General features: G+C 47.9%; 44 protein-coding genes (2 of these 44 running past the window's edge). 8 read left to right on the top strand and 36 right to left on the bottom strand.

Annotated elements, in window-relative coordinates:
* The 7 genes from MKY97_RS10600 to rpiA form a co-directional block, all read right to left on the bottom strand.
* Nucleotides 1–221: the 5' portion of a hypothetical protein gene (locus MKY97_RS10600; protein ID WP_342555396.1), read on the bottom strand. It extends 109 nt beyond the left edge of the window; only the first 221 of its 330 coding nucleotides appear in the window; its start codon is at nucleotides 219–221; the stop codon falls past the left edge of the window.
* An 80-nt stretch (nucleotides 222–301) separates the two neighbouring features.
* The gene (locus tag MKY97_RS10595; RefSeq protein WP_342555395.1) at nucleotides 302–1,255 is read right to left on the bottom strand and encodes an alpha/beta fold hydrolase; all 954 of its coding nucleotides are present in this window, start codon (nucleotides 1,253–1,255) and stop codon (nucleotides 302–304) included.
* A 79-nt stretch (nucleotides 1,256–1,334) separates the two neighbouring features.
* The gene (locus tag MKY97_RS10590; RefSeq protein WP_342555394.1) at nucleotides 1,335–3,050 is read right to left on the bottom strand and encodes an ATP-binding protein; all 1,716 of its coding nucleotides are present in this window, start codon (nucleotides 3,048–3,050) and stop codon (nucleotides 1,335–1,337) included.
* 15 nt (nucleotides 3,051–3,065) lie between these two features.
* Complete coding sequence (locus tag MKY97_RS10585) at nucleotides 3,066–4,154, bottom strand: cobalamin-dependent protein (RefSeq protein ID WP_342555393.1); 1,089 nt, start codon at nucleotides 4,152–4,154, stop codon at nucleotides 3,066–3,068.
* A 219-nt stretch (nucleotides 4,155–4,373) separates the two neighbouring features.
* On the bottom strand, nucleotides 4,374–4,835 hold the full coding sequence (locus MKY97_RS10580) for a MarR family transcriptional regulator (RefSeq protein WP_342555392.1): 462 nt from the start codon (nucleotides 4,833–4,835) through the stop codon (nucleotides 4,374–4,376).
* Nucleotides 4,836–4,850: 15 nt separating this feature from the next.
* The gene (locus MKY97_RS10575; RefSeq protein WP_342555391.1) at nucleotides 4,851–5,450 is read right to left on the bottom strand and encodes a GNAT family protein; all 600 of its coding nucleotides are present in this window, start codon (nucleotides 5,448–5,450) and stop codon (nucleotides 4,851–4,853) included.
* Between the two features lie 36 nt (nucleotides 5,451–5,486).
* The gene (gene rpiA, locus MKY97_RS10570; protein WP_342555390.1) at nucleotides 5,487–6,158 is read right to left on the bottom strand and encodes a ribose-5-phosphate isomerase RpiA; all 672 of its coding nucleotides are present in this window, start codon (nucleotides 6,156–6,158) and stop codon (nucleotides 5,487–5,489) included.
* Nucleotides 6,159–6,689: 531 nt separating this feature from the next.
* On the opposite strand from rpiA, the gene MKY97_RS10565 reads away from it, so the two are divergent.
* Nucleotides 6,690–8,435, top strand: coding sequence for a HAMP domain-containing methyl-accepting chemotaxis protein (locus MKY97_RS10565; RefSeq protein WP_342556297.1), 1,746 nt, complete (start codon nucleotides 6,690–6,692; stop codon nucleotides 8,433–8,435).
* A gap of 40 nt (nucleotides 8,436–8,475) precedes the next feature.
* Nucleotides 8,476–12,177 carry an amino acid adenylation domain-containing protein gene (locus MKY97_RS10560; RefSeq protein ID WP_342555389.1) on the top strand — a complete coding sequence of 1,234 codons (3,702 nt, stop codon included), beginning with the start codon at nucleotides 8,476–8,478 and terminating at the stop codon, nucleotides 12,175–12,177.
* A gap of 179 nt (nucleotides 12,178–12,356) precedes the next feature.
* Here MKY97_RS10560 and MKY97_RS10555 read toward each other — a convergent pair whose 3' ends face one another.
* From MKY97_RS10555 to fucU, 3 genes are all read right to left on the bottom strand, one after another.
* Complete coding sequence (locus tag MKY97_RS10555) at nucleotides 12,357–12,977, bottom strand: TraX family protein (protein ID WP_342555388.1); 621 nt, start codon at nucleotides 12,975–12,977, stop codon at nucleotides 12,357–12,359.
* Nucleotides 12,978–13,024: 47 nt separating this feature from the next.
* Complete coding sequence (locus MKY97_RS10550; RefSeq protein ID WP_342555387.1) at nucleotides 13,025–13,552, bottom strand: GNAT family N-acetyltransferase; 528 nt, start codon at nucleotides 13,550–13,552, stop codon at nucleotides 13,025–13,027.
* A gap of 173 nt (nucleotides 13,553–13,725) precedes the next feature.
* Nucleotides 13,726–14,199 (bottom strand): L-fucose mutarotase, encoded by a 474-nt coding sequence (fucU, locus tag MKY97_RS10545; protein ID WP_342555386.1) that lies wholly within the window; start codon nucleotides 14,197–14,199, stop codon nucleotides 13,726–13,728.
* Nucleotides 14,200–14,407: 208 nt separating this feature from the next.
* On the opposite strand from fucU, the gene MKY97_RS10540 reads away from it, so the two are divergent.
* Both MKY97_RS10540 and MKY97_RS10535 read left to right on the top strand, forming a co-directional pair.
* Entirely contained in the window at nucleotides 14,408–14,830 is a 423-nt protein-coding gene (locus tag MKY97_RS10540; RefSeq protein ID WP_342555385.1) for a MarR family transcriptional regulator, read from the top strand.
* 29 nt (nucleotides 14,831–14,859) lie between these two features.
* Nucleotides 14,860–16,200: an MFS transporter gene (locus MKY97_RS10535; protein WP_342555384.1), complete on the top strand. Its 1,341-nt coding sequence runs from the start codon at nucleotides 14,860–14,862 to the stop codon at nucleotides 16,198–16,200.
* A gap of 206 nt (nucleotides 16,201–16,406) precedes the next feature.
* On the opposite strand, the gene MKY97_RS10530 is transcribed toward MKY97_RS10535, so the two are convergent.
* From MKY97_RS10530 to yicI, 3 genes are all read right to left on the bottom strand, one after another.
* Complete coding sequence (locus tag MKY97_RS10530; protein ID WP_342555383.1) at nucleotides 16,407–17,759, bottom strand: MFS transporter; 1,353 nt, start codon at nucleotides 17,757–17,759, stop codon at nucleotides 16,407–16,409.
* Nucleotides 17,760–17,854: 95 nt separating this feature from the next.
* Nucleotides 17,855–18,889 carry an aminoglycoside phosphotransferase family protein gene (locus MKY97_RS10525; RefSeq protein ID WP_342555382.1) on the bottom strand — a complete coding sequence of 345 codons (1,035 nt, stop codon included), beginning with the start codon at nucleotides 18,887–18,889 and terminating at the stop codon, nucleotides 17,855–17,857.
* A gap of 80 nt (nucleotides 18,890–18,969) precedes the next feature.
* A complete protein-coding gene (gene yicI / locus MKY97_RS10520) occupies nucleotides 18,970–21,288 on the bottom strand; it encodes an alpha-xylosidase (protein ID WP_342555381.1) in 2,319 nt (772 codons plus the stop codon).
* Nucleotides 21,289–21,471: 183 nt separating this feature from the next.
* Between yicI and MKY97_RS10515 the strand changes: the two genes are divergently transcribed.
* Nucleotides 21,472–22,398 (top strand): AraC family transcriptional regulator, encoded by a 927-nt coding sequence (locus MKY97_RS10515; RefSeq protein WP_342555380.1) that lies wholly within the window; start codon nucleotides 21,472–21,474, stop codon nucleotides 22,396–22,398.
* Between the two features lie 140 nt (nucleotides 22,399–22,538).
* Here MKY97_RS10515 and MKY97_RS10510 read toward each other — a convergent pair whose 3' ends face one another.
* The 20 genes from MKY97_RS10510 to MKY97_RS10415 all read right to left on the bottom strand — a co-directional run bounded on the left by MKY97_RS10510 (nucleotide 22,539) and on the right by MKY97_RS10415 (nucleotide 52,128).
* Nucleotides 22,539–23,468 carry a hypothetical protein gene (locus tag MKY97_RS10510; RefSeq protein ID WP_342555379.1) on the bottom strand — a complete coding sequence of 310 codons (930 nt, stop codon included), beginning with the start codon at nucleotides 23,466–23,468 and terminating at the stop codon, nucleotides 22,539–22,541.
* Nucleotides 23,469–23,871: 403 nt separating this feature from the next.
* Entirely contained in the window at nucleotides 23,872–25,722 is a 1,851-nt protein-coding gene (locus tag MKY97_RS10505) for an adenine deaminase C-terminal domain-containing protein (protein WP_342555378.1), read from the bottom strand.
* A 326-nt stretch (nucleotides 25,723–26,048) separates the two neighbouring features.
* Entirely contained in the window at nucleotides 26,049–28,424 is a 2,376-nt protein-coding gene (gene helD, locus MKY97_RS10500) for an RNA polymerase recycling motor HelD (RefSeq protein ID WP_342555377.1), read from the bottom strand.
* A 347-nt stretch (nucleotides 28,425–28,771) separates the two neighbouring features.
* Nucleotides 28,772–29,233 (bottom strand): pyridoxamine 5'-phosphate oxidase family protein, encoded by a 462-nt coding sequence (locus MKY97_RS10495; RefSeq protein WP_342555376.1) that lies wholly within the window; start codon nucleotides 29,231–29,233, stop codon nucleotides 28,772–28,774.
* 142 nt (nucleotides 29,234–29,375) lie between these two features.
* The gene (locus MKY97_RS10490; protein WP_342555375.1) at nucleotides 29,376–30,443 is read right to left on the bottom strand and encodes an aromatic acid exporter family protein; all 1,068 of its coding nucleotides are present in this window, start codon (nucleotides 30,441–30,443) and stop codon (nucleotides 29,376–29,378) included.
* A gap of 336 nt (nucleotides 30,444–30,779) precedes the next feature.
* Complete coding sequence (locus MKY97_RS10485) at nucleotides 30,780–31,529, bottom strand: HD domain-containing protein (protein ID WP_342555374.1); 750 nt, start codon at nucleotides 31,527–31,529, stop codon at nucleotides 30,780–30,782.
* Nucleotides 31,529–32,968: an NAD-dependent malic enzyme gene (locus MKY97_RS10480; RefSeq protein WP_342555373.1), complete on the bottom strand. Its 1,440-nt coding sequence runs from the start codon at nucleotides 32,966–32,968 to the stop codon at nucleotides 31,529–31,531. Before MKY97_RS10480 ends, MKY97_RS10485 begins: the two co-directional genes overlap by 1 nt.
* 271 nt (nucleotides 32,969–33,239) lie before the next feature.
* On the bottom strand, nucleotides 33,240–35,312 hold the full coding sequence (locus MKY97_RS10475; protein ID WP_342555372.1) for a beta-galactosidase: 2,073 nt from the start codon (nucleotides 35,310–35,312) through the stop codon (nucleotides 33,240–33,242).
* A gap of 50 nt (nucleotides 35,313–35,362) precedes the next feature.
* Complete coding sequence (locus MKY97_RS10470) at nucleotides 35,363–36,448, bottom strand: arabinogalactan endo-1,4-beta-galactosidase (protein ID WP_342555371.1); 1,086 nt, start codon at nucleotides 36,446–36,448, stop codon at nucleotides 35,363–35,365.
* A 33-nt stretch (nucleotides 36,449–36,481) separates the two neighbouring features.
* Nucleotides 36,482–37,360, bottom strand: a complete 879-nt coding sequence (locus MKY97_RS10465; protein WP_342555370.1) for a carbohydrate ABC transporter permease — start codon at nucleotides 37,358–37,360, stop codon at nucleotides 36,482–36,484.
* 29 nt (nucleotides 37,361–37,389) lie between these two features.
* Nucleotides 37,390–38,280 carry an ABC transporter permease subunit gene (locus MKY97_RS10460; protein ID WP_342555369.1) on the bottom strand — a complete coding sequence of 297 codons (891 nt, stop codon included), beginning with the start codon at nucleotides 38,278–38,280 and terminating at the stop codon, nucleotides 37,390–37,392.
* 282 nt (nucleotides 38,281–38,562) lie between these two features.
* Nucleotides 38,563–40,254 carry an extracellular solute-binding protein gene (locus tag MKY97_RS10455; RefSeq protein WP_342555368.1) on the bottom strand — a complete coding sequence of 564 codons (1,692 nt, stop codon included), beginning with the start codon at nucleotides 40,252–40,254 and terminating at the stop codon, nucleotides 38,563–38,565.
* 123 nt (nucleotides 40,255–40,377) lie between these two features.
* A complete protein-coding gene (locus MKY97_RS10450) occupies nucleotides 40,378–42,006 on the bottom strand; it encodes a response regulator (protein ID WP_342555367.1) in 1,629 nt (542 codons plus the stop codon).
* A gap of 66 nt (nucleotides 42,007–42,072) precedes the next feature.
* On the bottom strand, nucleotides 42,073–43,827 hold the full coding sequence (locus MKY97_RS10445) for a histidine kinase (protein ID WP_342555366.1): 1,755 nt from the start codon (nucleotides 43,825–43,827) through the stop codon (nucleotides 42,073–42,075).
* 332 nt (nucleotides 43,828–44,159) lie between these two features.
* Complete coding sequence (locus MKY97_RS10440; protein ID WP_342555365.1) at nucleotides 44,160–44,858, bottom strand: hypothetical protein; 699 nt, start codon at nucleotides 44,856–44,858, stop codon at nucleotides 44,160–44,162.
* A 131-nt stretch (nucleotides 44,859–44,989) separates the two neighbouring features.
* Nucleotides 44,990–46,522 carry an ABC transporter substrate-binding protein gene (locus MKY97_RS10435; protein WP_342555364.1) on the bottom strand — a complete coding sequence of 511 codons (1,533 nt, stop codon included), beginning with the start codon at nucleotides 46,520–46,522 and terminating at the stop codon, nucleotides 44,990–44,992.
* A 129-nt stretch (nucleotides 46,523–46,651) separates the two neighbouring features.
* Nucleotides 46,652–47,560: a carbohydrate ABC transporter permease gene (locus MKY97_RS10430; protein ID WP_342555363.1), complete on the bottom strand. Its 909-nt coding sequence runs from the start codon at nucleotides 47,558–47,560 to the stop codon at nucleotides 46,652–46,654.
* A 17-nt stretch (nucleotides 47,561–47,577) separates the two neighbouring features.
* Complete coding sequence (locus MKY97_RS10425; protein ID WP_342555362.1) at nucleotides 47,578–48,564, bottom strand: ABC transporter permease subunit; 987 nt, start codon at nucleotides 48,562–48,564, stop codon at nucleotides 47,578–47,580.
* Between the two features lie 182 nt (nucleotides 48,565–48,746).
* Entirely contained in the window at nucleotides 48,747–50,360 is a 1,614-nt protein-coding gene (locus tag MKY97_RS10420) for a helix-turn-helix domain-containing protein (protein WP_342555361.1), read from the bottom strand.
* On the bottom strand, nucleotides 50,335–52,128 hold the full coding sequence (locus MKY97_RS10415) for a sensor histidine kinase (RefSeq protein ID WP_342555360.1): 1,794 nt from the start codon (nucleotides 52,126–52,128) through the stop codon (nucleotides 50,335–50,337). The genes MKY97_RS10420 and MKY97_RS10415 overlap by 26 nt, the downstream gene beginning before the upstream one ends.
* A 377-nt stretch (nucleotides 52,129–52,505) precedes the next feature.
* Between MKY97_RS10415 and MKY97_RS10410 the strand changes: the two genes are divergently transcribed.
* Complete coding sequence (locus MKY97_RS10410) at nucleotides 52,506–53,918, top strand: hypothetical protein (protein WP_342556296.1); 1,413 nt, start codon at nucleotides 52,506–52,508, stop codon at nucleotides 53,916–53,918.
* A 117-nt stretch (nucleotides 53,919–54,035) separates the two neighbouring features.
* Here MKY97_RS10410 and MKY97_RS10405 read toward each other — a convergent pair whose 3' ends face one another.
* The gene (locus MKY97_RS10405) at nucleotides 54,036–54,248 is read right to left on the bottom strand and encodes a YwbE family protein (RefSeq protein ID WP_342555359.1); all 213 of its coding nucleotides are present in this window, start codon (nucleotides 54,246–54,248) and stop codon (nucleotides 54,036–54,038) included.
* A gap of 68 nt (nucleotides 54,249–54,316) precedes the next feature.
* On the opposite strand from MKY97_RS10405, the gene MKY97_RS10400 reads away from it, so the two are divergent.
* Nucleotides 54,317–54,511: a hypothetical protein gene (locus tag MKY97_RS10400; RefSeq protein WP_342555358.1), complete on the top strand. Its 195-nt coding sequence runs from the start codon at nucleotides 54,317–54,319 to the stop codon at nucleotides 54,509–54,511.
* A 41-nt stretch (nucleotides 54,512–54,552) separates the two neighbouring features.
* Here the strand turns inward: MKY97_RS10400 and MKY97_RS10395 are convergent, their stop codons facing one another.
* Nucleotides 54,553–55,332, bottom strand: coding sequence for a polysaccharide deacetylase family protein (locus MKY97_RS10395; protein WP_342555357.1), 780 nt, complete (start codon nucleotides 55,330–55,332; stop codon nucleotides 54,553–54,555).
* Nucleotides 55,333–55,412: 80 nt separating this feature from the next.
* On the bottom strand, nucleotides 55,413–57,440 hold the full coding sequence (locus MKY97_RS10390) for a Na+/H+ antiporter (RefSeq protein ID WP_342555356.1): 2,028 nt from the start codon (nucleotides 57,438–57,440) through the stop codon (nucleotides 55,413–55,415).
* A gap of 222 nt (nucleotides 57,441–57,662) precedes the next feature.
* Here MKY97_RS10390 and MKY97_RS10385 point away from each other — a divergent pair, with 222 nt between their 5' ends.
* Nucleotides 57,663–57,671, top strand: the beginning of a protein-coding gene (locus MKY97_RS10385) for a hypothetical protein (protein WP_342555355.1). 291 nt of this gene lie beyond the right edge of the window; the window shows 9 of its 300 coding nt (coding positions 1–9); it begins with the start codon at nucleotides 57,663–57,665; its stop codon lies beyond the right edge, outside the window.

The raw sequence follows: 57,671 nt of genomic DNA, 5'->3' as shown, positions 1-57,671 counted from the left end.
ACTCCACCGACGGTCATGGCAATGGGAGCAAAAAACAGCGTCATAAGCACAAGCAGCACCATCGAGTACTGGTCCAGTACCGATTCGTCATACTCCGCCATGTAAGGCTGTTCCGGCTTAGCCGTCTTGGTCGTAACCATGTTGCCGCATGATTTACATTTGAATTCATCCGCTTCCATAGGTTCATGACAATAAGAACACTCTCTTGAGATGCGCGGCATGTTTATCTCCTTCCAAACAAAAACTTGATTCAATAATACATGAATACCCCGAATCCACTCTGGTAATTGAAATCAGCTCATCATTGGCTGGTGCTGTGAATATGTTTCTGCAAAAAAGCCCCCAGCACCGACTTGTATTTGTCTCGATCCACCTGAAAAGCCGTTCCGTGGCCCGCACGGGGAATCGTTAGTAATTCCTTATCCGTAGGACAGGCTTCGTACAAGCGATAGACCATTTCCGTGGGTACAAACATATCTGCCTCACCATGAACGAACAGAACTGGAACATTGACTTTGGCGAGCTGTTTTAGAGCCGATGCTTCTTGAAAAGAATAGCCCGCCTTCCATCTTGTAATCAGACTGGTAACCGGAATGAATGGAAAGGCCGGCAGCTTGTACAGCTGTTTCAATTGAAACGTCAATTCCTCCTCAACCGAGGTATAGGCACAATCCGATACGATGGCTCCGACCTGAGCCGGGAGTTCTTCCCCGCCTGTCATCAGCACAGTGGCGCCTCCCATCGATATGCCGTGCAGCACAATATCAGCAATTTTCCCTACACGTTCCAGCACCCAGTTCACCCACTGAACATAATCCTTCCGATCCAGCCAGCCGAATCCGATCACATCTCCTTCGCTCTGACCGTGGCCCCGATCATCCGGCATTAATACGTTGTAACCAAGGGTCTCTGCGTAAAATCTGGCGAACCCCGCCATTTCTCTGCCTTTTCCGGAATAACCGTGGGCGAGTATAACCGTTTGGTCAGACTCTTCCTTCGCAGGGAGCCAGATGCCATACAGCTTCAATCCATCGTGGGACTGAATCGTAACCGTCTCGACATGCTGACGATCAAGCCAGTTCAAATCAGAAGCACTGCTGATCAGCTCTTCATCCGCCTCCGTCTTCAGGTTCGGATTATCTGCCAAAAATGTTTTCGGGGTGCGGCGAATCGCCGTCTTGAAAAAATAAAGTCCTCCAGCCCACAGAAGAGCTGCAATGATTAGAACCAGAGCCGCAAGACCATACAATATCATGAAAAGAAATCCTCCCCTGCTCTCAGTAAGTTAAAGCGACTCTGTACATGACGTTGACGCAGCACTGCTGCTTCATACTTCAATCTTGGTTGGTTTGCTGCAGTGCTGCGCAGGCAGCCTGATATGCCGGAAGAAGCTGATCAAGCAGTGGTTCTGCCTGATGTGTCTGCTCTGCCTTGGCATAATCCTCAATCTGACTGAACAAGGTTGAGAGATGGCTGATCCCCAGACTCAGACTTCCTGATTTCAAATCATGAGCTGTCTCGGCTGCCGCACCATGATCGGCTGAAACGACATGTCTGCGCAAATCCTCGATTTTCCCCGGTGTTTCCGCACGATACATCTCCAGGAGCATACTCAGCAGTGTTTCGTTCCCGTCCGTATTTAATTCAGCAATTTCACGAACAACGTTCATATTCAGAATGTCAACAGGCTTCGAAGCCGAATGCCACTTTCGAATAGTCGTGCCCAGCACTTCCAACGTAAACGGTTTACCGATAAAGTCATTCATTCCGGCTTCATAACACTTGTCTTTCTCGCTCTGCATCACATTGCCAGTCATCGCAATGATCGGTGTCGGCTGACGCATTTCATTCCGCTCCATTGTGCGTATCTGACGGGCAGCCTCCATGCCGTCCATAACAGGCATCATGCTGTCCATCAAAATCAAACTGTATGTTTTATGACGAAACGCATTTACAGCCTCTTCGCCATTGTGTACACATTCGACTTCGGAAAACCCCAGCTTTCTGAGCTGCAGCAGCACAAGCTGGCGGTTAATGGCATTATCGTCAGCCAGCAGAATTGGCAGGGATTGATAGTCTTCTTCGGGTGTATCTGAATGCGTTGAAGATGCGCCTGCATCAGCCTGCTGCACAGCCTCTTCGTCCTCTTCCATACCTAGTCCAAATTCAAGCTCGAACCAAAAGGTGGAGCCCTCACCTTCTTTACTGTTGATTCCAATCTGTCCATTCATTAGAGTGACAAGTGACTTACAGATCGTTAGACCCAGTCCCGTGCCCTCATACTCTTTTGACCGTCCCTGTTCAGTCTGCATATAAGGCTGGAACAGATTTACCTGGTCCTCTTCTGAAATCCCTATTCCCGTATCCCGCACCTCAAACCGAACAATCTGGGTACTCACTTGATGCTTTACAAGTTTAACCTTCACTTCAACCGAGCCATCCGTCGTAAATTTGTTTGCATTTTGAATCAGATTGATCAGAATTTGTGTAATTCTGGTGGGATCGCCTTCAAGAACAGCAGCGATCTTTGAATCACAGTCAATAATGAGTTGATTTCTTTTCTTTTCAACCTGCGGTTTGAGCAGATGCATAATGTGGTCCAGAATGTCCTTGAGCTTCACTTCTCCCCGTTCAAGGCGCATCTGTCCCGCATTGAGTTTGGAGAAATCCAGCAGGTCCTGTATTAATTTCAGCAGGAGTCTGGCTGCATCCTGAATGACCGTAACAGAATTTTTTTGCTCCTCTGACAGAGGAGACAGCGCCAACAGCTCAGCCATTCCCAATATTCCGTTCAGCGGTGTACGAAAGTCGTGGCTGATGACTGCCATAAAAGCACTTTTTGATTCGTCAGATGCCACTGCCAGCTGCCGAGCTGATTCAAGGCCTGCATTGTTCTTGGCCAGTCGCCGCTGGAGTGTAGCCAACTCATTGTTCATTTCCGAGAATTCGGACAGTGTGCGCTCCTCCTGCTCCTTGCTTCGAATCAGCTGGTCGGATAACTGCTCGATTGTGCTTCGCAGCCTCTGTATCTCTTCATTGTCATTAGACATCACTTCATCCCTTTCCTATTCACTTGCCGTACTTACATTGTCAAGCGACACCGGATGAATAAGCAGACGCTCTGCAACTGCAACAGCCTCTTCCGCTCCCGGAGCAAAGCCATCAGCGCCGACTGTCCTCCATAATTCTGGGTCTATGTTAAACGGATAACCACCAACCATCACTTTGACGTGGGCCGTTTCTGGATGATTACGAATGCGTTCGATCAGATCTTTAGCCAAATGAAGATGATAAGTCATTGTCACTGAAATCGCCACCACATCACTCTCATGCCGTTCAATTGCCTCCACGATGCTTCCATTCGGAACGTTGGCACCGAGATAATACGTATCCCAACCCTCCATCTCGAATATATCCGTAAGCATACGCAGTCCAATCTCATGCTGTTCACTTCCGACACAGGCAGCGACCAGTCTTTTACCCTGATTCGGCTGAATCAGCCATCTGGAATACAGCCTGGAAATAAACGATTGCGTTGCCGCTGTGCAAAAATGTTCTTGTCCCACACTAATCTGCCCCTGCTGCCACAACCGGCCAATTTCATATTGGACGGGTTGAAAAATGTACCGGTACACATCACGAATAGATGCTCCATCATCCAGTTCCGCTTGGATCATTTCGAAAGCTTCCGTTCGTTTATTTTCAAGCAGATGCTGCAAATAAACCTGTGCCTCCAATCCATAGGGCATGGAGGTATGGATAAAACTGGCCTGGGACTGTGCATGCCTCGTTACATCAATGCCCATCTCCAAATATTCCAAAAGGAATTCACGGTGAGGATGCTCGTACTCTTTTTCTAGTGCCTCTTTGATCAGCAGAAGATTCGTTTCCAAATCTTCCGCCGATACCCGATATCCTGCAAGCAGCACTTTTAACCACGATATATAATGAGTGAACAAACTTGGACTTTTGACGAGTACACTTTCTGCCAGATAGCTGAGGCTGTACTGTGAGTCCTGCTTGGTTCTAATTTTTCCGATCGTACCGAAACGCTCCATTAAGTCGGGCTGCAGCCGATACTGCATTTCGGTTATTTTCTCAGCCAAGATCCCTGCATCTTGAAGTAGACGTTCTCCGGCCTCCCGATGGCTCATCGACGCATTCCTCCTTTGTCTGCAATCTACTGCACATCCATCTGCTTCATCTATAACTATATGAATTATGTCTTAGGCAGCACTACTGCTCTATTATACATGATGCGGTATATACATTTTCGGGCGCTGTAAAACAATCTTCCTATATTATGAAGCTGTACGCAAGTCATACAGCTAGGAGTAACGCCATTTAATAGGCACAAAAAAAACGGATCTACGTTAGGAACGCAGGTCCGTTTTGCCTTCTGCAGCAAGCCCCAATTTCTTCAGCAGGCGTATCGCATCCACTTTCTCGGAAGGCTCAAGTCCTTCCAGAATATCAATAATGACTTGATGATGCTGTGGAAATATTTGCGTGAATAACTGTTTACCTTCCTCCGTTAATTCGGCATAAATCACCCTGCGGTCCTCCTTGGAGGGGCGGCGAAACAGTAGATTCTTGTTTTGTAACTTGTCGACCACATACGTAATATTGCCACTGGACATCAGCACTTTTTCACCGATCTTTTGCAGCGCTTGCGGTCCTTTATGGTACAGCAGGTCAAGTACACCAAATTCCGTGGAATTGAGTCCATGGCTCTGGATGTCCCGATTGGAACGTGATGTCACCGAATTGTAAGCTCGAATTAGAACGACGAACAACTGCAGTGACAGTTCCCGGTTATCCTCCGTGTTCAGCATTTCTATAATCCTCCATCAGTTGTATACATTTCCGTCCGCTTCATTAGACGGCTGCTGCTCCCACTCTTCACGGAGCATCCCCATCCGAATTGAATCATAATATACGCCTTCAACGATCCTGCACTTCCGCAGCCTTCCCTCGATCTGCAGTCCAGCTTTGGCAGCAGCCCGCATCATTCGTTCATTGCCAGACCAGGTCGTCAATCCAACCCTCACAATAGGCATTTTTCTAAATAAATGGCTCGACCACAACTGAAGCGACCTTGTGCCAATTCCCTTCCCCCATCGGGATGGTTTATAGATTACAATACCCATCTCAAGCCACATGGATAACGGATCTTCAATATAATAACTTATCATTCCCACGATTTCTCCGTCTGCTTCAATGACCCGGATGGAACAGGGGCGCGCAGCTTTTTGATCCGTTTCCATGCGCCCAAGCGTCTGCTGCTCGAAATGCTCGTAACGTTCACGTTCAAGTGGATAATAAGGCGCATCCCATTTTTTCCATTCAGGATCTTCATCGCTATAGATCAGTTCATAGAGTTCGGACAGGTCTTCATGCTCCACCGAGCGTAGAACGAGTTCCTCATCTCTTAGCGGCAGTTCTTTCATATACAGCAGGGCACCCTCTTCCCTTTTAAAAATTCATTACGGACGGTGAAGCTCGTCAATACTGCCGTCTTCTTTGGCGATGACCACAATGTTGGCCATGTTCACAAACAGTCCATTGTCGACAACACCTGGCAGCATGTTCAGCTGCACATTGAGTTCTTCTGCATGATCGATCGCTTCCAGATGACAGTCTGCAATCAGATTTCCGTTATCCGTAAGATAGCGTTCCTGCCCGTCCATTCTCCACTGCGGCTGGCATCCCATGGTTTCAAGTGCCTGAAAAGTCCATTCGGATGCAAAAGGTACAACCTCAACCGGCAGCGGAAACCTGCCCAGCTTATGTACAGCCTTGCTTCCGTCAGCGACAATAATCAGTTTATCGCTGTTCGCTGCTACTATTTTTTCACGCAAAAGAGCCCCGCCGCCGCCTTTGATCAGGTTAAAATCAGGATCTACCTCATCCGCTCCGTCGATGGTCAGATCGAGACGTCCGATCTGGTCAAATGGAATGATCGGGATTCCCCATTCCCGTGCGAGCTTGTCCGAAGCCTCCGAAGTGGCTACGGCCTGAATGTTCAGCCCCTCGCGAACCCGTTCCCCGATCCGGCATATCGCATAATACGCGGTAGAGCCTGTGCCTAATCCAACTTTCATTCCATCTTCAACGTACGATGCCGCATGTTCTGCCGCTATCTGTTTCAGATTCATTATTTAACACCCGCCTGCTCGTAATTTGTAAACAACCATATGTAGTTATTATAGATAAAACCTCTTCCGATGTATATCCATGCTTATCAAGCTGAATGAAGACCTTTTATCTAGTAACTTATCTAGCAACAAATGAATGATAGATAGTGTATTTTTCCTCACTATGTTATAGAATACAGAATGAAGCTAAAAATTGGTAATTTTTAATAATAAACAGTACTAAATACCTATAAAAAGAATGATGTGTCCATAAATACGTAAAAAATTAAAAAACTTTTAACAAAACTATTCAATTTAACGACATATTGCACGACATAATAGGTATAGATGTGTTTTAATAATTAGACACATGAGGTTTCATAAGGTACATAAGTCTCTCACAGTGACTAAGAAACCAAGACCATTGTCGCATACTTTCCTTTGAAGGAGATGACCTAATGAAGTAGCTTTTGTACAAGAGCATACCTTAGAGTTTTTAATTTACAGAAGATCAGGAGTGGAATTTAAGTGAAATCATTAAGTTGGAAAAACATGTCGTTTTTCTCCAAAAACCTGCTGCTATCATTCACGAACATTATCATTATCGGCGTGGCTTTGATCGCAAGCAGTTACTACTTCCAAAGAACGATTCTGGTCGATCAGCTGCATGGACAGGTCGCACAGATTACGAAAAAATGGGCCCAGGATATTAACCCGGCAGAGGTACAAACCGCAATTACTGAACGCAGCTATGATGGTACAGCACAGACAAAGCTCAGAGCTTATTTTGACGAAATGCAAAAATATTATCCTAACATTGCACAAGCCTATATCTTTGGTGTGGAGCTTGGCGGAGACAACAAACGGTTAACTTCCCTTGTTGCGATGCCAACGAACCTGAGAGAGGCTTTTCAGAGTGATAAAGTAAATATTGGCGATATGTACGAACAACCGGTCGTTGTAGCTAATGCTCTGAAAGAAATGCTGAGTACAGATCGTCCGACGTTCACAACCTTCTACTCGGATGACTTCGGAACCTGGACAACCATCGCTTACCCGATTAAAGACAGCAACGGCAAAATTTTTGCTTATTTCGCGGTTGATGCAGATGCAAGTGCCGTTCCAGCCGGCCTGAATTCGTTGTTAGTCAATGGCATTATTATTCTCGTAGCCTTTCTGCTTCTGTTCCTGATTATTCAATACCTTGTCGTTAAAAATACCCTCTCACCTATCCGTCACCTGATCAAAGGGATTGATGAAGTCAGCAGAGGTAATTTGGATGTCACCATTCCGACGGGAAAAGACGATCTGGGACTTGTTAACGAGAAATTCAACGTCATGGTACGTAGAATCAACGATACAATCGTAAAAGTGCAAATGACTTCCCAGGAAGTGAATCAATCTGCGAAGGAACTCTACGAAGTGTCAGAACGCAACAGCGACAATGCAGATACGATTAACAATAACGTAACGCAGATCACTTCTAACATTCGTTCACAGGAACAGGCTACACGTGACAGTGCACGTGCCATGTCCGAGATGGCCACGGTGATTCAGACCATCGCAAGCAGCTCCGCAAGTGTTGCAGATGAAGCCTATGAGATGGAACGGCGTTCACAGCAAGGTAACAGTGTGGTTCGCCAGGTATCTCAACAAATGAATCTAATTACAGAATCCGTAAAAAACACAGCAGCTGCCATTGAAGTGCTGGAGAGCCGTTCGCAAGAAATTGGCGATATCCTGAATATTATCTCAGGCATATCCAGTCAAACCAATTTGCTTGCCCTGAATGCATCTATTGAAGCAGCGCGTGTAGGTGAAGAAGGAAGAGGGTTCGCCGTCGTTGCTGGAGAAGTACGTAAGCTCGCGGAACAGTCGGAACAGGCCACCAGCCAAGTCGGTGTATTGATTCAGGAAATTCAGACGGGCATTAAACAAGCAGTCCGGGCGATGGAGCAGGGCACTTCTGAGGTCGATACAGGTCTCTCCGCAGCAGATCAAACCGGGCAGTTATTCGATGAAATTCTGGAAGCGGCGAAAAAGGTTTCGCATCAAATTCAGGAAGTGTCCAGTGCAACCCAGGAAATTTCTGCAGGCACAGAAGAAATGACAGCTACAGCAGATGACTTGTCCGCAAGTGTAAGCAAGACAGCAGACAGCAGTGAACAGATCTCCGTATCGGTGGACGAACAGAAAGCATCCCTGATTACGCTCGTGGACTCCTCCACTAGGCTCAATGATATGTCTGAAGAACTGCAGGAACTGATTGCCCATTTCAATGTAAGCAAGCAGCAATAAACTAAACCGACATTCGGTTAAACCAAGGAGGAAAACTGAAGTGATTGAAAACCAATCATCATCCCGTGTGGAATCTGGCTTACCCGTTCTTCAGATTCCACTGGATTATGGGCGCCGCCAGCAAACTTTTTCTTATGAGTCTACTCATATAACATTGGAAGCGTCATTGAGTCGTGAACTTAAAAAGAAGTTTGGGGAGCAGATGGTCTACCCCGCATTCCTTTCAGCGTATGCAGCCTTGATATTCCGATTGTCTGCAGAACAGGAACTAGCGATCGGCGTACTCGCTCCGGATCAGGCCGCTTCTTATCTTTCATTACAGCTGGGGGGTACGACAACGTTCAGTGAACTCCTTGAACAAATTGTGCAGCAGCTGCAGATTCATTACACACAACAGACAGGTGGATATCCTGAGACCGTGTTTATGCTGAACAGCGTACAGCTGCCTCAGTCTCCTCAAGTGATGAACTGGAACGTTCGTTATGATCAGAATAAGACCATACTCGACCTGTTTTATGACTGTTCGTTATTAAAAGAATCTACTGTGCTGCGGTATGCAGCGTATTTCCAGACACTGCTGCTTGCACTCCTGCGTGATGAAAATAAAGCGATTGGCTCAGTGGATATACTGTCCGCTTCAGACCGTCTGCTCTATCGTGAGATGAATGACACCGCGGTACTCGAACCCGTCCATTCCACCATTCATGGCTGGTTTGAAGCCACTGCCGCAGCGTACCCGGATTCCCCGGCGATCACCTCCCTTGCAGCAAGTTATACATACAGGGAATTAAACGAGCGTGCAAACCAAGTGGCCCGTGTATTGATGTCGAACGGCCTGAAGCAGGGTGAATTCGTCAGTATTTTTATGGATCGAAGCCTCGACACGATCATTTCACTACTGGGTATTCTTAAGGCAGGTGGTGCATATGTACCGATTGACCCTGAACATCCGCAGGAACGCAACAGCTATATTGTCGAAGATACAGCTTCATCGTTTGTATTAACAACAGAAGCCTCGTATGATCAGGCGAAACAGTTGTTTTCCGGCATCTCTACAGTACGTCAAATTCTCTCGGTAGACGGCAAGCTCGCAGGGTTCGCAGCCAGCAATCCTAACCTGGATATTAAGCCTGATGATCTCGCCTATATTATCTACACTTCGGGTTCTACCGGCAAACCGAAAGGCGCTCTGATTGCGCACAGGGGCGTAACCAATCTGGGGAGCGTCGTGCAGCGTGACTGCGATATTCAACCGGGTGATGTATTAACACAGTTTGCAACGTACAGTTTCGATGCCTCTGTATGGGATACGATCGGCGCCTTGTTCTATGGTGCTGAGCTCTATCTGTTATCGGCAGAAGAACGCGTATCTATCGAAGAGTTTGCAACTGCAATTGAGCGAACCGGCACAACAGTTATTACGATTCTGCCTACGATTTTCTTTAATCAACTCGCCTCTTATCTATCTGATGAAGGCTTTCATAAGCTGGCCAAAGTACGGATCATCACCGTAGCGGGGGAAGCTCTCTATGGAGAACAGGTCCGGTCATTCCAGCGCAAGTTCGGCAATCAGATTGATATTGTTAATGTGTACGGTCCTACGGAATGTACTGTCGCTACCACTACGCACCGGATCAGTGAGCAGGTTCCGGAACACGTCGTCAATATTCCAATCGGGAGACCGATTCATAATTATAAAGTGTACATTGTCAACGAAGAGCAGCAGCTCTGTCCTGTAGGCGTTCCAGGCGAAGTGTATATTTCTACTCCGGCGCTCGCTAAAGGTTACTTGAACCAGCCAGAACGTACGGAACAGTCTTTTATTGAAAATCCGTTTGCAATCGGCGAAAAAATCTATAAGTCTGGTGATATTGCCAAACTGCTGGACACAGGATATTTGGAATATGTCGGACGAAGCGACTCTCAGCTCAAAATCCGCGGTCACCGGATAGAAATCGGGGAAATTGAGGATCATTTGGCCCGCCTGGAGCAGATCCAGGACGTTGCTGTTATCCCGAAAAAAGAAGCGGATGGTCAGAACATGCTGGTGGGATATTTCACATCCAAAGATGGAAGCACCCTTTCGGCAGCCGACATCAAAGCAGCACTCGCCGAGAAGCTTCCATCGTATTTTGTACCGAAGTGGATCTGCCAGCTGGATGAGATGCCAATTGCGCCGACTGGAAAAATCAACCGCAAAGCGATGGTATCCATGCCGCATGTGGAACGTCATACAGAGCAGCCTGATCGAGTGATGCCCGAGACAGAAACGGAACGAGTTCTCTATGACGCGTGGAAACAAATTCTGCAGCATGACGATTTTGGTGTCGAAGACAGCTTCTTCAGCATTGGAGGCGACTCCCTGCGTGTCATCCACGTGTTGGTTATTCTGAAGCCTCATTATCCGCAGCTCAAGATCGCCGATTTCTTTGCCGAAAAAACGATCTCTGCACTAGCTCGCCGGGTTGAGACTTTAGCGGAGCAGCGTTCAGCTGCTGCACATACTTCTGTCCATAAAGGCACTATTACCCAGTTATCCGAGCATCCAGTAGAACTGTCATCGCAGCTGGGCTACCCTGCTATCCTTAAACCTGAGCATGTGTTGGTAACCGGCGCAACTGGTTATCTCGGTTCCCATGTGCTGCAGCAGCTGATTGTGAAATCTGCGGCACGCCTCTATGCTCTTGTCAGACGTCCGAGCGATGGAACAACAGCCATGGAGCGTTTGACTTCAGTCATGCAGGGCTATTTCGGCAAACAACTGGCTGACCAGCTTGCTGATCGGGTTGTTATTGTCGAAGGTAATCTGGAGGAAAAAAACCTCGGTCTTTCCAGCGAGCAGCAAGCTTTAATTGAATCCAACGTGGATCGCATTATTCATTGTGCTGCCGATGTTCGGCATTTCGGGGAGGCATCGCAGTTTGCCAAAACCAATGTGGAGGGCACCGTTGCTCTGCTCAATCTGATCCGTAACAAATCAGGAGCTTCATTCCATCACGTATCCACCATGGGTATACCGGAAGACCTGGCACTTAGCGGACAGTGGGAGTCCACGCTGCAGTATGACCGTTTCCCGGCAGATCTGCATGTGGACAACCTCTACTCTGACAGTAAACTTGAAGCGGAGAAAGTACTCATGACTGCCGCAGCAGAAGGTGTACCTGTCAGCATCTACCGGGCAGGCAATCTGACGTGTGATTCTCGTACCGGCCGTTTTCAGACGAACATTGACAGTAATGCTATCTACCGCATGATCAAAGCGATGCTGCTGCTGGGCAGGGCTCCTGCTGCAGACTGGATGATGGATTTCACGCCGATCAATTATGCCAGCGAAGCCATCGTGCATCTGGCCCTGCGCGAAGATACTGCCGGACGTGTGTTCCACATCTGTAACCCGGAGCCGATTCGTTATGACGAATTAATCGAGGCCGTGAAACGTGCTGGTTATAACGTCGAAACGATGCCGTTTGAAGACTACAGCAGCTGGCTGTTCGATGCGAATATTCCTAAAGAGCCGGAAGCTTTACAGCTTGCGATCGCTCAGCTGGAGGGTGATGGAGCAAAGGATTCGGCATATGCTTATGCGTCGCCGGTTACAACGGCTTACGTCGAACCAGCCGGAATTACCTGCGCCAAAACCGACGATCGCTTCATTCAAAGTATGCTGGACTATGCTGTTCAAATCGGTTATTTCCCGGCGCCGATTCGTCCAAACTACGGCACAACCCGGATTGCCGATTAAACTGAAGCGAACAAATCTATAAATGGATATGAAGTTAAAAGCCACTCTCTCGCCAATCCCGGCGAAGAAGTGGCTTTTTTTTGCCATAAGCTGAGTTGAGTGACAAGCTCACATGCAATTAAGCTGCGCAGTGACTTAAACGACATACCGCTGCAGTATCTGACCTTCCACCGCACCGGCTAGATCCAGCGAATTACGGCAATGATTGCGAGATGAGCCGGGTAGAAATAACGCCATATCCAGCGTGGGCCTTTCAAGCGAAAATCTGCCTGATTGTATTGTGCAATGGCAATGCCGATCGATGCCAGCACGCTGAACATCTGTAGAGAGCTGTGGTGGAGCAGCACATAAAGTGCATTCAACACGACATGTGCCATGACCAGCACAGGCCCTTTGAAGTAACGGAACAGCAGCACGAGCAGCAGGCCGTACATCCCATAGTCCATATGTGTCCATTCCATCACCAAGCCTGCCCCGATCGCCAGCGGAATACTAATCAGCTTCGAAGGAATCTTGTCCAGAGCGAGCAGCACAAGCAGTGCAGACCATAGGGTCCAGACGACATTCAATGAGAAATGATTAAACGCTGCCATAAATGGCACTTGGGAAATGAGCGCAATCCAGAACAAGCGCCATATGTATTTCTGCACATTTCTTGTATGTTTATAGCCCATATATATGGAAAAAGCATAGATGGGAAAAGCGATGCGACCGATGATTCTCAGTTCTGTGATATGCGGATAAAACACCGCTCCAATATGATCAATCAGCATCGTTATCATGGCAATCCACTGCATCATAACGACTCCTCCTTTCTTCCCCGTTTCCGTACAGGTAACTTAGTGTATCATTCCATCCCACGCTTTACGCTGCATTCATAATACATGAAGCTCTGATCCTGGGCATATCCTTCAGATTCGTATAATGCTTGAGCCTGCTGATTACTTACAGCCGTAGAGAGTGTAATACGAAGGATTCCATGATCCGCCGCCTGCTTCATCACCGCCTGCATCAGCTTTCTTGCGATCCCCTGCTGACGGTAATTCGCATTCACGTACAAATCGTTCAAAATCCAGATCGGCCCCATCGAAACAGAGCTGTAGCTGGGATAAATCTGCACCAGCCCCGCGGCCTGTCCTTCCGCTTCATTATACTTCCCTTCATTGTCTGCCTGGGCTGCACCTGCTCTTTCTTTCCGGTCTTTGATACACTGCGCAATAAAAACAATCGATTCATTATTGTTCATCCGTTCTTCCATGAAACGGCTCGCACCTTCGACATCGGATGACTGTCCATAGAACATACGGTACTCGTTAAACAGCCTGGATACTTCAGTCATATCGTTTAAATTCGCTTGTCTGATTTCAATCTCCATCTTATCCCTCTTCTCCATGTGATCCACTTCGTGAATTTATTGTATAAGAAGTGATGCTGTTCTCCCATTCACCAAGCGGAGTAAAGTTTGCAGTAAATCTATCATTGATCGCTCGGATGAATGTAAAAAAGCGACGAAAGCCTCGCCAGCATCGTCGCCTTGACCGTATAACCTTAATTGGATTCTGAGTTCATGCGCATCTGAGCCGCGCTAGCTTCGGGGAAAATAACGCCTTTTTTCAAAATCAAATTCGCATATTGTGCCCGTTCCCCTGTTGCAATGATGACGTACGCCTTAGAAGCACGTTCATAGAAATCAAAACGCTCTTCGTATTCCAGTGCATCGCTCATGTCCTCGTACTCTTCCATTAACCGCCGGTAATCTTCCCAAATAATCGGTATGACCGGATCTCCCTTAACGACCTGCATCACGGCGGCTGGGTAGTCTGCATAAGTATCCAGCGGGAAAAGCTGTAATATCGCTTCCAGCAGCTCCACAGTGCCCAGGCCATCACAACGTATCAATCGCCGGGCATGACTTGCTGCCGGAAAATGGGCGTCAGAGAGCACAAGTTCATCACCATGTCCCATTTCGGACATCAGTTTGAGCAGTTCGGGTGGAAGTATGGCAGGAATATTTTTCAGCATCGTTAAACGCTCCTTACCTGGCAAATTTAATTACTTTGGAAGCCGTTTCATCCTTATTCTAGCAGGATTTCAGCTGCTTTGCACGGTCAGAGAACTTCCCTGTGTATCCATAATCGGCTTTGACAAAATTAGTTGTTTCACATATAGTTGTTATAACAATCAAATGAATTTGAGAGATATTCGAGTACGAAAGCGAGGTTCCCCACTCATGGATTATGATCTTGAGCAATCCGTTGGATTCATGCTCGGACTTACGCACCGCAAAACGGCTGCGCTGCTTGCAGCTCAGTTTAAGCCCTACGATATCACCACAGAGCAATTTTCAGTACTGTTTAATGTGGTACGTAAAGAAGGCGTTAATCAGAAAGAAATGGCAGGATACGTGTTCAAAGACCAGCCCACTACCGCACGCATCATCGATTTGCTGGAGAAGAAAGGCTGGGTCGAACGCCGAACAAGCGAACAGGACCGGAGAGCATATCTGCTGTACCCTACCAAAGAAGGTAGAGCATTAATCGATGTGCTTGTTCCAATCGAAAGAGAAATGAATAAAAAACTTGCTGAAGGTATACCGGAAGACCAGATGGAAGCATTTAAGCATACTCTTTCCCTCATTAATCACAATCTGTAACGATCAAAACTCAGGGGGAATGTATCACCATGAAAGAACAATCTGTACCTGTCCGATTATGGACGACCGATTTCATTTTGCTCATGTTATGTAACTTTTTGCTATTTCTGCAGCTGCACATGATCGTTTCGCCACTGCCTTCCTATGTACAGGATCGATTTCAGGCCAATGCATTTCAAGTCAGCCTGTTCACTTGTCTGTTTGCCTTAAGTGCTATTGCAGCACGGCTGTACTCTGCGAAAGCGCTGGAGAAGGGTCTGCGTAATGCGATGATCTATATCGGCTTGTCCGTAGCCCTGCTCGCCACGCTCGGCTATTATTTTGCTGCGGGCATTGCTGTGCTGCTGCTGCTCCGGATGGTATTTGGAGTTGGTTTTGGCATGAGCAGCACCGCTTTTCCAACGATGGCCTCCGATATTGTACCCGTAAAACGAATGGGAGAAGGCATGGGTTACTTTGGACTGTCTACAAGTCTGGCCATGTCTATGGGTCCTATTATTGGTGTAACACTGCTGCAGGGAGCCGGATTTGTCACTCTGATGCTCTGTACTGCTGGTGTGATCGCCGTGATCTATCCGCTCAGTTACAGTTTGACGCGCAGAAAGGCGGACCGCACTTCCAAGGGTGCCGCAAATGCTGCAAATCAGCCATTGCACCAAAGCGCGGGGATGACTGCATCTGTGTCGGGAGCCAATACCGGCTCCACGGTGAAAACACCATTTAACCGCAAGCTGATCCTGCCTAGTGTACTTAACGGTTTACTGTCCATCACCTATGGTGGATTGGTCGGGTTTATCGTTTTGTTCGGCAAGGAAGCACATTTGGCGAATCCAGCGCTGTTTTTCCTGTTTAACGCCTTGGCGGTTCTATTGGTTAGACCGTTTGCAGGCCGGATTTACGACAGTAAAGGACCCAAAGCCTTGTTGATCCCAGGCGCAGTATGTATCGCACTCGGACTTATTATGCTGTCATGGGCGACAACGATGCCCATTCTGTTTGCTGCTGCTTTTGTATACGGTATCGGTTATGGCTCCATGCAGTCTTCACTGCAGACCTGGATGATTCAGGTCGTCTCGCCTGCCCAGCGTGGGATGGCAAACGGAATGTTTCTGAACACACTTGATCTCGGCATTGCGACAGGGGCCCTTCTGCTCGGCTCCATCGCATCCCTGACCAGTTATACCGAAATGTATCGGTACTCCGTCCTATTTATGGTCCTTTTTCTGCTGATCTATCTGATCCAAGGCAAGCGAAGCGGCAGCTTCCAAATCGAAACGCATCCGCTGCTGGCTCATACCCATATTCCTGCGGCACAGGATGCTGCTTCAAAGGATTCAATGGATACGGAATCTGAACCGGAGAAAAAATGAATGAAACTTTAATCACCAGACACATGTCCCGCACCTTAAAAATCATGTGTTCCTGAACCTATTTTATCCTGATGGCATCAATATAAAATCATTGCAATTGTCATAAACACGCGTTTACACCCGGCAAGCAGTCTCCTGCTTGTGCGGGCGTAAACGCGTTTTTGATCTGAATGCTGCAAACCAGGACATCGATTCCGATGCCCTGGTTAGTATGGACTTTTTTTACGGCGCAGGGGAGTCGGTCGGTATCCTTGATCGGTTTCACTTTCCTGCACACGCCTCTTCTGCAGCTTATCCTGACTCTCCTGCTTCTTCTGATTTTCCTGATCCTCCTGCTTCGAACCACTCCCGGAAGAGGGCTTCTCGCCTTTCTCGGGTTTTACTGCGAGCAGGGTAAGCAGACCACCAACTGCACCTGATGCTGCCAGAACACCAAACAACAAAAAGTGTTGAGAACCGATCAGTAGAGACACCACAGGGGGACCGAGAGATACCCCGATGAATCGCATACTGCTGAACAAAGCTGTGATCGTGCCCCGCTGCTTCTTGTCTACCCCTTCTGTGATCAAGGTATCCAGACATGGCAGTGCTGCACCAATACCCGCACTACCCAGCGTAAACAGACCAACCACGACGTAGATATTATCAAACAAGCCGATAACAGCCAGCGCGACGGTCACCAAGGCAAGTCCGGCAAAACCGAGCCATTTCATGCGTGATTTATGTTTACCGATCCACTTTCCTGCCAGAAACGAAGCCAGACACAGTGAAGCAAGCGGAATGGCCAGAACGAGCCCTTTGACTACGCCCTTCAGAGCAAATTCACTCTCCAGCGTCTCGGAAAGATAATAAAGCACGCCAAAAATGAGAAACATGCAAATCCCACCGATTGCAAACAAAGCGTACAACCAGCGTCCTTTTTCTTTTAACACCTTACGGATGGAAGTAACGAATTCTGAAAATGTAGGTGGTTTTTCGTTCCTCTTCGGTGTTTTCACCAGAAATATAACCAGAATCAGCGAAATAAGGCAGAGAACCGGGATTGCGAGAAATGGCGAGTACCAAAACCATACCGCAAGCGCAGCGCCTAGAATGGGACTCAGCACTTTACCAAAGGTGTTCGAGGTTTCGATGATCCCCAGACTTTTGCTTACCTCATCTTCATTCTTAAACATATCTCCCACGAGAGGAATGACAATTGGAAATGCACCCGCAGCTCCGACTCCCTGCAAAAATCTGCCTGAAAGAATAGTCCAGTAAGCGACATTACCGTTCATCATCCATGCAGCAGCTCCTGCTACTGCTCCTCCAACGGCAGCAATGACAAGGCTGGGAATGATCACTGCTTTCCTGCCGAATCGATCCGATAAATATCCTGCCAGCGGAATCAGCAGAATGGCTACTACAGCATATACCGTGATCAGCATACTGACCCTGAATGCAGATACCTTAAGTTCCCGTTCAATCTGTGGCAGAATCGGTATAAGCATGGAGTTCCCTAAGGTCATGATCACAGGGATAGAAGCAAGTGCGACGAGGTCCCACTTTTTATCAGACATACCCTAACCACCTTCGCAGATTTTACACACAACAGCATTATTGTCGGTTGATCGGGGGTTGATTATGCAGCCTATGTCAAAATGGGAAGATCAGATTAGCGGAAACCAAGCTGTTTCCACTGAGCCAGCAAATCCATTGTCCGTTCAGCATATTTTTGGCCATCTTCTGGCTGATTCACCTGATGCTCATGCACGTATGCGTTAAAATAGGAGGATAACAACCGGTATGCCAGCCTGCGTGCTTGTCCCCCTGGAGACGCATCAAGCGGATGACCATAACCATCATGAAAAGCTTCTGATTCTGTCGAAAGAATCGCCTCATACTCCCGATCAGCATACATGGAGCGGTCTCCATCGATGATCGCAGCTATGCTCATACAACCTTGTTCGCCGTGCACCAGCACATTGGCTGCCCACAGATCATTATGGACAAGCACGGGCTGTTTGATTGAATCAAACAGCAATCTATGCTGTTCAAAAATGGCCGTGATCTTTTCTCCTACGCCAGGCATAAATGCTTTTTCATGTGCTTTTCGGGTTGTCTCGTCGGCAAACATGCGAAGCACCTCAGACCACTGACCTGATCCGCGAATGGACCCGTCAGCCTGCGGCCAGCCAAACGAAGCTCCTCTAATCTGATGCATAGCCGCAGTGTACGCACCAAGCTGTTTATACAAACGCTGCTTGTCCAGCTTGTTAATAGCTGCATGATCCAGCTGCACGCTTGGAATAAATGTCATAAACATATAGGTTCGCGGTACATCGAGACCGCTGTCATCACAGGCCAGCACTTCAGGCGCCGGGATTCCAGCCTTGCGGTATCGTTCATAGACAACAGGCTCTGCAGCCATCATCGTGCGTTCAAACGAAAATAACGGATCGCTCCAGGCAATCTCAGCGATCGTTTCGCTGCTCGGAATGTCTACCTGTTCAGGAGCAAGTCGTAGAATGACATCCGTTACAGATGTATGTTCCAATTGAATGCGGTAGGTCGTATTGAACAGACCACCCCGGAGCAGTCCAAACTGTTTAATGAAAACATGATTTCCAAAATGTTTGTGCACAAGTGCATGAAGTACCTCTGTTGATATTGGGCTGTGCAGGCCCGAATGTGGATGTGAATGCGGCATATTGTTCCCTCTTTCCTATACAAATAAACAAACAGACGGCGCCATCAGGCACCGTCCTTTCATCGTCTTATTGTAACATGTTACATCTCGATTGTAAGCGTACTTGCACCTGCATCCGCAGTGACGACAACTCCTTGTGCGCCTGCCGCCTGCAATCCGCCTTCCACACGGGATACGGAATCAACACCGCGAAGCACGAGATTCCAAGGCTTGCCTGCACCTTCGGCACGCACTTCGAGCTTCGATCCGCTGCGAGTGACGGTCACCTGCAGTTCACGTTCTGCTCCTTGGTTTACAACAACGGCTTGTGCGGTCTGTCCTTCTGCCAGTTCAAATAAATGCAGGGATACATTATCGGCAAAATCATAATCCGGTCTGCTGTCCACTGCACCTACCGCGATCAGACTGTTCGGTTTGACCATCATCGGCAGCGTTTTGAAGTCGTGATTTTCGCTAATCCAGCGTCCGCCTTCCACTTTGGTCCCTGTCAGATAATTCGTCCAGGTTCCTTCAGGCAGATAATAACGCACGTCGCCTTCCTTGTTGAAGATCGGCGCAACCAGAATCGAGTCACCAAACATATACTGCAGGTCAAGAGTCGCACAGGTCGGATCATCCGGGTATTCCAGTACCATCGCGCGCATCATCGGCAGCCCCTGCACTGAGGACTCTACCGCAGCATTGAACAGGTACGGCATTAAGCTTAGCTTCAGCTTCGTAAAGTCACGTACAACATCGACAGCCTCTTCATCAAATAACCAAGGCACACGATAAGACTCATTGCCATGCAGACGGCTGTGCGAAGAGAGCAGTCCGAACTGCACCCAGCGTTTGTATACGTCCGGCTCGGCTGTCGCTTCGAATCCGCTGATGTCATGGCTCCAGAAGCCAAACCCCGAAAGACCGAGAGATAATCCACCGCGCAGCGATTCGGCCATGGAGGAATAATTGGACGAGCAGTCTCCGCCCCAGTGTACAGGGAACTGCTGCCCACCTACGGTTGCAGAGCGTGCAAACAGAGCCGCTTCATTTTTACCGAGGTTCTCTTCGAGTACATCAAATACCGCTTTGTTATACAGGAACGTGTAGTAGTTGTGCATTTTCACCGGATCGGAGCCATCATAATACACCACATCAGTCGGAATTCTTTCGCCGAAATCCGTTTTGAAGCAGTCTACACCCTGATCGATCAGACCTTTCAGCTTGTCCTTGTACCATGCGGTTGCTTCTGGATTGGTGAAATCTACGAGCCCCATACCTGCCTGCCATTTATCCCACTGCCATACTCTGCCGTCAGCCGTTTTGACGAGGTACCCTTTTTCCATGCCTTCATCGAACAGAATCGATTTCTCTGCAATATAAGGGTTGATCCACGCACAGATTTTGAGTCCTTTATCCTTCAAACGCTGCAGCATGCCTTCCGGGTCCGGGAACATGTCTTTATCCCATTCAAAGTCACACCACTGATACTCCTTCATCCAGAAGCAGTCAAAGTGGAAAACGGAAAGCGGCAGATCACGCTCCGCCATGCCATCGACAAAATGATTCACCGTCGCTTCGTCATAGTCCGTTGTGAACGAAGTCGTCAGCCACAGACCAAATGTCCATGCGGGCGGCAAAGCCGGCTTACCTGTAAGCTTGGTGTAGTTATCCAGCACCTCTTTGGGATTCGCACCGCCGATAATAAAGTATTCCAGCGTTTCGCCCTGTACACTGAACTGTACTTTGGATACATTCTCGGAAGCAATCTCGTAAGATACTTTTTCAGGATGATTAACGAATACCCCGTATCCTTTGTTGGAGAGATAGAACGGAATGTTCTTATAGGCCTGTTCACTGCTTGTACCGCCATCCTCATTCCAGATATCCACGACCTGACCATTTTTCACAAACGGAGTAAAGCGTTCACCAAGGCCATAGACATACTCACCCACGCCCAGCTCCAACTGTTCTCGGAAGAACGTACCTTCGGACGCCGACTCGATATATGCCGGACCTCTCCAGCCGCTGCCAGTGAGACGTTTGTCATTATAGTCGAAGCCAATGTCCCAGCCTTTTGTTTTATTCACGGTGACACGCAGATTGCCGCTTTTCAGGGCTGCTCCGCTTTCATCCTGAGTAATCTGCACATCCGTATTCAACGTGTTCAGCGCAAACTCCGGGCCTGGATTGACTTTACCCTTGTGATGGTTCAGCTGCACACGAATGACATCAGGCATTGGTGAGCTGTAGGTTGCCTTGAGCAGCGTTCCGTTCAGGGTATCCCCTTTGCGCTCAATGCGTTTGGTTGCTGCGTATACAGTAAAGGAATCGCCCTTTTGTACAATATCTCGAATATCCGCCGGATTTTGAACATGATATCCATCACGGATCTGCCAGTAGCCATCGGTAAATTTCATCTTGGATTACCTCCTTCGGTTATACTATAATGATATTGATATAAATCATGAATTTCTTCTTTTATTTTGATCAATTATATAAGTATTTTGATATTTTTAGTGTTATGAGGGCTCATTTCAAATATATTTTGCAAACGATTACATCATTACTAAGCAGCATATTCAATAAGGAGGTTTTCTTGGATGGAGCGTGCACAATTAAGGGAAGACCGAATTCACGGCAATGCCATGTATCCGGTTAGTGTGTACCCTGACATACAGCAGTTAAACGGGGACAGCATTCTCGACTGCCATTGGCATGATGAGATGGAATTCACGATGGTGACGCAGGGCTCTGCGGTGTTTCAGATTGATATGAACCGATACGAGGTGAAGGCCGGAGAGGCTATCTTTGTTCACCGGGGGGAGATTCATGCGGGATACCTTAAGGGCGATGAGCCTTGTGTCTTCTCTTCCATTGTATTTCATTCCGATCTGCTCGGCAGCCAAAGTTTTGATGCAGTCCAGGAGAAGTTTATCGCACCTATACTTCGAAAAAACATACTGCTTCCTTCTCACATTACAGCCGATGGAGGCTGGGGCTCGGAAGTTCTGGCGTACCTGAGGCGTATCTTTGCAGATCACGATAGTGGAACTGACACCTGTGAAATAACAACAAAAGCACACCTCTACCTTATGCTTGCCCGCATGGTTGAACATCGGGCGGCACTGCCGCTCAAAGGCGCGGTAAACGGGGGAAGCCCGGACAAAGTGGAGCGCCTGAAGACGGTGCTGGGTTATATTCACAAGCGTTACCCTGAACCGCTTAAACTAAAGGATCTTGCGGATGCAGCGAATATGAGCGAGGGACATTTCTGTCGTTTTTTCAAACAGATGGTGCAGAAAAGTCCTGTGGACTACATTAATTATTATCGGGTGCAGCAGGCCTGCAGACAGCTGGAGAATACGGATCATAAAATTGTCGATATTGCCATGGATGTTGGATTTGAGCATCTCAGTTATTTCATTACCACCTTTAAGAAACATAAGAACACCACCCCGTCCCATTATCGCAAAATGTTCTCCAAAAATGTAACAATTGCGCCTGATGTCCTTACACAGGTACTCTAATTTAGAAAGAGTGATTATATCCTTATATCGCGATTAATTTTGACGGAATCCAGGGATAAAACGACAGAAGGTGCTTACAGCGCATTCGCTGCAGGCACCTTCTCATTTTATTTACGCGCTAGAACCATGCTTCTTTGCAGTTATTTTCGTAATGTCTTCCAGGATGAATACTCATGAACCGAAAATCCGTTAAAGGAAGCATGCACACTCGCCATCTGCTCCACCAGCTTCAGCTGCTGCTCCATATACGCATCCCCCTCTTCGAAGAACGTAATAAAATCGCCTTCTTTGCTCTGCTTGGTTTCCACCGCAATCGATATTTTTTTGCCAACGGAGGCTGCATCGATCAGTTCGTCCTTCGCCACGCTGTATATAGCGGCAGCTGTATCCCGATAAGCCATAATGGTAATGGAATCAAATTTGCGAATCATCCAGCTGCTTACCGCCATCGTCGAACCGGGAATTTTGTAATTGTCCAGCCAGAACGGCAGATCCGCGGCCACGGGCATCTTCATAGCGGAGGCACGCTCGACAATATAATCCACATTGCCCTGCCACTGTGTAATGACACTGGCCTGATTGGTTTTCCACTGCGGATGCACATGAGGTTCGATATCCAGATGAATCCCTGCGAATTTCTCGTTGGACAGCGCCTGTGCTTGATACGATTCGATCCAGTCCATAAAGGAGGCAATTTGTCCTCTGCTTTCGGTCAGCCCCCAAGCTGAACGTCCATCCATAATGTCAACAGCTATATGCTGCGCCCTTGCCAGACGGATAAAATTTTTGTATTCGGGTATTTTCACATCCCGGTTTATCTGCAGGTAGATCGTATTAATGCTGTTCTCCGCTGCAAAATTCAACACATCCTGAGCACCGTTTCGGATCTGCGTAGTATCCCACACCCATGTAGCCCGCACAGGACGATCCAGATTCCCGTGAATGGATGCGTAACTGTCTACAGGTTCGACGGAACCTACAGCAGCCGCTTTGGTGGAACAAGCAGTACTCAAACACAGGATCAGACAACTCATCAGCAGCAGGATACGGAATTCTTTTTTGATTTTCACATTTGTACACTCCCTTGAAGTTATAGCAGCTCTTACGTATAAATCCGGATGAAATATTGTCGTTTCTATTCATTTTTTGCACTCTGATGGAAGTGCTGTGAATTAAATCTTCTTCTATACGCAATATCATCTATAAGACTCACGACGAAAGAATCATATAACTATATTTCGGGAATTCACAGTTCCGAATACATAGTCCAAAAGTCTCAATATTTCATATTCCATGTAAACATGTATTAAACTTCACGACTTCTGTCTATATTTTGTTTTAACTCCCAGCTTCTGTAGACCTAGAGAGCGTTTTCTTTCTTTAAACCAAAAAGCCGCCCGAAGGCGGCTCAGAATGCAGTATTTATTTTCCTTTAGTTATCCGTTAACGTTTCTTTTCTCCGAAACACCCGCTTCATCCCTCATTAGGTTGGTCAAACAGCGAAACAAGTTCAATTCCCTCCGCAGAAATACGCACCAGGCCAATATCGGACAAACGAAGTTCTGGAATAACCACCAGTGCGAGCAGCGACAAGGTCATAAAGGCGTTGTTCAACGTACAACCTGCGGATTGCAGCGCTTCGCTGACTGCCGCAGATTGGGCCGCAACGACTTCAAAAGGTTCCACCGACATCAGCCCGGCTATCCGAAGCGGGAATTCCGTAACCCCCTTATCCGTAACAACGGCTACGCCGCCCTGCATACGAATAACACGATTACCAGCCTCCGCCATAAGTGCATCATCATTGCCGATAATCAGCAGGTTATGGCTGTCGTGAGCAACAGTCATCGCAATGGCTGCCGGTGAGGTGAACCCGATCCCGCCAACCAGTGCCACCGCACGATTTCCCGTTTGTTTATGACGCTCCAGCACGGCAATTTTGCATACTTCACCTGCCGCAGGTAGAACCACCCTGCCGCCCTGCACATTCACCTGCACTCGTTTCTCCTTCGTCTCAACGTGATTCTCCGTCACATCAATGATGCGCGCGCCTATGGCTCCATCTGTAATAGGTGCAGCCAGTTCCAGATCCTGCGGCTGGATGTTAGCTTCCAGCTTTACCGTATTCAGAGCCTCTTCAGGATAAGTAAACGTGTCCCAAACGGCTGTCATTTTTCCATTCTCGGCGACCACCTGTCCCGCCGCAATCGTCATCTCTACACGTACGTCTGCAAGGCGTCCGTCTAACAGAATAATATCAGCAAAGCTGCCGGGAATAACTGCACCTATATCTCGTGACACACCAAAACGTTCCGCCGTATTAATCGTAGCCATCTGGAATGCGGTTACCGGTTTCACGCCCTGCGAGATCGCCAATCGGACCACAAAGTCCATATGGCCTTCCTTCAGCAAAGATTCCGAGCTGCGGTCATCTGTCACCAGCATCATCCGGCGGGTATCCAGCCCAAGCTCTGTGCAGGCTTTGATTGTCTCCGCTACATCATGCCAGGCTGAGCCTTGGCGCATCTTCGCATACATGCCAAGCCGCAGCCGTTCCACCACATCTTCTTTAGTCACACATTCATGATCTCCAGTGACACCGCTCGCCGCATATGCAGGCAGACGCCAGTCATCCGATGCCCAAGTAAAATGTCCATCTGCCACTTTCCCCGCGCGAAGCGTCGCTTGAATCTCTCCGATCATCGTTTCATCTCCGTATACCACTCCCGGGAAGTTCATCACTTCGCCCAGACCAATCATGTCCGGTCCCCATGAAAGTGCCTCCGCGACTTCTTTGGGACCAATATAAGCTCCTGTCGTCTCCAGACCCGGGTGGGTGGAAGGCACACACGACGCCACCTGCATATAGGCAGCCATAGGCGTCGTGCGAGCTTCATCCAGCATAAGCCGCAGTCCTGGAAGTCCAAGCACATTCGAAATTTCATGCGGATCAAAGAATCCACCTGTCGTTCCGGATGGCAGTACAGCTCTTGCGAACTCCGACACCTTCATCTGCGTGCTCTCGATATGACAATGACCATCAAGCAATCCCGGCGCTATATACTTCCCTTGGGCCTCGATAATCCGGGTGTGTTCTCCGATGGTATGGCTCACGTCTCTGCCGACATATGCAATTCGTGACCCCTGCACGGCTACAGACATATCCGGCAAAATTTCGCCCGATATCACGTTCACCAGTGTCCCGCCCCGAATCACCAAAGTTGCCTTCATATCTCCCCGGGCTGTAGCGACCAGATCGGGAACGCAATCGGCCAAATGCGGCCGTTCAAAAGCTGTTTTGTTCAAATTAACTGCCTCCTCCATAGAGTCACCTGCTTTTCTCTCTTCAGGTTGTTTGTTTCCCCTTCATGTAACGCTCCTAAAAAATAGATAATGTAACGCTCCTAAAAAACAGATAATGTAACGCTCCAAAAAATTAGATTGTTACGATTATATGAGTCTGAGCTTCACGTGTAAAGAAAAATCACATTGATTGTATATGAAGACAATGAAATCAACCTGTTTTATCAATATTGACTAATTTGTGTATGCTTATTTCACAAACAGCTATATAAGACTTTTCTCTCTACAGCATGCACAAAAAAATAAGCCAGTCAGAAGTTTGAATTCTGACTGGCCATACAGCAGGCTTATTCCACGTGAGAGGCAGGTATGCTGCTCATCTCATACCACTCTCCTGATTGTGAAGTAATAAACGGACTTGGTGCACCCAAAGAGTACACATGCAGCAGATGCATCGCCCGGGTACAGGCCGTATAGAACAGCTTGCGCTCCTGCTCACGGGAGTAAGCTGCAGCTGACCCGTTATAGATCAAAACGGCATCAAACTCTACACCTTTAGCCAAATAGGCCGGAATTACATGAACGCCCTGTTCAAAAGCAAGTGTCGTTTTTTTGATAAGTTTGGGAGCGGTTTTCAGCTTTTGACTCAGCGCGGCATGTACTTCTCTGCTCTCCTCAGCCGTCTTGCAGATTACCGCTGCAGACTCGTATCCCTCTTCAATCAGATGATTGAGATCGGCGGTGATTTGGTCGAAATGCTGTTCCAGATCAGCGGTCACGATGACTTTGGGTTTCTCTCCATTGCGGTTGAACGGAATAATCTTCTCTCCACTGGGAACCATGCCGCGCGTAAACTCAACAATCTCCATCGTAGAGCGATAACTGCGCGTCAGTTCAATCACCTCGGTATTTTCCGGTCCATACAGATCACTTAACGGTCCGGTCCCGCTGAGAACAGAGGAATGCGCATAAATCGCCTGATTAAAATCACCAAGTGCCGTAATCTTCGCGTGTGGGAACAATCTCTTCATAAAGGCCAGCTGAAATGCAGAATAATCCTGCGCTTCATCGATAATGACATGACGGATGCTTGAATTAATATGGAAGCCCAGCAGCAGTTCGCGCAGATACAGATACGGTGTAATATCCTCATAGGCCAGCTCTTGAAGCTTTAGTCTGCGCAGCGTCATCGTCGAGATTTCTTCCCAATGCGCAGGCAGGGGCTCTCTGTCCAGCAGACGAACCATCTGCGTCTGATCTTCGAACAGGTTCGCGTACAACTGGCGGATATCCACAAACCGCAGGGATTTGATCCATTTACGCAAAGGCTTGAGGCGGTCACTGACCACCATCCGGGCCAAAATCTCTCTTTCCTGCTGGAAATCGTCAAACGTATGTGATTTCCCTTTTTGTTTGCGTTTTAACCGTTGGTACGCACGCTGTAGATCCTCGGGTTCCATCAGATCCAGCTGCTGGTCGACCCAAGGTGCGTTAAGTTCGCCTTTACCAAATGCGGACAGCTCCTTCAGCAGCCAATCCCGCAGCATTTCGAGTCGGCTCACCAGTTTGACAGATGATCCGAAACTGTAGAATTTCTCCGCCATCGCTTCCGCATCCACAATGGCCTTCCCCTGAAAGCGTACCGGCTTGAACTTCATGCCGCCGGAAAGCATGTTTTCCTTGTAGCGGGTAATAACCTTCAGAAAGGATGCAGAAGACTTGAATCGTATGCTGGACATACGTGCATCGTAACCAGGTTCTTCGGTCCCTGTCAGCACATATTCGAGCTGGATAAAGGGGTCCTCAAGCTGGTATTCTCGTCCCAATCGGCGTTCCAGATATTCCTGAAACGTCGTCTGCAGCATATTCTCTTCCCCAAGCTCGGGCAGTACCGTCGACACGTAGCTGTTAAACATCGGATTCGGTGAAAAAAGAACCATCTGATCCGCCTGCAGATGCTCGCGGTATTTATAGAGAAGATAAGCCACCCGCTGAAGAGCGGCAGAGGTTTTGCCGCTGCCAGCCGCGCCCTGCACAATCAGCATCCGTGTCCGGTCATTACGGATAATGCGATTCTGCTCCTTCTGAATGGTTGCCACAATACTTTTCATCTGTGCATCAGACGTACGGCTTAGCACAGCCTGCAGCAGCTGATCTCCAATCGTTACTCCTGTATCAAACATAAAACGGATACGGCCATCCCGAATGACGAACTGACGTTTCATCTCGATCTCGCCGCTGATTTCACCACTTGGTGTACGATAGGAGATGGGTCCTGGCGCACCGTCATAATAGAGGTTGGAGATGGGTGCGCGCCAGTCGTAGATCAGAAAGGACTCCTCTTTCTCATCCAGCAGGGACGCAATGCCCAGATAGATGCGTTCTGCATCCGGATACCCGTCCTCCTTAAAATCGATGCGGCCAAAATATGGCGAATGATGCAGTCGTTTCATTTTATCCAGAGCCGCGGCTGTATTCAGATGACTTCGTTCGCGGTCGGACAGCACCTGCGACTGCTGCCGCATACTCGTTGATGTCTCCCCGACATCATCTGCTTCACTGAAGTTCATCGTAACCTCATCCCAGAACTCTTTTCTCATCTCCACAACTTCGCCCCGGAAGGACCCTACTTCTTGTTCCAGTTCGGCGATTTTGCGCTCAATCTGATCCGTAACGGTATTAACCCGCTCCTGTTCCTTGTTCCACTGCTGATCTGTACTCATATGCTGTGTGCCCCTCTTTCCCCGGATTGTGTCCTCCAATATCCATTTGACAAGCCCGAAAAGGCAATGGTATAATTATTAGAAAGTAAACATTTTAATTTTATGTTAATTAATCCTAATTTTAAGAAAACCATTTTATATTCTACCAGTGACAGCGTCCCGATGCAAGCGGAGACGTTATTTGTTGTTTCCCCTAATGCCGCTTCTCTTGAAAAACATAAGCTGTAATACCAATTACTAATGATGTGCACAAAATATCCCCATGACTGATCAATCTTCTGCCCTCTCCAGTTCTCCGCAGCGCATGAGTTCAGCTAATGCAGTATTACCCCTTTTTTCATTTCCCGCTACTTCTTCAGATCCTCAATTGCTGCAGCCCAGCGTGCCGATGCTCCGTTTGTATCCTTCAATTGAAATGTAATACCTGACGTAATTTCCGCATAGGGTGCCTGATCGACACGAATATGAAGGATATTACATTCGTACCGATCCCGCGGGTGAACAGCGTCTGCTAACTCCGGCAGCAGACGGACCTCCAGCCGAACATGCAGTAAACGCTGTCCATGCACTGCAATTAACGCAGCCTTGCCCGTTTCCATCATGTTCATACTTGTCTGCGTACCCTGCCAGAGTGCCAATCGAAGGCGGCTCGGGCTCATGGCAACCACTTCGCCCATGCTGACCATGGCCAGATGCGGCCACTGCCCATCCGTTACCGTCAGCAGCTGCATCGCCTCATGCTGCTTGCTCTCCAGATTGCTTCCACTAAACCATTCCAACAGCGCTGCATCCAGCTGATCCATCTCCATCTCTTCTATCCCTCAATTCATTCAGAATTCAGTATCATTGTCATTTAGCATTGTGAAAATACATCATCGAGTCAAATATACGAACAGCCCGGACGCTGCTGTCCGGGCTTGGTTGTTCCTCTATTGTAGCTGATTTCAGAAGCTAAGGCCATTTGAGCCAGTTTAAAATATTGTCCTGGGACTCTTTGTCCTCACTCGAAGTGTGTACATGGTCTGCAAGCCGGTTCAGCCGTTCGAGCTGATAACCGTAATCGTATATTGCCGCGGCTACAATGGATAACCTTAACATGCCGTCCTTGTCAATATCAAACTGGGTAATGGCCTGTTCCATGAAAAAGTCATTTTCCGTTACAAACTGCGCAGCCTCTTCGCCATTCGGTTTTAACTTGTCTTCGAATTTGAGCAGTGCATGTTCATGAAACTTGATGACCCGTTCCAGATGGGTGTCAAAGAACATATCCATGTCCGGTGTCCGCTGTGCCTGAAAGTAATGACGTTCGACTGAATCCAGTACATCGTACCCCTTTTGCAGACTTAACAGCATCTGCTTATATACGACCATCTGACGGGTTTCACTGAATTTGGCACGTTTCATCTTCTTCTGCTCTTCTTCAAACAGGTGGTATTTGTCAGATAGAGACTTGATGGACCCGCCAAGATTGTTCTTCTCTTCCCGGAAAACAACCTCTTTGATCTCATCCGAGATCGACGTGCGGAGCAGCAGTGACATGCCGTTGAACACACTCTGGATCTGCTTCACGAACTGTACTTTGGGCTTGGGAGGAAACACAGAGATGTTGATCAGGAAAGCGGATATGATGCCTACAAGTGTAAGCAGGAAACGGTTAAGCGCAAAATGCCAATCCCCTGAAGCTTCCATAATCGATACCACCGTGACCAGTGTCAGACCCACCGTCTCACCCATATTTAATTTAAGACAGATCATAATAACCAGCACAATAATCAAGCCTACCGCGATGGGTTCATTGGACAATACCATGCCGCCCAGCAGAGCTACAATCGCGCCAAGCGTGGTCGTCTGCAGCTGATCGAGGAAATACTTCCAAGAACGATAGATGGAAGGCTGCATGGCAAATATCGCTGCGATGGCAGCAGGCACAGGAGATTGCGGATTCAAGAACAGACTGCTCAGATATAAAGCCAGCGTGACCGCTATACCTGTCTTAAGAACACGTGCTCCAAATGACACGGCATCTCCCTCCTTTTATGCGACCTGTTCGTTTACCTTTGATGATAATCATGTTCATTATTACCCCATATTTCTTTTTTTACCTGAATGAGTTCAGGAGAACGATTCATTGTACCATGAGAGCTTACGCCTTTGCTATCCCAGTTCCAAGATCCCACCCATATGCAGACAAATCTTGGGCCTAGGCCCATCTTCGCTGCTGCTCAAAAGCAGTAAGCGATTCAGTATTCGACATCTGCGGTATGTACAGCGGTTCTAAAAAAGCACCCCGCCCCGGTACAGGGGCGAAATGCTCCAAAATGATTTTAATTCAGGGATATTACGGAATACCGCGGTCTAACCATCCACGCTTTCCCATTCCCTCTTGAACTGCTCCACAAACTGCACCATATAATCATGACGCTGCTGAGCGAGCTGTTTGCCATAGGAAGTATTCATCAGATCTTTAAGTTTGAATAGCTTTTCGTAAAAATGATTGATCGTTGTGCTGCGCCCATTCCGATATTCCTCACGGGTCATCTGCTCCCGCGGCGGTAAGGAAGGATCATACATTTCACGCCCACGGGCCCCCGAAAATGCAAATGTACGGGCAATGCCGATGGCTCCCAGCGCATCCAGCCGATCCGCATCCTGCACCACCTGAGCTTCCAGCGAGCAAACTGCAGCACGTTGGCCGCCAGCATAGGAGATCGTGCTGATAATGTTCACTACCGCTTCCCGCATTTCAGGCGCCAGCGGCTGGGTATCCAGCCAGGCATGCAGCTTAGCCATACCGGCCTCCAGACTGTCATTCAGCTTCTCATCCGGCACGTCATGCAGCAGTGCAGCCAGTTCACAGATGAACAGGTCTGCGCCCATCTGATGAGCCAAGCGGACCGCTAGAGCAGTGACACGTTCAATATGGGACCAGTCATGCCCGTCGGAATGCCGGGATGCTTCTTGCTGCACAAAGGCACGAGCGGCGCATAGAACAGCTTCGTGAGTCGTGCTGCCGTCCCGGTTCACCTGCTCTTGTTCAGCTGGCGGGCCGTCAGCAGCTTGTGTGTCTTCGGCTTCCATAGATCGACGCGATGATTCCGATGACATCAGGACTCTCCGCCTTCACGTGGTTGTTCACGCGGTATACGTCTCGCCACACCTGTCCGGACTGCTGCTTCAATGACACGACTGCGCATTGATTTGACCACCTTATCGTTAAACACACTCGGGATAATGTAATAACGTGTACGCTCTTCATCCGAGATAGACGAGGCTATTGCCTGGGCTGCTGCCAGTTTCATCTCTTCGTTGATTTCGGATGCACGGCAGTCCAGCACAGCTCTGAACATGCCAGGGAAACAGAGCACGTTATTAATCTGGTTTGGATAATCCGAACGTCCCGTCGCCATAACGGCAACTATATCTTCAACCAGAGCCGGCATGACCTCGGGCACCGGATTAGCCATCGCAAATACAATCGGATTGTCCGCCATTGTCTGCACATCTTCACGGGTCAACAGATTGCCGCGCGACAGGCCGATAAATACATCTGCTCCCCGAATAACTTCGCGCAGTGAACCTGTCTCCAGATCGGGATTAGTGCGTGACGCATATTCCGTCCATACTTCATTGTCGTACGAATTCGTGCGTACGATGGCGCCCTCACGATCCACCCCGATGAGCCGCTTCGCACCTGCAGATAACAAAATATTGCTGCATGCCACACCCGCTGCACCGATACCGCACACAACAATCTTTACATTATCAATGGATTTGCCAACCAGCTTGAGGGCATTAATCAAACCCGCATATAATACGACGGCCGTCCCATGCTGATCATCATGAAATACCGGAATATCCAGTTCTTCATTTAACCTGCGTTCAATCTCGAAACAGCGCGGAGAAGAAATATCCTCCAGATTAATGCCGCCAAACGCAGGTGATATCGCTTTCACTGTTCGAATGATCTCTTCAGTATCCTGCGTATCCAGACAGATCGGGAACGCATCCACGCCAGCGAACTGCTTGAACAGCATCGCTTTACCTTCCATCACCGGCATCGCGGCACGCGGACCGATATTACCGAGTCCAAGCACTGCACTGCCATCAGAAATAACGGCTACTGTGTTTCTTTTGATCGTGAGTGAAAAAGCTTTGCCCGGCTCCTCTGAAATGGCCGAACATACCCGAGCCACATCCGGCGTGTACACACGCGAGAGGTCTTCCCGGTTATGAATCGGCGTCTTGGGTGTCACTTCGATCTTACCGCCGAGGTGAAGCAGAAATGTACGATCCGATACGTTAACGATGGATACACCTTTGAGCTGGCGCACCCCTTCTATAATTTTGCTGTTATCCTGTGAATCGGTGACTGCGACCGTCAAGTCGCGCACGCTGACATCCTGATTGGTCGAAATGACGTCGATGGCAATGATGTCTCCTCCAGCTTCCGAGATGGCTGAAGCCACTTCGCCAAACTTGATATCTTTCGTTGTCATTTCCAGCCGAATAATAATGCTGTTGCCGTCCAGATTTCTCTGATTCATCTCAATTCCTCCCAGACAATGAAAGTCTTAAGTTGACAAGTTACGTGTTTGTCTTCGCTGCGCGGACACGATTATCCTTTATCTTGTCCAAAAAAGGCTCTCAAGCCCCATGTAGAACAAAATAAAAAGACTGCCCCGGCACCCTTTCCAAGGCCCAGGACAATCTATTTTACGGTGTCTCTATGTGCAGCATTCGTTTGTTCATCGAAATCACGTTCAACCTCATGTTTCCAGAGAACTCAAGTGCCCCATTCATATCTCTAGTCTATACTTACTTGCGATTGGCAGCTCTGCGCAGCACACGAATATCGTATGGATGCAGGTTCAAGACCGATTCAACCGCCTCTCCGCTTAACACATCGGTGTATGAATGACCGTCCAGCTGCACCTGTTTTTCGTGCTCCGTATAGTTCTGTACGAATACATAGTCGGAATCACCGTCCGTACGTACATGTGCGGTAGTTCCTGCACTCAGTTCTGACTTGAGTCCACGTTCCAGATCCAGTTCTGCAATCAGCTTGCCATAAAAATCATTATAAAATGGTGCTTTCATCCGCGCTGCCATATAGTATGCTTTTCCTGAACCAAGTTCGTTCACGGTTAAAGCTGGACGTCCCGCATAGAAATCAGAACGATATACCGCAAGAGATTTAGCACCTTCCAAATGAATCAGGTCGCAGAGCTCAATGGCATCATATTCTGTAGTGAGTCCAAGTTCATTGCCCTGCGCTGGAATAATTCCGTTCAGTTCACGATCATGCAGACCGTCGATCTCCTCGGACCAGATGCCGAGCGTTTTGCGAAGCGGACCCGGGAATCCACCGAGGAAACACAGATCATTCTCGTTCACAATGCCAGACCAGTAGGTTGCCACAAATGTACCGCCCTGCTCGACAAACTTCTCGATCCGTTCGCCTACCCCTTCCCGAACGAGGTAAAGCATCGGCGCCACTAACACTTTGTACTTGGACAGATCAGCTTCCATATCGATGACATCGACCGCTACACCCTTTTTCCAGAACGCTTCGTAGTGAGCTTCTACGGTCTGCTCATATTTCACCCCGATGTTACGCGGTCCCTGGGAGTCGTTCACGGCCCAGCGGTTCTCCCAATCGAAGATGATAGCCACTTCAGCCGGAACGGAAGTACCCACGATATCCTCCATGCTCTGCAGCGCTGTGCCTACATCGGTCACATCCTGGAACACACGTGTATGTTCTGTTCCTACATGGTCAACCACTGCACCATGCAGCTTTTCACTGGAACCACGGCTCTTTCTCCATTGGAAGTACTGTACACTATCTGACCCATGGGCTACCGCCTGCAAGGAGGACAAGAGATGCATGCCCGGACGCTTCAGTTTGCTAACATCCTGCCAGTTGGTTGAGCTTGGTGTGCTCTCCATCAGCAGGAAGGGCTGACCGCCTTTGATGGAACGTACAATATCATGCATCATGGCAATGCGTGATGCCTGTTTCGCATCGTCCGCTGCATCATGCCACGTCGGATAACTGTCCCAAGAGAGGAAATCGAGAATGTCAGCAAACTTCCAATAGTTTAATCCGCCGTAGAACTCCATCAGATTGGTCGTTACAGGCAAATTCGGATTTTTGGCTTTAAGCGGTTTCGTCTCATGTACAATGAAGTCAGCGGTCTGATCGGTGACGAAACGACGCCAGTCCAGATTCATCGCATGCACTTGTGTTTCACCGTGTGGTGCCGGCGATTCAACCTGACTCCAGTCCGTTACCGTATGACTCCAGAAGGTCGTCCACCAAGCATGATTCAGCTCATCTAAAGTTTTGTACTTGTTTTGAACCCAGCCGCGGAAAGCTTCCTGACAATAATCACAGTGACAATCGCCGCCGAACTCATTCGAGATATGCCAGCCGATCACAGCCGGGTGATCGGAATAACGCTCTGCCAGTTTGCTGTTCATTGCGGTTACTTTCTCCCGGTAAACAGGTGAGGTGTAACAATGGTTGTGACGGAATCCATGAAGATTGCGGACCCGATTCTCGGAGACACGCAGCACTTCCGGATATTTTGCCGACATCCATGCAGGTCGCGCACCACTTGGTGTTGCCAGGAATGCATAGATTCCGTTTGCCGCAAAACGATCCAGCACCTGATCCAGCCATTCAAACGTATAAACCCCTTCTTCCGGCTCAAGGGATACCCAGGAGAAGATACCGATGGACATCACATTACATTTCGCCAGTTTCATCAAACGAATATCTTCTTCCAGCACTTCCGGGTAACGGAGCCACTGCTCCGGGTTGTAGTCAGCACCATGCAGCATGTGCGGGGCTTTGGAACTTACGGGTGGAAATTTAAATGTCATTTTGAGAACTCCCTTGCTGTTGAATTCCATTTATTTGTTTCATTCATTATTTATACGTATGTCTTGTTGTCCAGCTCTTGTACGGAAGCTAAGGCTTTAAATGACTCCAGCTTGCGTCCTTTAAAATCAAACATCGTCAGGTTACCCCAGTTATTCGGGTGTCCTACAGACCATTCTTCTTTACTCGGAATCCACGCAGGCTCCCAGTAATAGAAACCATGTCCCAGATCGCCGGGAACTTCACGAATAATCTGCAGCATATCCTTCAGGTACTTCGTCTGTCCTTCCACTGTTGCAGGATATCCTGGCAGCAGCATATCCTCCTGATTCATAATCCACTCGATACCTTCGGGCTGCTCCAGCGTCCATGGGTATGCCGTTTCCACCACATTGATCGGTTTGCCGTAGCGTTTGGCCAGATCATTCAGATTGTCACGCAGGGCGTCCAGTGTTCCATGCCACCAAGGGTAATAAGAAAGACCAATCACGTCAAACTCGACGCCAAGCGCTTCAAAGCGATCATAAAATTTACGACTTTCGACATTGTCACCGCCGCGATCAATATGAATCATAATCTGAATGGAAGGATCAACCGACTTGACTGCCGCAATGCCATACTTCACAAGTCCGGCAAAACGCTGCCACTGCTCGTCCGTATCATGCTCTTCACCGCCGACACGACCCTCGTCCCATAACATACCTGGTGTAATCTCATTCCCGACCTGAACCATATCCGGCAGCGCATCGTGTTCTTTCAGTGTTCGAAGTACGTCTGCGGTATATGTGCATACGGCCAGTTTGAGCTGTTCATAGGACAGATTCTCCCAAGCTTTTGGTTTCCACTGATTAGCCGGATCGGCCCAGCGGTCAGAGTAATGGAAATCGAGCAGGAACTGCAATCCCTGTGCCTTGATTCGTTTCGCCACTTCTACGGTGCGCTCCAGATTACAGTATCCGCCGACAGGATCATTCCAGATGCGAAGACGGATGGCGTTGGTATCATTCAGTTTGAGAATGGTGAGCAGATCTTCTTCCCTGCCGTCTGCATCACGATATGTTCCCCCATGCTGTTCAATCTCGTCCATAAATGAAACATCCATGCCAAGAATGAATGGTTGTTTGGTTGATTGATTCAAAAATATCAGCCTCCAGTTATTAGGGATTCAGGCTCAGCCTTTAACTGAGCCCAGTGTCATACCTTTTACAAAGAAGCGCTGCAGGAATGGATACACAATGAGGATCGGTGCACTTCCGATAAAGATTTGGGCTGCACGTACCGTCGTTTGCGAGATCGTTGCCACTTCCTGCGGATTCATCGCCATCGTACTCATGTCACGTTTGATAATAACCGTCTGCATGAACGTTGCAAGTGGATAATCCTTCGCATTGTTCATATACAGCAGTCCGTCAAACCAGGAATTCCAGTGGAACACCATGCTGAACAGTGCAATGGTTGCAATGGAAGGCATGGAGATTGGCAGGAAAATGCTGAACAGCGTTCTGAAGTGGTTAGCTCCGTCAATCAATGCCGCTTCCTCCAGCTCTTTCGGAATACCGCGGAAGAAGTTCAGCATCAGGATGACCAGGAACGTGTTGACTGCACCTGGAAGTACCAGCACCCAGAAGGAATCCATCAGACCGATCTTCTGAATGACCATGTAGAATGGAACCAAACCGCCGTTGAAAATCATGCTGAATACGAAAATCCAGGAATACACGGTTCTGCCTTTGAATTCACTGTTTTCCTTGGACAGCGGATATGCCGCCAGGAAAGTAATAAGAAGCGTAATGCCTGTACCAATGACGGTACGCAGCAGTGAAATCCAGAGTGAGTTCAAGAAGATCGGATTGTTCATCGTTTTTTTGTAAGCTTCAAGGGAGAAACCTACCGGCCAGAGACTGACCAGATTGGCATCGGCTGCAGCTTTATTACTGAACGATACAGCCAGGACGTGAATCATCGGTACAATACACATGATGGCAATCAGAATGAGAAAACTGATATTGATGACGTTAAATATGCGGTATGATGGTGATTTATGATACATCGTAGTCCCTTCCTTCTCTGTTCATTCGGTTAGAATATGCGGTATCCGGCGTATTTTTTGGCCAGGCTGTACGATACGAGGATCAGGACCATACTGATGACGGATTTGAATAATCCGATTGCGGTTGCAAAGCCCATCTCTCCATTTTCCAGCGCCGAGCGATATACGAATGTATCAATGATGTCTCCCGTTTGATATACGAGCGGGTTGTACAAGTTGAAAATCTGGTCGAATCCGGCATTCAGTACGTTACCCAGAGCCAGCGTTCCCACAACCATCAACATAGGTACAAGCGACGGAATCGTAATATGAAGCGTTTGCTTCCAGCGGTTGGCTCCATCAATCTCTGCAGCTTCATACAATGCCGGGTTAATGCCAGCAAGAGCTGCCAGGAAAACAATCATGTTATAGCCGAATTCCTTCCACACATCCGTCACAATGATCGTCTGTCGGAACAAGCTGTTATCCCCAAGGAAGAAGTAAGGTCCAAGGCCAAAAGTACCGAGCACCCGATTCACCAGACCTCCTGTTGAGAGCAGATCAAGCAAAATTCCGCCCAAGATAACCCAAGACAAGAAGTGAGGCAGATATACCAGTGTCTGGATCGTGCGCTGAATCGCCATCTTGCGAACCTCATTGAGCAGGATCGCAAACACAAACGGGACGAACAGATTAAAAATCAGTTTGAGCACAGCAATGATCAGGGTGTTCCAGATGACCTGCAGGCTGTCCTCACGTTCGAATAAATATCTAAAGTTATCAAGCCCGACCCAATCCGAGCCGCTGATGCCAAGCCATGGTTTATAGTCCTGGAATGCCATAACGATTCCGCCCATAGGCACATAACTGAAAATAATCAGGAAAATGATGGCTGGCAACAGCATTACGTGGAATGGCCAAGTTCGTTTTAAAGTTCTCATGATTGCTCCCCCTGTAATTCTTCCTACTCAAGTACTCCCTGAGCGGCTTATAAGCAAATTATATCAACCTTCCCGCACCTCCAAACAGCGCATAAAAGCAATATAAATGGCACAAAAGCAACTACTTTGAACATGCATTGGAAAGAGGCACACTCAGGGCATTCAAGCCGCTGTTCACTGCATTTTTTTTTCATTCTGTAACGTTAGAAAACACAAAAAACGCACAGACTTGTATCGTCTATGCGTCTCTCTTGCTTTACCCTTTTCACTTGCGTAAATCGATTATTTTTTCACGCCGTCATACCACTCGTTCACTTCCTGAGTGATCTGATCGCCGCCGCCGGATTTCCATGTTTGAACAAATGTATCAAACGCATCGACCGGACTCTTGCCATAGATAATTTCATTAAACGTTTGGTTCTCGATTTTGTTGAGATAATCCAGCTTGGATTTCATCGTTTTGGTCGTAGGACCTGTGAACATGTTTTTGAAAGAGATATCTTTCTGTTCAAGCAGCACTTTCGCTGCGGCAGGTGTCTCTTTACCATAATTCGCGGCAACATCTTTTTCCAGCTTGGTTTCTGGCTCTTTGCCATTGGCCAGATTCAGCAAGGCTTTCATCTGTGCGTCCGGAATACGGGCGCCATCACGCACAAGCAAATAACGTACTACGTTGACATACCCGCCCTCAATGTCTTCATACCGTTTTTGTTTTCCGTTTGCATCTAATTCATAGTCATAGCCTTCAAACAGACCGTTATCATATTCACTTCCTGGTTTCGGATCTGCATAATTATCAAACAGATAGTTTTGATACGTAAAGAATGCTTCTGGATGTTCCATGTCTTTCTTGATCAAAGTAACACCATTGACAAATGCTGTACCATGGCGCATCGCTTTACCATCAGGGCCACCCGGGATCTCAATCGGTTTCCAAACTGCACCTGGGACATTTTTCACCGTATCGTTCAGCGGCCATCCGCTCATCCAGTATGGACCTGGAATAATGCCGGCTGTACCTGCAACTGCTGGCTCAGCCGTTTTGTTTTCATCCCACAGTGCTGCTTCTTGTGGAATATAACCTTTGGTCAGCCATTCATTCAGCTTGCTCAAACCTTGTTTCATACCAGGATTGATGGAACCATACTCCAGCTTGCCGTCTTCACCTACGTTCCATTGCTGCGGTAAGGCACCATATGCGCCAAAGATCCACGATGGATCTCCCATCCATGTGTTCATGGATTTCTTGAAACCAATGCTGAGTGGTGTGACCTTGTCTGGAGCCAATCCATCCGGATTTTTATTTTTGAACGCTTCCATTACGGCTTCGAGCTCGTCAATGGTTTTAGGTGCTTTCAGATTCAGCTTGTCCAGCCAGTCCTGACGAATCCAGAGCAAATAATCGTTGTTGTACGCGTAATCCAGTACCGGAATACCCATTCTTTTGCCGTCACGGCTGTATTGATTCCAGACTTCAGGATCCTGCTCCATCGCTTTTTTCCATGTGTCTGAAGCATATTTGTCGAACAACGGTCCTACTTCCTGATACATGCCAGAGTCAATCAAGTCTTGAGCTACGAGATTGTCTGGTTGACCAATCGTAACGATGTCAGGCATTTCCTGACCGGAGGACATGGCCAAACGAATTTTGGTTGCAAATGCACTGTTTGTATCGGTAACAGACCAAAGGGATTTGATATCAATACCGAATTTGTCCTTCGCCCATTTGGTAGCGACGTTATTTTCCATAGATTCGCCATTTTTAAATTTCAGTTCCGGGTCAATCCCCCATGCTGTTGTAATCGTTACTGCCGGATCATACTTTTCCTTGTATTCATTTTGGGACCCGGATGCACTTGGTTCGGCACCCTCTTTGCTCCCACTACCTCCTGAACATCCTGCAAGAACGACGGTCAGACAGAGCGTCGTAGCGAGAAGCGACAAGAATCTCTTTTTCGTCGATTGCGCTCTCATGTTGTTCCCCCTTAAATCGTTTTGGTTACCCTTTCATTATAGGCCTGTCTGACACATCAGCCTATGATACGAAATCAAGATTTCTGCACCTTTACCAACCTAAATACTCGAATCATGCTGCATTTATGTCTGATCCCGGAATTCATTCGGTGTCATACCATAATGTTTTTTGAACATTTTGCTAAAATATTGCGGATTTTGATACCCCAGTTCGCTCGTAATCTCGTATATTTTTTTATTGGTATGTTTGAGCAGATACAGTGCGCGCTCCATACGCATCCGGATCATGTAGTCTCCCAGACCTTCTCCGGTCTCTGCTTTATAAATTTTAGACAGATACACCGGATGTAAATAAACTTTGTCTGCAATCATCTTTACGGAAAGGTCCTGCCCTGTGTCCCGGGTTACAAGTTCCTGCACCTGTTTGATTACATGTCTGCGACTTTGTACCCCCTCCTGATCCGACTGTTCCTCCTGCAGCTTCGCCAGCATGTCCATCGCCCAGCGCCGCAGCTTCTCTGGAGATTGAATCAGCTGATGCGCCAGCACCAGATCGAAACCCGCATGATCAATCTCATGCACCAGATGTCCTTGTTTGTGAGCAATATACATAAAAGCATTCGTAACTGACAAGTACATTTCATACGCATGCTCTCTGGACAAACATACCTTCTCCACCCCGTCAAAGACTGTATTTAACTTCAGTGCCGCAGCATCCCACTGTTTGGTCTCCAGTAATTGAGGTAAAACAGGTGGTTTATACAGCTCCTCAAGTGCACGTGCAGCATCATTATCGGGGCGTTTGCCGAGGGTCTGCTCCATATCGATGTATAGAATCTGGTGTTCGCCCGGTCCCGATAGAACAAGAGATCCCAGACTTTTACGATACACGGTAGTCAGGTCGCTGAATGGAAACGGGGGTGTAATCACCATAGACAGATCACCTTGTAGAAAACGGACCACATGCTCGCGGAATGTCTCTGCAGCACCTTTTAAAGTGACATGATCCATACGTGAGTCTTCAGCTGGCTCCTGATTTTGCAGAAACATAACGAGACAATCATGTGGTCCACGGCCGAACCAGACATTGTAATGCTCTCCGAGCACTTCCTCTGCAATATTGCCCACAGCAAAATCCATCAGATCCAGTGACTGCTGATCCATTCCCGAGAATCGTCCCGCCAGACGAATCAGCATCATCGCAGCTGGCCGTTCAGGTTCCATATGAAGCTCGTACTCCTTCAACTGTTCCCGAAGAGCTTTAGGCGTTATCTCCCGGCCAAGCAGTACATCATGCATCAGAATCTCCCGCAAAATTTTGTAATCGGACTTACGGCTGTACAAGAGCCGATGATACTTGTCAAACTCATCCCATTCATCACGCACGGAGGTAATCGCCGCAGATACCGAACTCATAAACTCATCATCGTTAACCGGCTTCAAAATATAATCTGCTGCATGCAGCTGAATCGCTTTTTTGGCATAATCAAAGTCACTGTGCCCGGTCAGCAAAATACATCGTACGTGCGGCCAGCGCCGATTCACCTCGGCAATCAGATCAAGGCCTGTCATTCCAGGCATACGAATATCTGTCACAACAATATCAACCGCATTCTCCTCCATAATTGCCAGAGCTTCCTTACCCGATGCAGCTCGCAATACAGTGGATACTCCAAGTTCCCCCCAAGGAATCGTTAGCTCTAGGCTTTCCGTTACATACGTTTCATCATCAACAAGCAGGATATCGATCAATTGAATCCCTCCCCATTTCCGCTTCGTAAAATTAAATTCTGCATGTACACAGGAACTTACATATGATTACTTTTCTTGTTCCGCAGAGCGCTCCTCTTCTACCGGCCACGACAGAACTACACGAACTCCGCCCAGTTCCGATTCGGTAATGTGAATGCCGCCCTTCTCCCCGTACTTCAGCTGAAGTCTCTGATTCACGTTCCACAATCCGCAGCCCATCTCCTGATCCATCGAACCTGTAAGTTTGATCATCAGCGCTTCACGTGCCGCTTGTGTCATCCCTTGACCATCATTTTCAACAATCAGAAGCATTTGTCCATCCCGTTTCTCCCCGGACACTCTGATCTCCCCAGCTTCTGCGTCCGCTTCGATTCCATGGATGACCGCATTTTCAACCAAAGGCTGTACGATCAGCGGCGGCACTTCAATGTGCAGCATCTCCTCTGGCAGATCAAGCGTATAATGGATACGCTCCATGCGCATTCGCTGAATCTCCAAATAGTTGGTTACAAATTCGATCTCCTCGGATAAAGGAACCAGATCCCGCTCCTGCCTTGTTGTATATCTGTAGTACCTTGACAGATTGTGGGACATAGCCACAACGGCATCCACTCGCTTCAACTTCGCCATACTCGTAATGAACGAGAAACAGTTATAGAAGAAATGCGGGTTAATCTGTGACTGCAGCTGCTTTAACCGGGCTTCCCGAACATGAATCTGCTCCAGATATACGTGCTCAAACAACTGCTGAATTTTTTCCACCATGGAATTGAAGCGCTCGGACAGGAAGCTGAACTCATTGCGCCCTTTCGGCTGAATTCGTACCGAGTAATCCTCCTGCTTCAACCGCTGGAAACCGCGAATCAACTGTTTTACAGGCACCTGAACCTGCACATATAACAGATACGCAGCAACACAGCTCATCAGCAGCAGACAGATCATGGCTGAATAAAACAGGATATTCGACTGATGGATCGGTTTCAGGATATCCGACAGCGGCATGTAATCTACGAGATACCAGCCGGTTGTACTGGATTTCACGGAATTGACCATGTATGGCTCTCCGTCGATGTTTACCGTGCGGTTTTCTACGTCCTGCAATTTACGGCTGGATAATTCTTTAATCAGTTGATCTGTCAAAGAATGGTCTGATGTCCGATTGTAAATCACACCTGTTTCTTCACGAAAATAGAACGGGTCATGCCTGCCGTCCCCTTTAAATTTATCCAGCATATCCCGGATATTATCACTGTCAAACTCAAGCTTGATAATCGTTTCCGCATTTTCGGCAGGGTTCTCGATTCCATACGGAGATACCGTAATCCAGCTGAACATAAAACGTTCCTGCTGCCTATCCTTGACTTTGTGAACATCCCAGCCTGAAATGATATTTTGTTTTAACGCCTGCTTGTCATACGTGCGGGCATCCCGTTCCGAGATCACTCTGCCCAGTGATGGGGAATACAGATATAACTTGGTTTCCCAATTGGATGAGCTTTCTTGAATACTCAGCTTATTCTGAATTCGTTTGACCAGATTGATCGCATCCAGATCGAAATAGCTGCTCTCCGCGAATATGCGCCGGAAGCTGGCAATATCGGGGTCATGGATCAGCAGATTGGGCCATGAGGATAACAGCTCGATATGGGTATTGACCTGGTTTTGAAAGAACTCAAGCTGATTACTGTTTGAACGGTTAAGCTCGGCCCGCAGTACAGCTGTTGTTTTATGATTAGAGTACCAGTATAGGAGCACTACGGGAATCAGCATGATTAGAATTAAAATGACCATTTTGGAAAACAGATTTGTCCGGTATGACATGGAAGTTCATCTCGCTTCATCTAGATTTTGTCGTGACATTAATTGTAGTCATGCCAGCTGTAAATACAATCTATTTCTTGAACATGAGCTGCACTGCCCACTTAGATGCTTTAAAAAGTCAGAACTCCCCACTATTTATCGTAAGCGTGATCAACGCTGCGGAAAAGGAGATAATAGCAAGTTTTCAGCACTAAATTCAACTTCTGCGCATGAAAAAAGCCGGGGGCAGCCGGCTCTGTTCGTATATACCAATTTGACCATTCATTGTTTCTTCCTACAGATGATTCACGATACTGCTCTATGTACTTGAATCTAAAGTCTGTATCCGCCTACTATGGAATATCATAATCAAATACGGTATTGGTTCCATCCACCGCCACATCAAGTACGATATCATTCAGATTCCCACTAACCTGCAGCGGACAAGCTGCCATACCGGAAAATTCAAGTTTTCCTGTGAATGTCTTCCGGGGTTCAATCCGGATCGGTATCGCCTGCAGCTCAACCGACTGTAAGGATGCAGAAAGCGGATCATCCTGTTTACGATAACTTCCGGCCAAATCAGGCTTAACCATGGCGGCGACCGCCGAACTGCTGTAATTTTTCAGCGTCAGTTTACAGGTTGCCAGTGCTTGTCCATTCGATGAAACATCGTAAGTACACGAGCTGTCATTCTGCATATAAGATATACTGCTCATGCCCGTAGATCCCCATTTCACCACGTACATCAGCTTGTCTGTCATATAAGAATAACTGAATATGATGATCAGAACAGCAATCCATAACGTTCTTGCCATAAGCGGGAACTTGTGCATCATCTCCTTGCGTGTAAGGTAATATCCACAGGCCAGCATGCCAAGTCCAAAGTAGATCGTGATATGTACACCGCTTAAATAGGATGTTGTATACGGCGAAATGCCAATGGATAACAGCAGCGAATCGCCTACTGAAAAACCGAGATGATGTTTAAAGGTAAAGATGATCGCAAACAGCAGTAAAGTCCCAGAGAATGCAAGTCTGATTCTCCTCACGCAAACACCTCCTAATCAGCCACCTGATTATATCATATTTTTCCTATTTTTGATTTACAATCCAAACACAAAAAAAAGACGTTACCGTTTTAACGGTAACGTCCTTTATGATCTAATGAATGCAGTCCATGTTATTTTTTCGCCAGGAATGCATCCAGCTGCTCCTGTTTGGCCGCGATAATTTTATCGATGCCTGCTGCTTTTAATTTTTCCAGATATTTCGGAATCATTTCATTCGGGTCAACAGCACCCGAGGTCATCCCCGGCTTGAACTGTTTATTGACGTTATTTACAGCCGCAATTTCATTTTTAACCGACTGGCTGTTGAAGGTGAAACCAAGGGCAGGCGATTTCACGCCTTTGGCATTAAACTCTTTGAACTTCTCCCATTTCTGCGGATCTTCGTTATCCCACAGATAGTTCAGGAACTGGTTACCGAGCTGCCACTGTGCACCCGGATTGTAGGTACGGCTGTTGGCATCGACACCATCAGGCAGTTTGATGATATTATCCTGTCCTTCAACCTTCACATAGTGTTTACCCTCAATACCAAAGTTCAGCAGATTGTTGATCTCTTTGTCAGAGTGAAGCAGATTAATGACCTGCATCGCTTTTTCTGGCTGTTCAGAAGAACGGGAGATCGCAAGCATTGCACCCGATGCATCTCCTGTTGTAATCGTTGGACTGGTCATCTCAATTTGCGTGAGTGGGTGTCCTACATACCCTTCTTCTTCCTTGTCTTTACCTGGCTTCATACCATCGGTCCACATAAAGGCTTTTCCGGCTTTCGCCTGGTCTTTCGGGAATACGTTGGATGTTGCTGCATCACTGTTAATATAACCTGCTTGATACCATTTACGCGCAAGCTCGGCCGCTTCTTTGAATTCCGGTGTTTCCACTTCATTCAGCACGGTTGTCTCACCTGCTGTCTTAGAGATCACACCCGGTACAGAGGCATCACCGAGATAATCCCAGTCCAGATTTTCAAGCAATCCGTTGCCATTTGTATTGGACATATAGAACGGAGTGACGGACGGCTCGTTTTCCTTAATCGTTTTGAGCAGCGGCTCAAGATCAGCCCACGTTTTTACTGCGGTCAGATCCAGTTTGTATTTGTCAGCCAGATCCTTGCGTACCAGCACGCCGCGAGTGGCAGCCAGTTCCTTGTTCGTTGGCACGCCATAATTTACGCCATCTACCTGAGAACCTTCCAGGAAGGCAGGGTCCAGATTTTTCTTGATATCCTGACCATGTGCATCCAGCAGATCGTTCAATGGCAGGAATGCGCCTTTAGCCACGTTTACCGTATAGTTCTGCCAAGCGGCCGTAAAGATAATGTCTGCTTTTTCCCCTGAGGAGATCATCAGGTTCAGCTTGTTATCCCACTGTCCCCAGTCCACCGCATTGATTTTGATCGTGGCTCCAATCTTGGGCTCCATCTTTTTGTTAATCTCCGCTTCCACAAGTGCAACATCCTTCTGAGGTGTGCCCGGGTAGAATAAGGAAACCTCGTAAGGTTTTTCAGTATTGCCTGCATTCGGTGTACTGCCTTCGGCCCCCGGCGATGCTGTGCCCCCCTTGTCGGACGAACAGCCAGCAAGTACCAGAGCTAATGTCATGGCTGCCGCTGTCATACGTGACCATACCTTTAACGATTGAACCAATTGAACCCCTCCTGTTCATATGATGGACCCTTTACCGTTTAACCCCAATTCCAAATAAACGGTAAGCATTTCTATATATGCCCTTTCGTCTACCTCGGGTTGACCTTCCCCGCTCCCTAACCGGCTGGGTTATCCCTTCACAGCACCTACGGTCAGACCTTTGATGAAGTAACGCTGGAAGAATGGATATGCCAGTACGATTGGCCCTATACCGACGACGGCCATTGCCATCTGCAGCGTTTTGTTCGGCAGATTAAGAATTCCGCCCTGTGATGAGATCTGTGAAGAAACGTTGGAGTTGGTTGTTAAATATTGAATATCGAGCAGCGTCCGGTACATAAGGTACTGAAGGCTGATCGTCCGGTTATCGGAAATAAAAATCATACTAAGATACCAGTCATTCCAATAGTTCAGCGTACTAAACAGGGCGACGGTTGCCATAACAGGCAGCGAGAGCGGTAATACAATCCGCAAAAACGTTTTCAACTCACCTGCTCCATCAATGCGTGCCGATTCCAGAATGGATACCGGAATAGAGTTGGCAAAGAAGGTACGCATGACCAGTACGAAGAACGGTGATAACAGCAGTGGTAATATAAGGGCAAAAATCGAGTTTTTCAAATCCAGCACGTTGACATAGACCAGATACCAGGGAACAAGTCCCCCGTTAAACAGCATCGTGAAGAAGATGAAAAAAGCGAACCAGCCGCGGTACGGCAAATCTCTCCGCGAAAGCGGATAGGCATAGAGCGCGGTCAGCGCAACACTCGTGATTGTACCTACGACAGTAACAATGATTGAGATTCCATACGAGTGAATGATCTGATCCATATCTTTGAACAGGAATTCATAGGCCGTGAGGCTGAATTTCTCCGGGATCAGCTTGTAACCATTCGCAATAACGGTTGTCTCGTCCGAGAAAGAGATGGCGAAGACCAGTATGATTGGCACGATACAGGCAATGGCGTAGAAGAGAAACATAAAGTGAATAACACCAGCGGAACGCCGGGATACAGCTAAGGGGTCACGTGTTTTCAAAACTGACTTGCCTCCTCTCAAAATAATGCATTATCTTTGTCAATCCGTCTGACGATGGTATTGGACACCAGCACCAGTACGAAGCCGACAATCGCTTGGTATAGACCTGCTGCAGATGACATCCCGATATCTCCACCGATAAGGAATGTTCGATATACATACGTATCAAGTACGTTGGTTACAGGGAACAGCGCGCCTGATTCCAGCGGGACCTGATAGAACAAGCTGAAGTCTGCATAGAAAATACGACCAATCTGAAGCAGTGTCATAATGACAATCAGCGGAATCAGAAACGGAATCGTAATAAAACGAATCTGATGCCACTTCGATGCACCATCCAGCACAGCTGCCTCATAGTACTCTTCGTCAATGCCCACAACAGCGGCCAGATAAATGACGGCATAATAACCGATATTTTTCCATGTATTTACGAGCGGCAGGATGTACGGCCAATACTTCGGTTCAGAGTACCAGTCAATTGGCTGACCTCCGAACATTTGCAGAATCGTTGAGTTCATAAATCCCGAATCCTTACCGAGGAAAGCGAGTACAAGATAACTAACCACGATCATCGATAAAAAATAAGGCAGGAGCATCAGCGACTGATACAGTTTGGACATCGCTTTGTTTTTGACTTCGTTGAGCAGAATAGCGAGACCCACACCGACAAGCAGATTGAGTGCAATAAACACGGTGTTGTATGCAAGCGTGTTTCGTGTAATCTCCCATGCATCGCTGGTGGAGAACAGGTACTTAAAGTTGTCCCACCCACTCCACGGGCTTCCCCATATTCCGTCCGCGTAGTTTACATTTTTGAATGCGATCAGAACGCCGAACATCGGCATATAATTGTTTACCAGCAGAAACAGAATGCCTGGCAGAAACATCAGGTAAAGCACCTTGTATTTGCCAAGATTGTGCAGCACGGACTTGCGTTTTCGAATTGTGCCTTCCGGTATCTCCGATATTCGTACGCCCTTACCCGCTTGGGGTTGTGTCTTCATAACGTGTTCTCCCTCACTCCTCTTGAATTCTTCCTCAGGATGAAGCTCCGTTGCGCCTCCTGTGGTTCAAGTATACGGCGGGGCGATCAAGTCCTCTATCTGCTGTGGTGACCTGTTCAATGATCAAATTATGACTTTTGTTCCATAAACAGCATACAAAAGGCGCAGCATGCTGCGCCTGATTACACGGTTCTGGATTGTTTGCGAAACTCCTGAGGGGTGATGCCGGTACATTTTTTGAACATTTTCGTAAAATGGGAGTAATTATAGTAACCGACCTTGCCTGCGATATCCGTCACCTTGACGGTGGATTGAGACAAAAGCGTTTTGGCCATGGCTACTCTGCGCTGCAGAATAAATTCGGATAAAGACATGCCTTTCTCCTTACGAAACAAACGGGACAGATAAGCAGGGTTAAATCCGGCAAACGCAGCCAGTTCCTCACGCATCAGCTCTTCGCCGATATGGTTTTCGATGTAAATACACAGCTGATCCACAATCGACATCGGATTCTGATCATTCGGGTACAGTACCGGAATGACACGATCAATGAGATCGAGTGTCCACTGCTTCAACTGCGGAAGCGATCTTGTAACCATGGCTTCTTCGGGCTCTCGCTCTCCCGGGTACAGGCTGCGGATCGACACATTATTCTGATGCAGCAGCGGATAGACTACGTGCAGCATCGCATGATAGTAAAGACGCAGCATCTCCGGGGACAGTCCTTCCTGGGCAGCAAGAAGCTCGAAGATTTCATGCACACGTTCGCGCAGATCATCTACTTTACCGGTCTCAAAAAGAACGGACAGTTCCGAGAACCACGGAATGGGTAAAAAGCGATCTTCATGATGCCGCTCACGCTCATCATAAACAAATACCTCTTCCAGTTCCTTAATGTTCCGCCGCTCCATGTCCATAAGGTCATTCAGCATGCCCTGCAGTTCGGTCACGGCTACCGGCGCCCCTACGTAACAGGACAAACGGCAGTAGAAGTAGGTGCCGCATTCCTGAATGTACCGTTCACAACGCTGCTCCGCCTCTCGGGCAGTGAGAATGACACCGTCCTGTTCGTAGGCCAGTACAATATTCAATCCGCTGTGGTCCTGAAACACTTCACCCGATTTGTCCCCCAGCAGTACTTCCTTGGCCGCATTACGGAGTGCGTATTCCAGCACCTCTTCGTCGCGCAGATTAAATTCACGGACCCATTCCTCCACCGATATGACGATAGGCAGTACGCGTGCCTTGGGATCAATCTCTGCACCATACAGTTCTGCAAGTTCCTGCAGCCGCTGCGGAGTTAGCGTGCTCCGCTGGGATACTGCATCCTTCCAGAATCGTTCGGTCAGCAGCGGTTTATGTGTTTTCCAACGTTTGTATACGATTTCGTAAACTTCATTCGTCCGTGTGCGCTGTTCCCCATCCCTGATCTTCTCCAAAGCTCGTGCAACTACTTTCAGCAGCTGGTCTGCAGGGGCCGGTTTCAACAAATAATCAAAACTGTTCAATTTGATAGCTGTCTGAGCATAATCGAACAGGGCGTGCCCCGTCAGAAAAATAGTCAGGATGGCTGGGTCATGCTTTAATACCCAGCTCTGCAGGTCCAACCCGGTCTCCCCAGGCATCTCGATGTCACAGATCAGAATGTCGATGGCATGTGTACGGATAACCTGTCTTGCCTCTTCGACATCACACGCACCAAACACCTGATCGATTCCGGCTGCCTTCCAGTCTACACCCTCCAGCATGGCCTGTAAGGCGTACACTTCATCATCCACGATCAACAGGTTCCGCATGAGTTCCTCCTTCTTGCTCTTCAGTCTGAGCAGGCAGATAAACGCTTACTGCAGCGCCTCCTTCTGGTCTATTCTCAAATATTAACCCGGCCTCATGACCATACTTTACGAGCAGGCGATGGGCAACATTCCATATTCCAATGTGCTGTCCCCCGGGGTCTTTGGCGTACTGCCCCTGCTGCAGCTGCTCCAGCATCCCGGGTTCGAATCCGACGCCGTTGTCCGTAATCTGAAGCCGAAGCACACCTTCACCCGTCAGGCCGCCCGAAGGTTCAGTGAGATGTGCGGTAATACGAATCACAAACGGCTGCATTCTGCGTTGAAAACCATGGATAATTGCATTTTCCACAAAAGGCTGAATCGTCAGCGGCGGCAGCACATAATGTCCGGCATTCGGACTGATATCCAGTTCGAAATCCAGCTTGCTCGGAAAACGAAGCTTCTGAATTTCCAGATAGTGCCGAATATGTTCCGTCTCTTCGTTCAGCGTAATCACACGTTTGCCGGCTCGTAAACTGGATCTGAAATAGTCAGCCAGATGACCTGCCATCTGCTGCACCAGTTCATGCTTTTGCAGAGAAGCCAAGCTGTGGATAATGTTCAGAGAATTAAGATAAAAGTGAGGGTTAATCTGCATCTGCAGCTGCTTGAACTCTGCCTCACGCGTACGCAGCTGCTCCTCATATACATCAATCTTCAGGTGCTGAATTTCCTGAATCATCTGATTGAAGCTGCGTGTTACAAACTCCAGTTCGGACGAGGATGGTGCCTCCAGCGTTACATCCAGTTCACCCCGACTAACTCTTCTCATCCCCCGAATCAAAGCATTCATCGGCCGAAACAGCAGCTGCCTCAGGAAGAACAGCGCCGTAATCAAGATGACAGCCGCCCCGATGGGAAGCAGCCTGATGATCTGCTGAAAAAACGGCAGGTTGCGCATCATATCTTCCTCTGGCAGTAATACGACGTAGTTCATCTCCGACATCGCAGAAGGAATGCCTACCATCAGATATTGACGAGCCTGCCTGCCAGGTTCAGAGATCACCTGATACGGGCTCTCCAACCCGGTCAAATGATCGGCCGCCAGCTTGATCTGCCCCGCGTTTAACGTAGAATCGGATAAAGCTCTGCCATCGGGTGTAACGATAACCGCTCCACCTCTGTCTCCCGATTCCGTAAACTGCTGTGAGTCATTCAGCGCATTCATATTGACCAGTGCACCGGCATAAAACTGCTGATTAATGCGCACCGTTTTCACAAGCGCATTAAACGATCCTCCGCGCACAATGCTCCATTCCGGCTTCTGAATATCTCCTTCCAGCTGACGCATCTGGGCAGGCATGTTGCGCTGTACCACGGATTTTTTAATATCATAATTGCCCGCGGTCGCCAGCAGCAGGTCATCATTCACAGCATCATACAAATAAAAAGAGTCGATAAGATTGTAGAAACCGATATCGGTCATAAATTTATTCATGATGCGCTGTTTGGCAATGATGTAGTCTCCGCTTCCGTATTGAAGAAAAAACAGAGAGATAATATCAGGGTCACGCTCGCCCAAACTGTATAAATATCGATTCGTTTCCTGTAATACTCGCTCATTTTGTTCCACGTTTTTGGCGAGATGATTCATATTGGTAAGGGATACCTTATCCCGGACAACCTTCATAGCGTACACATTGTTGTAGTACAGCAGCAAAAATAGAGGAAGCATGATCAGTGTAAGTCCCACAATAAATTTAAAACGCAATGAACGGATCAGGTTCATAGATTACCGTCCTTTTGATTCAGACTGAGCTGCATTTTCTAATTTCTCCCTGAAGATGGCATGTATATTGTAATCACCTCTGTTTGACGCTGTCTATCAGGTTCGGTGACTCCCGGATATGTGTTCTTGTGACTTGATGCAAATCATATGCTCCCGCGACGTGCATGCCAGCATTTAATCATAATAATTCTCCGAATGTAAAAAAAATCCTGCTGTATATGTTGAACCAAAGACAAAGACGCTCACACCAAGTATGCGAAAGACAGAATAAGAATAATCTTTCAATCGCTGCGGCTCCTTGAACACCCGGGCTTGACATGCATAGGATATATCACGCCCGGGTCGGTGACCAGGGATATAGGGAGGCTGTCATCATGATGAATATTCAACTCGTCCCGCTGCATTATGTATATCTGGCATTTATTGTCCTGATTATCGCTGTTATGGTGCGGCGCAGAGATACCACAATCATCTGTGTCGCAGGCATTATGACCGTTGGACTGCTGGCAGCGGAAACGTTAAGCGGGTCGGTCGCCGGAATCTTCAACAGTTTTATCTACGCAGCGAAAGAATTATTAAGTACAATCTTTATCATTTCAATTATTGTTGCGATGAGCCGCGTTCTGATCCGAACAGGAATTAATGAAGTCATGGTCGCACCCCTCACCCGATTTATTCGTACGCCCTCAGCCGCATTCTGGGGTATAGGACTGATTATGATGGTGGTATCCTTATTTTTCTGGCCTTCTCCGGCAGTTGCATTGATTGGAGCCGTGCTTTTGCCTGCAGCCGTTCGTGTGGGTTTACCTCCGATTGGAGCCGCTATCGCCATGAATCTGTTTGGACACGGCATTGCCCTGTCAGGGGATTACATCATTCAAGGTGCTCCGAAACTTACAGCCGATGCAGCAGGCCTTCCCGTTACGTCGGTGATGGCTGCCAGTGTTCCTCTCGTCATCGTCATGGGTACGGTATCTACCCTTACCGCATTCTGGATGCTTCGCAAAGAAATGAAATCCACCCAAGGGAAGGTACAGGATTCTGTGCAGCAGCAGTCAGCATCTGAGTCACAATCAGAAACAAATGAATCTGCACCCTTCCAAGCGATGCCTCTTCGTCTGAGAAAAACATTCGCTCTGCTCATTCCGTTGTTATTCGCACTGGACGTTGTACTGATGTTTGTGCTTGACCTGCAGGGCGGGGACGCTACCGCACTAATCGGGGGAACCGCGGTTGTTATTCTGATTGCCGTTTCTATTACTGCACACCTCCTCAGCGGATCAGAGGAAACGACCCATTATCTCATTGAGGGATTTCAATTCGGATTCAAAGTATTTGGTCCAGTCATTCCGATTGCCGCATTCTTTTATCTTGGAGACGCTGCCATTACCGAGTTATTTGTAAACCCGCTTCCTGAAGGATCCCATGGCATCGTCAATGATCTCGGAGTGGCGCTTGCGGGGCTTGTGCCTTTGAATGACACCGTGGGGGCTGTTACCATGACTGTTACCGGAGCCGTGACAGGTATGGACGGCTCCGGATTTTCAGGAATTTCACTGGTTGGCTCCACGGCTTCCATGTTTGCCGGAACAGCAGGCTCTGCCCCGATGCTTACCGCACTTGGCCAAGTAGCCGCAATCTGGGTCGGCGGCGGAACGTTAATTCCGTGGGCGTTGATTCCAGCGGCAGCCATCTGCGGGGTCAGCCCGTTTGAACTGGCACGGCGCAATCTGAAACCGGTGATTCTTGGATTAATCGTAACTACCATAGCGGCTATTTTTCTCCTCTAAATGTGACGCGTGATCGAGACCAATCTCGCAGCAGACGTTGGGCATCCTGCTGACGCGAATTAACCGTCGACACATGTGCCATCACCACTGCAGTGGTATCCAGCCTGCCGCTTAACCTCATTGCGGACTATGGCCTGCGGATACCACATGTTTCACTCGGCCGACTTGCCCGCTTGTTAATCTCACTTTAATCCCATGAGGATGTGTTGGCGAATTGGTTAACAAGTCCTTAACGATTCCTCTCGTCAGTTTACCAGAAGATTGATCCTGCTTCAGTACGATATCGACCTCCAAACCAGGTCTGATGTCTGCTCTCTTTTGTCCATTCAACTTATTCACCTTCTCTTTATAGAAATCTCAGCAATGCAGCATCTGCCATTACATGAACGGTATGCAGCATGTTCTACACCTACGGCATTATCTATTCTAGACGTTTGAGCTGCAAAACAAAAGACTGCATCATACATGCAGATGCCCTGCAGCGGATCATGCCAAACAACCGCAGTCCGGCATTGCATCAAGGACCTGCGGTTGGAAATGGCATGACGGCATACGAGCGACTACTGCGGATCGATCCAGCCATACTTCAATAATGAAGAGATTGAAACTTACCTCCCCAGTGTTAAGGATGGCATTACGGCAGTGAAGAGGATAAACCATCCTTCGCAGCTTCACGGGCTTTCACCGCAAGAAGTTCCGATACCGTCACAAACTGATATCCCTGCTCCTGTAGTTTGGGAAGGATTGTTTTTAGCGCTTCAATGGTATGAGATTTGCCATCTACTTTGTCATGAAACAGAACAATATCACCATTGCGTGCATTATGCAGCACCTTCTTCGTAATGGCAGACACACCAGGTAAAGCCCAGTCCCGAGTGTCCTGATGCCAAGACCATAAAACAATGGTGTATCCTTTTTGCTTGGCCGCCTGAATTACCATATCGTTATAGTACCCTCCAGGAGGTCTGAACAGCATCGGGCGATGTGCACCTGCAGCTTCGATTGAAGCTTCTGCCGCTTCCATATCTTTCATGTACTTGTCTGCTGCTGTTGAGCGAACGGCATACGTATGGGCATACGTATGATTGGCAATCTCATGTCCTTCGAGCTGCTCCTGTCTGACGAGATCAGGATACTTTTCTGCCCATTTGCCGAGCACAAAAAAAGTTCCCTTAGCGTGGTATTGTTTCAACACAGCCAAAATCTGGGGAGTCTGCACAGGGTCTGGCCCATCATCAAAGGTCAGGGCGATTAATTTGTCCTGTGTAGGGACTTCCCATACGATCTCTCCCCGCTCTTCATAATACTGGCGATTCTTCTGCACGGGCTTGGCATACGCTGAACTCGCTGCACTGCTCTGCAGCATCACAGCCAGTATAAATAATGCGATGAATCGGGTTGCTTTCAGGTTCATGTCGTATCCTCACTTTGATTTTCATACGTCAAACTCTCCATTAGCATTGCCCGATTCGTGCAAACTCATGAATGACCGAATTAATCGTTTTTCAAAGCCGTCGCCTCCACATCATTGATGTAACGACGCAGCTTTGCCGCCGTATCCCGGGTAATTTCGCCGTTCTCATATAATTGCTGTACCGTATTGCGCTGCTCTTGAATCGCAACCATCTGAAGCTCCAGTTTATCCTGATCAAACGGATCTTCCGTCTTGTCCTGATTCCAGGCACGCAGTTTTGCGATTACTCGCTCATATTTGGCGATAACGGCAAGGGCAGCGGCACGGTTGGTATCATTCATCTGTGCGCGGATGGCTTTGATCGCTGCCTGTGATGTGCGCAGCTTTACTTTACGGAACAGTTCTGCATTCTCAAGCATAAACGGCTGCTCTTGTTTCCTCGAGCCGTTCGTGAACAGCTGGCTCAGCATACGCATAATCTCTTTCAACGAGTCGAGAAGCTGTGTATTGGTTCGGTTGGACAGCATCATCTCCTTGCGGTCGAGCCAGTGATCACATTTAAAAGCCGCTTCAGGCCCAAGAGCATTTTCAGCCTGCATCGTTTCTATCTCTCTGCGCTCGGCTCGGGTGGCCATCAGATTTATGGCTGTTTCCTGTTTTTGCATCACTTTACGATTATCCGCAGTAAACTGTCCTGTCACTTGTTTGATGTATTTGGACAAGTCGGATACAACGGCCAATGCGGCAGCTTTATTTTCATCATTCATCTCGGATTTGACAGCTCGAATGGCAGCATTCAACATAATGTCCTGGGCTCTGCGTTCCGACTTCTTCGGTGTATTCTCATCTGAAGTTTTCCCGTCTCCTTTAGCCAACACGGGCAGCAGGACACTTGCAGCAATCAGAGAGAACAGAATAACACCCGCCGCCAAAAAAATAATTAGATCGCGCTCAGGAAACGGTGATCCGTCCTGAAGCACGTATGGAATTGAAAATGCCCCAGCCAGCGTTACCGCACCTCTCACTCCCGAAAGAGATAGAATTGTAATTTCCTTGAAGCGAGGTTTCCCGATAGCGGACTTGGCCCGCAGCCATTCATTACCCTGCCAGAACAAATAAATCCACAAAAAACGAAGCAGGACAAGCAGCAGTGAAATCAGCACAACATACCCAAGCACTTCAAAGTTATTAAATGACACATTGACAAAGATCGTACTCAGTACATCGGGTACCTGCACGCCAAGAATAACAAACACGAGACCGTTCAAAAGAAATAAAATTACGGACCAAGTGCTCGCAGACACCACCTGCATCTTGAGCTGGACCGATTCTGCACGGTCACGTTCAACCGCATGAATAATTCCGCCTGCAACTACCGCCAGGATGCCGGAAACTCCAATCTCTTCACTTACCAGATAGATTACGAATGGTGTCAGAATCTGCAGCAGCATATGAATGGTGACATCCTCCATACCAAGCCTGCGAATCCAGACTCCGAGACGGATAAAAAGGAAGGACATCAACGCACCCGCGAGCAGACCTCCTACAGCGATGATGATGAAACTAACCGATGCTTGAGCCAGTGAAAAAACGCCAGTCACCGCAGCAGCGATTGCAAATTTAAAAGCCACAAGGCCTGAAGCGTCATTCATCAATGCTTCGCCTTCCAGAAGTCTATGTATGCTTTTGGGCAGATGCACACGTCCGGCCATGGCTCCTACAGCCACTGCATCTGTCGGAGACAGGATAGCCGCGAGCGCAAATGCAGCAGGCAGCGGAATCGTCGGAATCAGCCAATGTATGGCATAACCAGCCACTGCAACGGTAACAAATACCAGCCCGAGCGCAAGCAGAAGAATGGGTGCACGCAGGTTCCACAGTTCATTTCTTGGCGTTCTTTTGCCATCGTTATACAGCAGAGGAGCAATGAATAACACAAAAAACAATTCGGGATTAAGCGGCAGATGGACGCCAGCAGGCAGCAGTGCAATGAGTACGCCTAATGCAATCTGTATAAGCGGAACGGGAATAAAAGGTACGAACCGGTTCAGCACGTTGGATAAACCGATCAGACCCAGCAAAACAAGTACGGTTATAAATAACTCCATGATGACATTCCTTTCCGCTGCTAAAGTTACGAATGCTTTTTCATGAACTTTATTCTATCAAAAACATACATGACTATAACAATGTTTTCATATTCATATTTATTCTCATTTACCCATTTCAACAGCACTGATACGCATGTGCCGAAACATTTTTGATTGATGTTATATATAAGATGTACAATATGTTGAGGACCATACTCTGTCAGAAAGGAACGTTCAATTATGGCTTTT

Source organism: Paenibacillus sp. FSL R7-0652, assembly GCF_038595045.1.
In the GTDB taxonomy this organism is placed as follows: domain Bacteria; phylum Bacillota; class Bacilli; order Paenibacillales; family Paenibacillaceae; genus Paenibacillus.
Note: the sequence above shows the minus strand (reverse complement) of the source record. Positions and strands in the feature narration are given on the sequence as shown.

Excerpts from the sequence above, each read along its gene's own strand:
- MKY97_RS10410 (WP_342556296.1), top strand. The coding sequence starts at position 52,506 with ATGAATATTCAACTCGTCCCGCTGCATTATGTATATCTGGCATTTATT.
- MKY97_RS10530 (WP_342555383.1), bottom strand. The coding sequence starts at position 17,759 with ATGTCTGATAAAAAGTGGGACCTCGTCGCACTTGCTTCTATCCCTGTG.
- MKY97_RS10505 (WP_342555378.1), bottom strand. The coding sequence starts at position 25,722 with ATGGAGGAGGCAGTTAATTTGAACAAAACAGCTTTTGAACGGCCGCAT.
- MKY97_RS10540 (WP_342555385.1), top strand. The coding sequence starts at position 14,408 with ATGGATTATGATCTTGAGCAATCCGTTGGATTCATGCTCGGACTTACG.
- MKY97_RS10565 (WP_342556297.1), top strand. The coding sequence starts at position 6,690 with ATGTCGTTTTTCTCCAAAAACCTGCTGCTATCATTCACGAACATTATC.
- MKY97_RS10495 (WP_342555376.1), bottom strand. The coding sequence starts at position 29,233 with ATGGAGATGGATCAGCTGGATGCAGCGCTGTTGGAATGGTTTAGTGGA.
- MKY97_RS10420 (WP_342555361.1), bottom strand. The coding sequence starts at position 50,360 with ATGCGGAACCTGTTGATCGTGGATGATGAAGTGTACGCCTTACAGGCC.
- MKY97_RS10575 (WP_342555391.1), bottom strand. The coding sequence starts at position 5,450 with ATGAAAGAACTGCCGCTAAGAGATGAGGAACTCGTTCTACGCTCGGTG.
- MKY97_RS10480 (WP_342555373.1), bottom strand. The coding sequence starts at position 32,968 with ATGAATCAGAGAAATCTGGACGGCAACAGCATTATTATTCGGCTGGAA.
- MKY97_RS10455 (WP_342555368.1), bottom strand. The coding sequence starts at position 40,254 with ATGAGAGCGCAATCGACGAAAAAGAGATTCTTGTCGCTTCTCGCTACG.
- MKY97_RS10590 (WP_342555394.1), bottom strand. The coding sequence starts at position 3,050 with ATGTCTAATGACAATGAAGAGATACAGAGGCTGCGAAGCACAATCGAG.
- MKY97_RS10580 (WP_342555392.1), bottom strand. The coding sequence starts at position 4,835 with ATGCTGAACACGGAGGATAACCGGGAACTGTCACTGCAGTTGTTCGTC.
- MKY97_RS10460 (WP_342555369.1), bottom strand. The coding sequence starts at position 38,280 with ATGAGAACTTTAAAACGAACTTGGCCATTCCACGTAATGCTGTTGCCA.
- yicI (WP_342555381.1), bottom strand. The coding sequence starts at position 21,288 with ATGAAATTTACCGATGGCTACTGGCAGATCCGTGATGGATATCATGTT.
- MKY97_RS10595 (WP_342555395.1), bottom strand. The coding sequence starts at position 1,255 with ATGATATTGTATGGTCTTGCGGCTCTGGTTCTAATCATTGCAGCTCTT.
- MKY97_RS10425 (WP_342555362.1), bottom strand. The coding sequence starts at position 48,564 with ATGAAGACACAACCCCAAGCGGGTAAGGGCGTACGAATATCGGAGATA.
- MKY97_RS10550 (WP_342555387.1), bottom strand. The coding sequence starts at position 13,552 with ATGGAGATTGAAATCAGACAAGCGAATTTAAACGATATGACTGAAGTA.
- MKY97_RS10395 (WP_342555357.1), bottom strand. The coding sequence starts at position 55,332 with ATGAACCTGAAAGCAACCCGATTCATCGCATTATTTATACTGGCTGTG.
- MKY97_RS10465 (WP_342555370.1), bottom strand. The coding sequence starts at position 37,360 with ATGTATCATAAATCACCATCATACCGCATATTTAACGTCATCAATATC.
- MKY97_RS10555 (WP_342555388.1), bottom strand. The coding sequence starts at position 12,977 with ATGATGCAGTGGATTGCCATGATAACGATGCTGATTGATCATATTGGA.
- MKY97_RS10535 (WP_342555384.1), top strand. The coding sequence starts at position 14,860 with ATGAAAGAACAATCTGTACCTGTCCGATTATGGACGACCGATTTCATT.
- MKY97_RS10475 (WP_342555372.1), bottom strand. The coding sequence starts at position 35,312 with ATGACATTTAAATTTCCACCCGTAAGTTCCAAAGCCCCGCACATGCTG.
- MKY97_RS10585 (WP_342555393.1), bottom strand. The coding sequence starts at position 4,154 with ATGAGCCATCGGGAGGCCGGAGAACGTCTACTTCAAGATGCAGGGATC.
- MKY97_RS10445 (WP_342555366.1), bottom strand. The coding sequence starts at position 43,827 with ATGTCATACCGGACAAATCTGTTTTCCAAAATGGTCATTTTAATTCTA.
- MKY97_RS10525 (WP_342555382.1), bottom strand. The coding sequence starts at position 18,889 with ATGCCGCATTCACATCCACATTCGGGCCTGCACAGCCCAATATCAACA.
- fucU (WP_342555386.1), bottom strand. The coding sequence starts at position 14,199 with ATGCTGAAAAATATTCCTGCCATACTTCCACCCGAACTGCTCAAACTG.
- rpiA (WP_342555390.1), bottom strand. The coding sequence starts at position 6,158 with ATGAATCTGAAACAGATAGCGGCAGAACATGCGGCATCGTACGTTGAA.
- MKY97_RS10390 (WP_342555356.1), bottom strand. The coding sequence starts at position 57,440 with ATGGAGTTATTTATAACCGTACTTGTTTTGCTGGGTCTGATCGGTTTA.
- helD (WP_342555377.1), bottom strand. The coding sequence starts at position 28,424 with ATGAGTACAGATCAGCAGTGGAACAAGGAACAGGAGCGGGTTAATACC.
- MKY97_RS10515 (WP_342555380.1), top strand. The coding sequence starts at position 21,472 with ATGGAGCGTGCACAATTAAGGGAAGACCGAATTCACGGCAATGCCATG.
- MKY97_RS10485 (WP_342555374.1), bottom strand. The coding sequence starts at position 31,529 with ATGTCATCGGAATCATCGCGTCGATCTATGGAAGCCGAAGACACACAA.
- MKY97_RS10415 (WP_342555360.1), bottom strand. The coding sequence starts at position 52,128 with ATGAACCTGATCCGTTCATTGCGTTTTAAATTTATTGTGGGACTTACA.
- MKY97_RS10400 (WP_342555358.1), top strand. The coding sequence starts at position 54,317 with ATGTTCTACACCTACGGCATTATCTATTCTAGACGTTTGAGCTGCAAA.